This window comes from Pseudomonas sp. UFMG81, from assembly GCF_015354575.1.
GTDB lineage: Bacteria > Pseudomonadota > Gammaproteobacteria > Pseudomonadales > Pseudomonadaceae > Aquipseudomonas.
On record NZ_JACAFQ010000040.1, the window covers coordinates 1 to 47,002 of the forward strand.

At 63.0% G+C, this 47,002-nt stretch carries 37 protein-coding genes, 2 tRNA genes and 1 pseudogene; 12 read left to right on the forward strand and 28 right to left on the reverse strand.

Translation table 11 applies throughout. The features are described from left to right. The 4 genes and pseudogenes from IX761_RS22865 to IX761_RS22880 form a co-directional block, all read left to right on the forward strand. Positions 1–185: pseudogene (locus IX761_RS22865) on the forward strand (glucose-6-phosphate isomerase); the annotation flags it as partial. Between the two features lie 115 nt (positions 186–300). Further along, positions 301–2,235: an acetate--CoA ligase gene (acs, locus tag IX761_RS22870; RefSeq protein WP_194791778.1), complete on the forward strand. Its 1,935-nt coding sequence runs from the start codon at positions 301–303 to the stop codon at positions 2,233–2,235. A gap of 39 nt (positions 2,236–2,274) precedes the next feature. Continuing rightward, positions 2,275–3,144: an oxygenase MpaB family protein gene (locus IX761_RS22875; protein ID WP_194791779.1), complete on the forward strand. Its 870-nt coding sequence runs from the start codon at positions 2,275–2,277 to the stop codon at positions 3,142–3,144. Between the two features lie 79 nt (positions 3,145–3,223). Beyond that, the gene (locus tag IX761_RS22880) at positions 3,224–6,160 is read left to right on the forward strand and encodes a DUF748 domain-containing protein (RefSeq protein WP_194791780.1); all 2,937 of its coding nucleotides are present in this window, start codon (positions 3,224–3,226) and stop codon (positions 6,158–6,160) included. Between the two features lie 220 nt (positions 6,161–6,380). Here the strand turns inward: IX761_RS22880 and IX761_RS22885 are convergent, their stop codons facing one another. Beyond that, positions 6,381–6,794 carry a VOC family protein gene (locus IX761_RS22885; RefSeq protein WP_194791781.1) on the reverse strand — a complete coding sequence of 138 codons (414 nt, stop codon included), beginning with the start codon at positions 6,792–6,794 and terminating at the stop codon, positions 6,381–6,383. 60 nt (positions 6,795–6,854) lie between these two features. Here IX761_RS22885 and IX761_RS22890 point away from each other — a divergent pair, with 60 nt between their 5' ends. Next, positions 6,855–7,157, forward strand: coding sequence for a putative quinol monooxygenase (locus tag IX761_RS22890; protein WP_194791782.1), 303 nt, complete (start codon positions 6,855–6,857; stop codon positions 7,155–7,157). A gap of 110 nt (positions 7,158–7,267) precedes the next feature. Here IX761_RS22890 and IX761_RS22895 read toward each other — a convergent pair whose 3' ends face one another. The 16 genes from IX761_RS22895 to rlmE all read right to left on the reverse strand — a co-directional run bounded on the left by IX761_RS22895 (position 7,268) and on the right by rlmE (position 23,628). Further along, the gene (locus IX761_RS22895; protein WP_194791783.1) at positions 7,268–7,618 is read right to left on the reverse strand and encodes a BON domain-containing protein; all 351 of its coding nucleotides are present in this window, start codon (positions 7,616–7,618) and stop codon (positions 7,268–7,270) included. A 505-nt stretch (positions 7,619–8,123) separates the two neighbouring features. Further along, positions 8,124–10,229, reverse strand: a complete 2,106-nt coding sequence (gene pnp, locus IX761_RS22900; RefSeq protein ID WP_194791784.1) for a polyribonucleotide nucleotidyltransferase — start codon at positions 10,227–10,229, stop codon at positions 8,124–8,126. A gap of 248 nt (positions 10,230–10,477) precedes the next feature. Beyond that, positions 10,478–10,747 carry a 30S ribosomal protein S15 gene (rpsO, locus tag IX761_RS22905; protein ID WP_110735089.1) on the reverse strand — a complete coding sequence of 90 codons (270 nt, stop codon included), beginning with the start codon at positions 10,745–10,747 and terminating at the stop codon, positions 10,478–10,480. Positions 10,748–10,898: 151 nt separating this feature from the next. Further along, positions 10,899–11,816, reverse strand: coding sequence for a tRNA pseudouridine(55) synthase TruB (truB, locus tag IX761_RS22910; protein ID WP_194791785.1), 918 nt, complete (start codon positions 11,814–11,816; stop codon positions 10,899–10,901). A 3-nt stretch (positions 11,817–11,819) separates the two neighbouring features. After that, entirely contained in the window at positions 11,820–12,218 is a 399-nt protein-coding gene (gene rbfA / locus IX761_RS22915; protein ID WP_194791786.1) for a 30S ribosome-binding factor RbfA, read from the reverse strand. A 115-nt stretch (positions 12,219–12,333) separates the two neighbouring features. After that, the gene (gene infB, locus IX761_RS22920; protein WP_194791787.1) at positions 12,334–14,871 is read right to left on the reverse strand and encodes a translation initiation factor IF-2; all 2,538 of its coding nucleotides are present in this window, start codon (positions 14,869–14,871) and stop codon (positions 12,334–12,336) included. Positions 14,872–14,898: 27 nt separating this feature from the next. Beyond that, entirely contained in the window at positions 14,899–16,380 is a 1,482-nt protein-coding gene (gene nusA / locus IX761_RS22925; protein WP_110735081.1) for a transcription termination factor NusA, read from the reverse strand. 59 nt (positions 16,381–16,439) lie between these two features. Beyond that, positions 16,440–16,898: a ribosome maturation factor RimP gene (rimP, locus tag IX761_RS22930; RefSeq protein ID WP_194791808.1), complete on the reverse strand. Its 459-nt coding sequence runs from the start codon at positions 16,896–16,898 to the stop codon at positions 16,440–16,442. Between the two features lie 129 nt (positions 16,899–17,027). Continuing rightward, positions 17,028–17,104: transfer RNA gene (locus IX761_RS22935), tRNA-Met, on the reverse strand. Positions 17,105–17,203: 99 nt separating this feature from the next. Further along, positions 17,204–17,289 (reverse strand) — tRNA-Leu (locus tag IX761_RS22940). Between the two features lie 21 nt (positions 17,290–17,310). After that, positions 17,311–17,703 carry a preprotein translocase subunit SecG gene (secG, locus tag IX761_RS22945; protein WP_028691255.1) on the reverse strand — a complete coding sequence of 131 codons (393 nt, stop codon included), beginning with the start codon at positions 17,701–17,703 and terminating at the stop codon, positions 17,311–17,313. A 4-nt stretch (positions 17,704–17,707) separates the two neighbouring features. After that, positions 17,708–18,463 carry a triose-phosphate isomerase gene (tpiA, locus tag IX761_RS22950; protein ID WP_194791788.1) on the reverse strand — a complete coding sequence of 252 codons (756 nt, stop codon included), beginning with the start codon at positions 18,461–18,463 and terminating at the stop codon, positions 17,708–17,710. Positions 18,464–18,529: 66 nt separating this feature from the next. Further along, positions 18,530–19,870, reverse strand: a complete 1,341-nt coding sequence (glmM, locus tag IX761_RS22955) for a phosphoglucosamine mutase (protein WP_194791789.1) — start codon at positions 19,868–19,870, stop codon at positions 18,530–18,532. Between the two features lie 16 nt (positions 19,871–19,886). Further along, positions 19,887–20,738, reverse strand: a complete 852-nt coding sequence (gene folP / locus IX761_RS22960; RefSeq protein WP_194791790.1) for a dihydropteroate synthase — start codon at positions 20,736–20,738, stop codon at positions 19,887–19,889. A gap of 152 nt (positions 20,739–20,890) precedes the next feature. After that, entirely contained in the window at positions 20,891–22,798 is a 1,908-nt protein-coding gene (gene ftsH, locus IX761_RS22965) for an ATP-dependent zinc metalloprotease FtsH (RefSeq protein ID WP_194791791.1), read from the reverse strand. Positions 22,799–23,001: 203 nt separating this feature from the next. Next, a complete protein-coding gene (gene rlmE / locus IX761_RS22970; protein WP_011532133.1) occupies positions 23,002–23,628 on the reverse strand; it encodes a 23S rRNA (uridine(2552)-2'-O)-methyltransferase RlmE in 627 nt (208 codons plus the stop codon). Positions 23,629–23,730: 102 nt separating this feature from the next. Here rlmE and yhbY point away from each other — a divergent pair, with 102 nt between their 5' ends. Then, on the forward strand, positions 23,731–24,039 hold the full coding sequence (yhbY, locus tag IX761_RS22975; protein ID WP_050706991.1) for a ribosome assembly RNA-binding protein YhbY: 309 nt from the start codon (positions 23,731–23,733) through the stop codon (positions 24,037–24,039). Between the two features lie 130 nt (positions 24,040–24,169). On the opposite strand, the gene IX761_RS22980 is transcribed toward yhbY, so the two are convergent. The 8 genes from IX761_RS22980 to grpE form a co-directional block, all read right to left on the reverse strand. Then, positions 24,170–24,619, reverse strand: a complete 450-nt coding sequence (locus tag IX761_RS22980; protein ID WP_194791792.1) for an MFS transporter — start codon at positions 24,617–24,619, stop codon at positions 24,170–24,172. Beyond that, positions 24,597–25,079, reverse strand: a complete 483-nt coding sequence (gene greA, locus IX761_RS22985; RefSeq protein ID WP_194791793.1) for a transcription elongation factor GreA — start codon at positions 25,077–25,079, stop codon at positions 24,597–24,599. Before greA ends, IX761_RS22980 begins: the two co-directional genes overlap by 23 nt. Beyond that, positions 25,076–28,297 carry a carbamoyl-phosphate synthase large subunit gene (gene carB / locus IX761_RS22990; RefSeq protein WP_194791794.1) on the reverse strand — a complete coding sequence of 1,074 codons (3,222 nt, stop codon included), beginning with the start codon at positions 28,295–28,297 and terminating at the stop codon, positions 25,076–25,078. Before carB ends, greA begins: the two co-directional genes overlap by 4 nt. Positions 28,298–28,403: 106 nt before the next feature. Further along, positions 28,404–29,540, reverse strand: a complete 1,137-nt coding sequence (gene carA / locus IX761_RS22995; protein WP_194791795.1) for a glutamine-hydrolyzing carbamoyl-phosphate synthase small subunit — start codon at positions 29,538–29,540, stop codon at positions 28,404–28,406. Positions 29,541–29,839: 299 nt separating this feature from the next. After that, a complete protein-coding gene (gene dapB / locus IX761_RS23000) occupies positions 29,840–30,646 on the reverse strand; it encodes a 4-hydroxy-tetrahydrodipicolinate reductase (RefSeq protein ID WP_194791796.1) in 807 nt (268 codons plus the stop codon). Positions 30,647–30,659: 13 nt separating this feature from the next. Beyond that, positions 30,660–31,784: a molecular chaperone DnaJ gene (gene dnaJ, locus IX761_RS23005; protein ID WP_194791797.1), complete on the reverse strand. Its 1,125-nt coding sequence runs from the start codon at positions 31,782–31,784 to the stop codon at positions 30,660–30,662. Positions 31,785–31,996: 212 nt separating this feature from the next. Further along, positions 31,997–33,922, reverse strand: coding sequence for a molecular chaperone DnaK (gene dnaK, locus IX761_RS23010; RefSeq protein ID WP_194791798.1), 1,926 nt, complete (start codon positions 33,920–33,922; stop codon positions 31,997–31,999). 101 nt (positions 33,923–34,023) lie between these two features. Next, a complete protein-coding gene (gene grpE / locus IX761_RS23015) occupies positions 34,024–34,578 on the reverse strand; it encodes a nucleotide exchange factor GrpE (protein WP_194791799.1) in 555 nt (184 codons plus the stop codon). Positions 34,579–34,760: 182 nt separating this feature from the next. Here grpE and recN point away from each other — a divergent pair, with 182 nt between their 5' ends. Continuing rightward, positions 34,761–36,434, forward strand: coding sequence for a DNA repair protein RecN (recN, locus tag IX761_RS23020; RefSeq protein ID WP_194791800.1), 1,674 nt, complete (start codon positions 34,761–34,763; stop codon positions 36,432–36,434). Between the two features lie 226 nt (positions 36,435–36,660). Here recN and fur read toward each other — a convergent pair whose 3' ends face one another. Then, positions 36,661–37,065: a ferric iron uptake transcriptional regulator gene (gene fur / locus IX761_RS23025; RefSeq protein ID WP_046788147.1), complete on the reverse strand. Its 405-nt coding sequence runs from the start codon at positions 37,063–37,065 to the stop codon at positions 36,661–36,663. Between the two features lie 97 nt (positions 37,066–37,162). Between fur and IX761_RS23030 the strand changes: the two genes are divergently transcribed. After that, complete coding sequence (locus IX761_RS23030) at positions 37,163–37,693, forward strand: outer membrane protein assembly factor BamE (RefSeq protein WP_194791801.1); 531 nt, start codon at positions 37,163–37,165, stop codon at positions 37,691–37,693. 67 nt (positions 37,694–37,760) lie between these two features. Here the strand turns inward: IX761_RS23030 and IX761_RS23035 are convergent, their stop codons facing one another. Beyond that, on the reverse strand, positions 37,761–38,195 hold the full coding sequence (locus IX761_RS23035; protein WP_194791802.1) for a type II toxin-antitoxin system RatA family toxin: 435 nt from the start codon (positions 38,193–38,195) through the stop codon (positions 37,761–37,763). A gap of 162 nt (positions 38,196–38,357) precedes the next feature. Between IX761_RS23035 and smpB the strand changes: the two genes are divergently transcribed. Further along, positions 38,358–38,840 (forward strand): SsrA-binding protein SmpB, encoded by a 483-nt coding sequence (gene smpB, locus IX761_RS23040; protein ID WP_194791803.1) that lies wholly within the window; start codon positions 38,358–38,360, stop codon positions 38,838–38,840. A gap of 119 nt (positions 38,841–38,959) precedes the next feature. Here smpB and IX761_RS23045 read toward each other — a convergent pair whose 3' ends face one another. Continuing rightward, entirely contained in the window at positions 38,960–39,727 is a 768-nt protein-coding gene (locus IX761_RS23045; RefSeq protein WP_194791804.1) for an FCD domain-containing protein, read from the reverse strand. Between the two features lie 261 nt (positions 39,728–39,988). Between IX761_RS23045 and IX761_RS23050 the strand changes: the two genes are divergently transcribed. The 3 genes from IX761_RS23050 (at position 39,989) to IX761_RS23060 (ending at position 45,750) form a co-directional block, all read left to right on the forward strand. Further along, positions 39,989–41,659 carry a lactate permease LctP family transporter gene (locus IX761_RS23050; protein WP_194791805.1) on the forward strand — a complete coding sequence of 557 codons (1,671 nt, stop codon included), beginning with the start codon at positions 39,989–39,991 and terminating at the stop codon, positions 41,657–41,659. A gap of 63 nt (positions 41,660–41,722) precedes the next feature. Beyond that, a complete protein-coding gene (gene lldD / locus IX761_RS23055) occupies positions 41,723–42,868 on the forward strand; it encodes an FMN-dependent L-lactate dehydrogenase LldD (protein ID WP_194791806.1) in 1,146 nt (381 codons plus the stop codon). A 71-nt stretch (positions 42,869–42,939) separates the two neighbouring features. Further along, positions 42,940–45,750: an FAD-binding and (Fe-S)-binding domain-containing protein gene (locus tag IX761_RS23060; protein ID WP_194791807.1), complete on the forward strand. Its 2,811-nt coding sequence runs from the start codon at positions 42,940–42,942 to the stop codon at positions 45,748–45,750. Positions 45,751–47,002: the final 1,252 nt, after the last annotated feature.

The window sequence follows — 47,002 nt, forward strand, 5'->3', positions numbered from 1 at the left end:
TGTTCGTGCAAAGCGTGATCTGCGTGATCTGGGGCATCAACGCCTTCGACCAATGGGGCGTGGAACTGGGCAAGGAACTGGGCAAGGGCGTGTACCAGCGCCTGGTCGGCGCCCAGGAAGAGAGCGCCGAAGATGGCTCGACCCAAGGCCTGATTAACTACTTCCGCGGGCGTCACCGCGGTTGATCTGAGGCCTGTACTGGCCCTATCGCCGGCACATTTTGAACACCTCCCCCAGCTACACTGTCCATCGAATAGCCGTTGCAGTCCCTCGCCCCTAACAAGAGCAGGACCACCCGCCATGTTCGATATCCGCGACTACCCCCAGGCCCTGGCCGTCAGCCAGGCCGCCACACTGTCCGACGACGACTACCGCCGCCTCTACCGCCAATCGGTGGACGACCCTGATACCTTCTGGGCCGAACAGGCCAAGCGCCTCGACTGGTTCAAACCCTGGGCCCATGTGCAGCAGTGCGACCTGAAGACCGGCCAGGCCCGCTGGTTCGACGGCGCCCAGCTCAACGTCAGCCACAACTGCATCGATCGCCACCTGGCCCAGCGCGGTGAACAGACCGCCCTGCTGTGGGAAGGCGACGACCCGAAAGACAGCCAGGCCATCACCTACCGCGAGCTGCACCGCCAGGTCTGCCGCCTGGCCAACGCGCTGAAGGCGCGCGGTGTGAAGAAGGGCGACCGGGTGTGCATCTACATGCCGATGATCCCCGAAGCCGCCTACGCCATGCTCGCCTGCACCCGCATTGGTGCCATCCATTCCGTGGTGTTCGGCGGTTTCTCCCCTGACGCCCTGCGTGACCGCATCCTCGACGCCGACTGCCGCACCGTGATCACCGCCGATGAAGGCGTGCGCGGCGGCAAGCGCATCCCACTCAAGCAGAACGTCGACAAGGCACTGGCCAGTTGCCCGAATGTCAGCAGCGTGCTGGTGGTCAGGCGCACCGGTGGCGACGTGGCCTGGAACGAAGGTCGCGACCTCTGGTACCACCAGGTGACGGAAAAAGCAGGCGACGATTGCCCGGCCGAACCGATGGACGCCGAGGATCCGCTGTTCATCCTCTATACCTCCGGCAGCACCGGCAAGCCCAAGGGCGTGCTGCACACCACCGCCGGCTACCTGTTGCAGGCGACGATGACCTTCAAGGTGGTGTTCGACTACCGCGACGGCGAGGTGTTCTGGTGCACCGCCGACGTGGGCTGGGTCACTGGCCACAGCTACATCGTCTACGGCCCGCTGGCCAACGGCGCAATCTCGCTGATGTTCGAGGGCGTGCCCAATTACCCCGACACCTCGCGGTTCTGGCAGGTGGTCGACAAGCACCAGGTGAACATCTTCTACACCGCGCCTACCGCCCTGCGCGCCTTGATGCGTGAAGGCTCCGGCCCCTTACAGGGCACTTCACGGGCAAGCTTGCGCCTGCTCGGCAGTGTCGGCGAACCGATCAACCCCGAAGCCTGGGAGTGGTATTTCGAAGAAGTCGGGCAGAAGCGCTGCCCCATCGTCGACACCTGGTGGCAGACCGAGACCGGCGGCATCATGCTCACCCCCCTCCCCGGCACCCAGCGGCTCAAACCGGGTTGCGCCACCCAGCCGATGTTCGGCGTGCAACCGGTGCTGCTCGACGACAAGGGCAAGCTGATCGAAGGCCCCGGCGCCGGTCTGCTGGCGATCAAGGCCAGCTGGCCCGGGCAGATCCGCAGCGTCTATGGCGATCACCAGCGCATGGTCGACACCTACTTCAAGCCCATGCCCGGCTACTACTTCACCGGCGACGGCGCCCGCCGCGATGCCGATGGCGACTACTGGATCACCGGGCGCATCGACGACGTGATCAACGTCTCCGGCCATCGCATCGGCACCGCCGAGGTGGAAAGCGCCCTGGTGCTGCACGACAGCGTCGCCGAAGCCGCAGTGGTGGGTTACCCCCATGACCTCAAGGGCCAGGGCGTGTACGCCTTCGTCACCCCCATGAACGGCGTCACCCCGGACGATGCGCTCAAGGCCGAACTGCTGGCGCTGGTCAGCAAGGAAATCGGCAGCTTCGCCAAGCCCGAACTGATCCAGTGGGCCCCGGCGCTACCCAAGACCCGCTCGGGCAAGATCATGCGGCGTATACTGCGCAAGATCGCCTGCAACGAACTGGACAACCTGGGAGACACCTCCACCCTCGCCGACCCGAGCGTGGTCCAGGGCCTGATCGACAAGCGCCTCAACCAGTAACCCGCGGCCTGGCCAGGCCGCCTTGCACACAAGGTCGCCATGGAAGCCCTACGCCGTCGCATCGAAACCCAGGTCATGAGCCTCACCGGCGCGGCCCTCGGCCAGCTCGACCTGGAATCGCCCAAGGGCGACCCGGGCCTGTTCGGCCCGCAGAGCATCAGCTGGCAGGTGCACGGCGACTTCCCCAGCATGCTGGTGGGCGGCATCAGCGCGCTGATGCTGCAACTGCTGCATCCGCTGGCCCTGGCTGGGGTGTGGGACCATTCGAACTTTCGCCAGGACCTGCTCGGTCGCCTGCGCCGTACCAGCCAGTTCATCTCCGGCACCACCTTCGGTTCTACCCGCGACGCCGAATGGCTGATCGACAAGGTGCGCACCATCCACCTCAAGGTGGTGGGCACCGCCCCCGACGGGCGCCCTTATGCCGCCAGCGACCCCGACCTGCTGACCTGGGTGCATGTGGCCGAGGTGAGCAGCTTCCTCGCCGCCCACCTGCGCTATCGCAACCCTGCCCTGCCCCGCGCCGACCAGGATGCCTACTACGCCGAAATAGCCTTGATCGCCGAACGCCTCGGCGCCCGCGACGTACCACGCTCATGCATCGAGGTGCAGGACTACCTGCGCCGCATGCGCCCGGCACTGCGCTGCGATGCCCGTAGCCACGAGGTCATGCAGATCCTGCTCGAAGCCCCCGCCCCCAGCCGCCTGGCGGAGCCCGTGGGCAAGCTGATGCTCAAGGCCGGCGTCGACCTGCTTCCGGACTGGGCCAGCGACATGCTCGGCCTGCACCAGAGTGCATTGGAACGGCGCATGGTGCGCCTGGGGCTGGAAAACACCGCGCCGGTGCTGCGCTGGGCCATGCGTAACGGCTCGGCGCACCGTGCCCGGCGGCGCATGGGCATCGAGTGAGGTTTTTTGCCCGCTCCGGCGGAACCCGTTTAACCTGCCATACTCCAAGCACTCCAGCCTGATACAGACGAAGCGACACATGCCCAAAGGATTGACCCGCGCCATCGGCGCCTTGCTGGCCCTGGTGGCCCTGTACAGCCTGCTTGGCTTTTTCATTCTCCCCGGTATCGCACTGCGTATCGCCAACCAGCAACTGGCGCAGTACGCCACGGTGCCTGCGCACCTGCAACGTATCGAACTCAACCCGTTCAGCCTGGAGCTGACGCTCTGGGGGCTGCAGATCGGTGAACCCGGCAAGGAACAGGTCGGCTTCGAACGCCTCTACGCCAACCTGTCGCTCGATAGCCTATGGACCAAGGCCCTGCGCCTGGAAGCCGTCGAGCTCGACAAGCCACGTACCGAGCTGCTGTTCGCCAAGGACGGCAGCCTCAACCTGACCCAGCTGTTCAAGCTCCCACCCAGCCAGCCCAAGGCGGACGAGCCGCCCAGTGACCCCTTCCCGCTGCGCATCGGCAGCATCAAGCTCAGTGAAGGCTACCTGCATTTCCAGGACCTGCGCCCCAGCGAACCCATCGAGTTCATCTACGACTCGATGAACCTGGAGCTGAAGAACCTCAGCACCCTGCCCGACGACAACGCCGACATGACCCTGGTGGCCATCGGCCCGGCCGGTGGGCGGATCGACTGGAGCGGTAGCCTGAGCCTGGCCCCGATCGCCTCCGAAGGCACGCTCAAGGTCACCGAAGGCAAGATGAAGGCCTTCTGGCCTTACGTGCGCGACGCCGTGCCGCTGGTGCTGGAAGAAGGTGTGGTCAGCCTCGACACCCACTACAAGCTCAACCTTGCCAAAGAGACCGAGCTGCTGCTGGACAACACCTCGGTACGCATCGCGCCCTTCGCCATCAAGGCCCCGGATGGCCGGCCCCTGGCGCGCCTGGCCAGCCTGGAGGTGAGCGAGACCTCCATCGACCTGGCCAAACAGTTGGTCACCGTTGGCAAGATCCGCAGCGAGAAGCTCGAAACCTGGGCCGCGCTGGAGAAGGACGGCCAGCTCGACTGGCAGAAGCTGTTCGCCAGCCAGCCGCCCAAGGCCACGCCGAAGGAAAAGGCCGAGCCCGCCGTCGCTGAACCCAGCGACCAGGAAAAGGCCGCCGCCGAGCCGAGCAAGCCTTGGCAGGTACTGCTCAAGGACGTGCAGGCACGCAACTACCTGGTCCACCTGGCCGACCGCAGCCAGAAAGAACCCGTGGCGCTGGACGTCGGCCCGCTCAACCTCGACCTGCAGAACTTCGACAGCCTCAACCAGTCGCCCTTCACCCTCAAGCTCGATACCGGCGTCGGCAAGCAAGGCAAGTTGCAGGCGGCGGGTGAAGTCAACCTGGCGCCGATCACCGCGAAACTGGACGTGGCCACCCGCGACATCGACCTGCGCGTGGCCCAGGCCTACATCACCCCGTTCATCCGCCTGGAACTGCGCAGCGGCATGCTCTCCAGCGACCTCAATGTCGACCTCAAGAGCACCGAGCCGCTGGCCTTCAGCATCACCGGCAAGGCCCAGGCCAACCAGCTGCACACCCTGGACACCATCAAGAACCGCGACTTCGTCAAATGGCAGCAAGTCAATGTCGATGGCCTGTCCTACGTACATGGCGATGCGCTGTCGATCGACAAGGTGACCCTGCTACAACCCTACGCGCGCTTCATCATCAACGAAGACCGCACCACCAACGTCGATGACCTGCTGATCCCGCAACCGGCCGACACGCCTGCCGCGCCCCAGGCCAAGCCGGCCAGTGCCGCCAGCAGCAAGCCGCTGGGGATCCGCATCGGCCAGATCAGCATCAACGACGGCTCGGCCAACTTTGCCGACCTGACCCTGACCCCCAACTTCGCCACCGCCGTGCAGCAGCTCAACGGCCAGATCGGCACCATCGACAACCGCAAGCCGCAACCGGCCAAGGTGGACATCAAGGGCAAGGTCGACCGCTATGCGCCGGTGACCATCAAGGGCGCGCTCAACCCGTTCAACCCGTTGGCCAGCCTGGATATCGCCACCAGTTTCAAACGCGTCGAGCTGACCACCCTGACCCCCTACTCGGGCAAGTTCGCCGGTTTCCGCATTCGCAAGGGGCGCCTCAACCTCGACGTGCACTACTTGATCACCAACGGCCAGCTCAAAGCCGAGAACAAACTGGTGGTGGAGCAACTGCAACTGGGCGAGAAGGTCGACAGCCCGGACGCGGTGGACCTGCCGATTCGCCTGGCAGTGGCGCTGCTCAAGGACACCGAGGGCAAGATCTCCATCGAGCTGCCGGTGTCGGGCGACCTCAACAACCCGCAGTTCAGCGTCATGCCGATCGTCTGGCAGACCCTGCGCAACCTGGTGCTGCGTGCGGCCCAGGCGCCGTTCAAGTTCATTGGCGGGCTGGTGTCCGGTGGCGGTGCCGAGGACCTGGGGAATGTGTCCTTCGCCGCGGGCTCCAGCGACCTGACGCCGGATGCCCAGGCATCGCTCGACAAATTGGCTTCGGCGCTCAAGGAGCGCCCGGAACTGCGCCTGGAGATCGAAGGCACTGCCGCCCAGGGCAGCGATGGCCCGTTGATCGCCCAGCAACGCCTGGAGCGCGAGTACCAGGCCACCTGGTACAAGATCCTCCAGCGCCGCGGCGACAAGGTGCCAGCCAATGCCTCGCTGTTGGTGGTCGATGACAGCGACAAGCCGGCCATGCTCGAAGGCATCTACCGTACCCGCCTGAAGCAGCAGCCACCTGCCGAATGGCAGCAGTTGGGCCGCGACGAGCGCAGCGCCAAACTGCGTGAAGCGGTGATCAAGTCCTGGGCCGAAAGTGCCCCGCTGCTGCGCACCCTGGGGCAGGAGCGGGCCAGCAGCATCAAGGACTACCTGGTCGACAAGGGCCAGCTGGAAGATGACCGGGTGTACTTCATCGACACCAACCTGGGCCAGGCCGAAAGCGATGGCCGGGTGGTCACGCCCTTGCATCTGGATGCCGAGTAGCCTGCGCTAACCGCGTCGCCAGCAATCGCCGGCAAGCCGGCTCCCACACCGACCGCGTTGACCTCATGTCATGCTCGATCCCAGTGGGAGCCGGCTTGCCAGCGATGAGGTCTGCACAGTCAACAGTTGCTACCACCCTGAGCGCGCCATTCTCAAGACTTGCGCTGTACCTGTGGGAGCCGGCTTGCCGGCGATTGGGTGCTCAGGTTGGCCATCACGCTCAAGCCAACCGCTGCCCCGATACCGACGGGTGATACAGCGGCTGCACCTTGTTCCCCGCCGGGTCCAGCAGATGGAAGCTGCGCGCCCCATCGCCGTGATTGAACGGGCGGTCGAGCAGCGTCACGCCACGGGCCTTGAAGTACTGGTACCAGGCTTCCAGCTCCTCCACCGTATCGACGATGAAGCCGTAGTGATCCAGGGTCTGCAAACCATTGGCAGCCCCCGCGCCACGCCCCAGCGACAGGTTGTCGTTACCGCAGGTGAGGTAGACCAGGTCTTCGTTGGCACGGTTGAGCACCTCCATGCCGAGCACATCGACGTAGAAGCGCTCGCACTCCTCCAGATTGGGTACCAGCAGGGCGATATGGCGCAGGCCGTTGAGGCGGCCAGGACGGGCAGGTAGATCAGACATGGGCATGGCTCCATTTTTGTATACAATTCGATAGCGAATTTAAAACAAAAGGAGCCGCTTGTGTACAGCCTGTTTATCAAGACCCGCGTCAAACCTGGCACCGCCGACGCCTTCCTCACGGCTATCAAGGCCAACGCCGCCGCCTCCGTGGCCACCGAGCCAGGGTGCTTGGTGTTCGATGTGTCCCAGGATCGGGAAGACGCCGACGTTATCTACCTCTACGAAATCTATCAGGACGACGCCGCCTACGAGGCCCATACGCAGACCGCGCACTTTCGTGACAGCCGGCCGCTGGTAGAGCCATTGATTGTCGAGCAGGAGTGCTTCGAGGGCGATGTGGTGGCGCGCAATCCGGTCAATTGACGCCCGTACCGCCCGCCCCCCTTCAAGCAAAAAGCCCCGGCGGTTGCCGGGGCTTCTTACTTACTTGAAGGGGTGGTCAAGTCCGTTTGACCGACGGGACATTCCTTGGGTTAGTCAGCCTTCAGGCCGTCAGCCGAGACGGCTTGTACGCCCTTGATCTTCTTGGCGATGGCAATGGCCATTTCTTTCTGGGCATCGGTCACGGCCGTTTCGGAGGAAAGAGAAACCACACCCTTGTTGGTCTCGACCTTGATATCACTGCCTGGCACACCTTTCTCGGTCATCAGGTCAGCCTTCACCTTGGTGGTGATCCAGGTGTCGGATGCCGCTTCCTTGGTTTTGGTCACCTCACCGGCCGCAAGCGTCATCGGGGCCTGGGTGGACTGCTGGGCAAAAGCCGCGTTAGCCATGGTCAGGGTCAGAGCGGTAGCAGTAGCGGCAGCAATGGCGAACTTCTTCATGTGGGTCACTCCTGTTTTTCGAAAGGTCTGCGCCGTGGTTCCTGGCGTCAGGTAGGAGTGATGTTGCAGGGGTTGTGCCAGTTTTTGCTCTTAAATTAAATCGTTATAAATCAACTACTTAATGATTCATTGATTAGGTGGAGATCGTGCAATTTGCAATCAGGCGAGAAAAGTTGTGTGCAAGATGCAAGCTCACCAACGATTACCCGCACCCGCCGCATCGCAGCGGCGAACCGAAGCCCCCCGCAGTGGATGCACGCAGTCTTCTGCGGGAGCAACTGTCTTGCGCATGAATCTGTAGGAGCGGCCTTGTGTCGCGAAAGGGCCGCGGAGCGGCCCCGACGATCTAGGGCGTACTCGAAATCCTGGGGGCGCTGCGCACCCCTTTCGCGACACAAGGCCGCTCCTACACAAAGCGTGCAAGCCTTGCCGGCGATGCGGCCAGCACAATCAAGACCCATAAAAAAAGGACCCCGAAGGGTCCTTTTTTCTTGCCTGCTAAGGCTTAGACGCCCGATGCCTTGGCAGCGGCAACGTCCTTGATCGACAGCTTGATACGGCCGCGGTTGTCCACGTCCAGTACCAGAACCTCGACTTCCTGGCCTTCCTTCAGGATGTCGGTGACCTTCTCAACGCGAGCGTCGCTCAGCATGGAGATGTGCACCAGGCCGTCCTTGCCCGGCAGGATGTTGACGAAGGCGCCGAAGTCGACGATACGCTCAACCTTGCCGACGTAGATCTTGCCGATCTCGGCTTCTGCGGTGATACCCAGGATGCGCTGCTTGGCAGCATCTGCCGCTTCCTTGGTTTCGCCGAAGATCTTGATCGAACCGTCGTCTTCGATGTCGATCGAAGCCTTGGTCTCTTCGCAGATGCCGCGGATGGTGGCGCCGCCTTTACCGATGACGTCACGGATCTTGTCGGTGTCGATCTTCATCGCGATCATGGTCGGGGCGTTGGCCGACAGCTCGGTACGCGACTCGCCGATGATCTGGTTCATCTGGCCGAGGATGTTCAGGCGCGCTTCCAGGGCCTGGCCCAGGGCGATTTCCATGATCTCTTCGGTGATGCCGTTGATCTTGATGTCCATCTGCAGCGCGGTGACGCCTTTGGCGGTACCGGCAACCTTGAAGTCCATATCGCCCAGGTGGTCTTCGTCACCGAGGATGTCGGTCAGGACGGCGAACTTGTCACCTTCCTTGACCAGGCCCATGGCGATACCGGCAACCGGGGCTTTCATCGGTACGCCGGCGTCCATCAGGGCCAGGGAAGCACCGCAGACCGAAGCCATGGAGCTGGAGCCGTTGGACTCGGTGATTTCCGATACCACGCGGATGGTGTACGGGAAGACGTCAGCGGCTGGCAGCATGGCCTGGACCGAACGGCGGGCCAGACGGCCGTGGCCGATTTCACGACGGCCAGCACCGCCCATGCGGCCACACTCGCCCACCGAGAACGGTGGGAAGTTGTAGTGCAGCATGAAGGGGTCTTTCTTCTCGCCTTCGAGGGTGTCCAGCAGCTGGGCGTCACGGGCGGTACCGAGGGTGGCAACCACCAGCGCCTGGGTTTCACCACGGGTGAACAGCGCCGAACCGTGGGTTTTCGGCAGCACGCCGACTTCGATGTTCAGCGGGCGCACGGTCTTGGTGTCGCGACCGTCGATACGCGGCTTGCCGTTGACGATGTTTTCGCGAACGGTGCGGTATTCGATTTCGCCGAAGATGTCTTTGACTTCGCCGGCCGAAGGCTGGCCTTCTTCACCGGAGAACTTGGCGATCGCCTGGTCGCGCAGCTCACCCAGGCGCGCGTAGCGGTCGGCCTTGACGGTGATGGTGTAGCCCTGCGAGACAGCCTCGCCGAACTCGGCGCGGATGGCGTTGAACAGCTCGGTGTTAGCGACGGCAGGTTTCCAGTCCCAGGTCGGCTTGGCAGCTTCGGCGGCCAGCTCTTTGACCGCCTTGATCACGGACTGGAACTCGTCGTGGGCGAACAGTACGGCGCCCAGCATCTGGTCTTCGGTCAGCTCTTGGGCTTCCGATTCAACCATCAGCACGGCCGACTCGGTACCGGCAACGACCATGTCCAGGCTCGAGGCAGCCAGTTGCTCGTAGGTCGGGTTCAGCAGGTAGCCGGTGCTTTCGTGGAAGGCAACGCGGGCAGCGCCGATCGGGCCTTCGAACGGAATGCCGGAGATGGCCAGGGCGGCCGAGGTACCGATCATCGCAGCGATGTCCGGATCGGTCTTCTTGCTGGTGGAAACGACGGTGCAGACAACCTGCACTTCGTTCATGAAACCTTCTGGGAACAGCGGGCGGATCGGACGGTCGATCAGGCGCGAGGTCAGGGTTTCTTTTTCCGATGGGCGGCCTTCACGCTTGAAGAAGCCACCTGGGATCTTGCCGGCAGCGTAGGTCTTTTCCTGGTAGTGCACGGACAGCGGGAAGAAGCCTTTGCCCGGGTCGGCCTGCTTGGCACCGACCACGGTCACCAGCACGGTGACATCGTTGTCGACGGTGACCAGCACAGCGCCGGTGGCCTGACGGGCGATGCGGCCCGTTTCGAGCGTAACGGTCGATTGACCGAACTGGAATTTCTTGATTACCGGGTTCACGGTTTCCTACCTTCTTCAGTGGCTCTTGGGGGAACTGGTTCTTGCGAATTCTTGGGCGGAATAGAGTATCGGCTCGATTGACCGTCCAGATACAACACGAGGCTGGGAGCCTGGCGCCGAGCGGATGAACCGCACGGCTAACCAGGCTGCCAACCTCGCAGATCGCGCGGCGTGCCCAACGGCGAGGCTGATTAACAGCCCTGCCGAAGAATGCGACACGCCTTGCAACACCACTGGCCAGGCCGCTATTAGCGACGCAGGCCCAGGCGACCGATCAGGGCGCTGTAACGGGTGGTGTCCTTGCCCTTCAGGTAGTCCAGCAGCTTACGACGCTGGTTGACCATACGGATCAGACCACGACGGGAGTGGTGGTCTTTTTCGTTGGCCTTGAAGTGGCCTTGCAGCTTGTTGATGTTGAAGGTCAGCAGAGCAACCTGAACTTCCGGGCTACCGGTGTCGCCTTGGGCTTGCTGATAGTCTGCAACGATCTGAGCTTTTTCTTCGACGCTGAGGGCCATGTGGCTTCTCCTGATAAACGGATCCCGCAAGCGGGGTCCAATAGGCCAGGGACTAAAATCCCCGTATTAATAAAATGAGTAATGACCGTGCCTACTGACAGCCATCCTCTAGTCCGCAGGGCAAAGCGTTGACCTCGCCCTGTGGGTTCGGTCATTCCGACCGAATCAGTCGACGCGGCGCAATGCGCCCGTCTTCGCTCACTTCACCGATACCGATGAAGCGGGCATTGTGATCCTGTACGCGGACCATGCCGAACTGCGGTGCATCCGGTGCGCGAACCGCCTGGCCATGCAGCCAGTAGAACGCGCTGTGCTCGGACAATACCACCAGTGGCCAATCCTGCAAGCCGCTATCGGCGGGTAGCAGGAAACGGTCGAGCGCTTCGTTGCCGCCTTCGGCGTGAGCCTGCTCGAGTTCCTCGAGGGTGACGGTCTGTGCCAGCACGAAGGGCCCGGCTTGCGTGCGGCGCAGCTCGGCGACATAGGCGCCACAGCCAAGGGCCTCGCCGATATCCTCCACCAGGGTGCGGATATAGGTGCCTTTGCTGCATCCTACGCTCAGCCGTGCACGGGTGCCTTCGCACTCGAGCAACTCCAAGCGGCCAATAGTAACAGAACGCGCCTCGCGCTCCACTACCTCTCCTGCACGCGCCAGTTTGTACAGCGGCTGGCCGTCGCGCTTGAGGGCCGAGTACATCGGCGGTACCTGCTGGATCTCACCGCGAAAACGCGGGATGACCGCTTCGAGGTCGGCGCGACCAACGGTCACTTCGCGGGTCTTGAGGACTTCGCCTTCAGCATCGCCGGTGTTGGTCGTCTGGCCCATTTGCATGACCGTTTCGTAGCCCTTGTCGGACTCGAGCAGGTACTGGGAGAACTTGGTCGCTTCCCCGAAGCACAACGGCAGCACGCCGGTGGCCAGTGGGTCGAGACTGCCGGTGTGGCCGGCCTTCTCGGCGTTGAGCAGCCAACGGACCTTCTGCAACGCGGCGTTGGAGGTGAACCCCAGCGGCTTGTCGAGCAGGATGATGCCGCTGACATTGCGGCGAATACGTTTTACCTGGGCCACCGCTTACTCCTTGGCACCCGGCTCGTCGGCATCCTTGTGCAGACGGTCTTCGGCGACCGCGCGCTCGATCAGTGCCGACAGGTGCACACCACGGCTGACGCTTTCATCGAAGTGGAAATGCAGCTGCGGCACGCTGCGCAGCTGCATCGAGCGGCCCAGGTGCAGGCGCAGGAAGCTGGCGGCGCTGTTCAGGGCCTTGAGCGACTGCTGCACGGCGTCCGGGGTTTCTTCGCCCATGACGGTGATGAACACCTTGGCGTGGCCCAGGTCGCGGCTGACGTCGACGGCGGTGATGGTCACCAGGCCGACGCGCGGATCTTTGACTTCACGGCGGATCAGCTCGGCCAGCTCGCGCTGCATCTGATCACCGATACGTTGGGTACGGCTATATTCTTTTGCCATTCTTGTTACCTGTAACTTAAAGCGGCAAACGCCCGGTCAAGCTCTAGCCTGACCGGGCGCTGCCTGCAAAGGCGCTGCCAACCGCCCTGCACGGGGGTTGGCAACGGGCTCACCCTTACAGGGTACGAGCCACCTGGACTTTCTCGAACACTTCGATCTTGTCGCCGACCTTGACGTCGTTGTAGCTCTTCACGCCGATACCGCACTCCATGCCGTTACGCACTTCGGCAGCGTCGTCCTTGAAGCGACGCAGCGATTCCAGCTCGCCTTCGAAGATCACCACGTCGTCGCGCAGTACGCGGATCGGACGGTTGCGGTACACGGTACCCTCGATGACCATACAGCCAGCGATGGCGCCGAACTTCGGCGAACGGAATACGTCACGCACTTCGGCCACACCCAGGATGTTCTCGCGAACATCGCTGCCGAGCATGCCGGTCAGGGCTTTCTTGACGTCTTCGATGATGTCGTAGATCACGTTGTAGTAACGCATATCCAGACCTTCCTGCTCGACGATCTTGCGCGCACCGGCATCGGCACGCACGTTGAAGCCGAACAGTACTGCATTCGAAGCCAGCGCCAGGTTGGCGTCGCTTTCGGTGATACCACCGACGCCGCCACCGATCACGCGTACCTGAACTTCGTCGTTGCCCAGGCTGCTGAGCGAGCCCTGCAGCGCCTCGAGCGAACCGCGCACGTCGGTCTTGAGGACGATGTTGAGGGTCTTCTTCTCTTCCTGACCCATGGTCTCGAAGATGTTTTCCAGCTTGCCGGCGTGAGCACGGGCCAGCTTGACCTCACGGAACTTGCCTTGACGGAACAGCGCCACTTCACGCGCTTTCTTCTCGTCGGCAACCACCGACATCTCTTCGCCAGCGTCCGGGGTACCGTCCAGGCCAAGGATCTCGACCGGGATCGACGGGCCGGCTTCTTTCACCGGTTTGCCGTTCTCGTCGAGCATGGCACGCACGCGGCCATAGTTGGAGCCGACCAGGACCATGTCGCCCTGACGCAGGGTACCGTCCTGAACCAGGATGGTCGCTACCGGGCCGCGGCCCTTGTCCAGACGCGACTCGACCACGACACCACGACCAGGGGCAGTCGGGGTGGCCTTGAGTTCGAGGATCTCGGCCTGCAGCAGGACAGCTTCGAGCAGCTCGTCGACACCGGTACCCATCTTCGCCGAAACCTTGACGAACGGCGTGTCACCACCCCATTCCTCGGAGGTCACGCCTTCGACGGACAGCTCGTTTCGGATGCGATCGAGGTCAGCACCTGGCTTGTCGATCTTGTTCACCGCAACGACCAGCGGTACGCCAGCAGCTTTCGCGTGCTGTACGGCTTCGCGGGTCTGTGGCATCACGCCGTCGTCCGCCGCCACCACCAGGATGACGATGTCGGTCGCCTTGGCACCACGGGCACGCATTTGCGTAAACGCAGCGTGGCCAGGGGTGTCGAGGAAGGTGACCATGCCACGGTCGGTTTCGACGTGGTAGGCACCGATGTGCTGGGTGATACCACCGGCTTCGCCAGCGGCAACCTTGGCACGACGGATGTAGTCGAGCAGCGAGGTCTTACCGTGGTCGACGTGGCCCATGACGGTCACGACCGGCGCACGCGAGGTGGTCTCGCCTTCGAACTTCAGCGATTCGGCCAGGGAGTCTTCCAGGGCGGTGTCGCTGACCAGGGTGACCTTGTGGCCCAGCTCTTCGGCGACCAGCTGTGCGGTTTCCTGGTCGAGCACCTGGTTGATGGTGACCGGGGTGCCCAGCTTGAACATGAACTTGACCACTTCAGCGCCCTTGACGGACATCTGGTTGGCCAGTTCGGAAACCGTGATGGTTTCGCCGATGGTGACGTCACGGATGACGGGACCGGTCGGGTTCTGGAAGCCGTGCTGGTTGCGCTTCTTGCCCTTGCCCTTGCCGCCGCGACGACGGAAGCCATCGCTCTCTTCGTCGGTGGTACGTGGGGCAGCGCGAGGGGTCGGAGCCTTTTCCTTCTCCTTGACCTTGACCTTGACCGACATGCGCGGCGCATCGCCACGGCCGGCGGCAGCCGGGCCACCACCGCGACGATCGTCATCACGGGTGCGGCTCTCGTTGCGACGGGTCTCGTCTTTCTTGCGCTCGGCAGCACGAGCGGCGGCGTCTTCGGACACCGGCGCGTTGGCCACTACCGGGGCAGCAACCGGTGCTGGCTCGGCCTTGGCAACTGGCGCAGCGGCCGGGGCCTCGGCGGCCTGACGGCGTGCCTGCTCCTCGTTGCGCTGACGCACTTCGGCTTCGACCTTGTCGCGCGCGGCGTTTTCGGCGGCGCGGCGCTCTTCCTGCTCGCGTTTCTGCTCAGCCTGGATTTCTTCCGGGCTGCGCTGCACGAATACTTTCTTCTTGCGTACTTCTACGCTGATGCTCTTGCTACCGGCGACACGCAGCGTGCTGGTGGTCTTGCGCTGCAAGGTAATCTTGCGCGGCTCTTCCGCCTTGCTCTTGTGGCTGCTTTTCAAATGAGTCAGCAGGGTCTGCTTCTCATTGTCGGTCACTACCTGACCGGCGTCGGTGTGCGGCAGACCTGCCTCACGCATCTGCTGCAGCAGGCGCTCTACCGGTGCCTCGACCTCTTGGGCCAGTTCTTTCACCGTGACTTGCGTCATGCACTTCTCTCCTCAGGCCGCGCCTAATTACTCGAACCAGTGGGCTCGGGCGGCCATGATCAACTTGCCGGCACGCTCTTCGTCGATGCCGTCGATGTCGAGCAGGTCGTCAATCGACTGCTCGGCCAGGTCTTCGCGGTTAACCACGCCGCGCACCGCCAGTTCCGCCGCCAGGTCCTTGTCCATGCCCTCGAGGGAGAGCAGGTCTTCGGCCGGATGGGCGTCTGCCAGTTTTTCTTCGGTAGCGATGGCTTTGGTCAACAAACGGTCCTTGGCCCGAGCGCGGAGCTCGTTGACGATGTCCTCGTCAAAGCCATCGATGTTGAGCATTTCTTCCAACGGTACGTAAGCAATTTCTTCGAGGCTGGTGAAGCCTTCGTCGACCAGCACCTGTGCCAGCTCTTCGTCGACTTCCAGTTCCTCGATGAAGTTACGCAGGATGTCGCCGGTTTCAGCCTGTTGCTTGGCCTGGATGTCCTTCTCGGTCATCACGTTCAGGGTCCAGGCGGTCAGCTGGCTGGCCAGGCGAACGTTCTGGCCGCCACGACCGATGGCCTGGGCCAGGTTGTCCTCGGCCACGGCGATGTCCATCGCATGGGCATCTTCATCAACGATGATCGCGGCAACCTCTGCCGGCGACATGGCGTTGATGACGAACTGCGCCGGGTTCTCGTCCCACAGGACGATATCCACACGCTCGCCACCCAGCTCGCCGGATACGGCCTGGACGCGCGAACCACGCATGCCGATGCAGGCACCTTGTGGGTCGATGCGCTTGTCCTTGGAGCGGACGGCGATCTTGGCACGCGAACCCGGATCACGGGAGGCGGCCATGACTTCGATGAGGCCTTCGGCGATTTCCGGCACTTCGATGCGGAACAGCTCGATCAGCATCTGTGGCGCGGTGCGCGACAGGATCAGCTGCGGGCCGCGGTTCTCGGTGCGGATTTCCTTGAGCAGCGCACGCAGGCGCACGCCGACACGGAAGGTCTCACGGGGAATGATGTCTTCGCGGGCCAGCAACGCCTCGGCGTTGTTGCCCAGGTCGACGATGACGTTGTCGCGGGTGACCTTCTTCACGGTGCCGGAGATGATCTCGCCCACGCGTTCGCGGTAGGCATCGACCACCTGGGCGCGCTCGGCTTCGCGAACCTTCTGCACGATGACTTGCTTGGCGGTTTGCGCAGCGATGCGGCCGAACTCGATCGACTCGATCTTCTCTTCGATCACGTCACCGATCTTGGCGTCCGGGTGCGTGTCCTGGATCTTTTCCAGCCAGGTCTCGATCGCCGGATCGTCCAGGTCGTTTTCATCGACCACGGTCCAGCGACGGAAGGTCTCGTAGCTACCGGTGTGGCGGTTGATTTCCACACGCAGGTCGACTTCGTCCTCAAAACGTTTTTTGGTCGCAGTGGCCAGGGCCACTTCCAGCGCTTCGAAAATGACGCCGGGCGGTACACCTTTCTCGTTGGATACCGATTCAACAACCAGCAGTACTTCTTTGCTCATCGTACGCCTCGCCTTGCGCAAGCCATTGGGCCCGGAAATTCCGCCGGGCCCGGCACGTCTCAGTCAAAACTGGGAATAATATTGGCCTTGTCGATCGAGTCGATCGGCAACAGGAACTCATGGTTGTCCACTTGAACCACCACATCCTGCTCCTCCACACCACGGAGAAGGCCCTGGAAGTTACGACGACCTTCGAAGGGCGTACGCAGCTTGATCTTCACTTGCTCGCCGGCATGCGAGGCAAACTGTTCCAGAGTGAACAGCGGGCGATCCATGCCTGGAGAGGAAACCTCAAGGGTGTATTCACTGCTGATCGGATCTTCCACATCCAGAATGGCGCTGGCCTGACGACTGACCGCTTCGCAGTCCTCCACCAGGATGCCGCCATCCTTGTCGATGTAGATACGCAGTACCGAATGCTTACCCTGGGAAACGTATTCGATCCCCCAGCACTGATAGCCCAGACCCTCGACCACCGGGGCCAGCAAGGCCTGCAACTGTTCTAGCTTGCTCGACACCTGAACCCCCTCGTGCATGCTGTGCAAATAAAAAATGGGCGAAGCGCCCATCCCTGAAAGCGCCGTTGGACAACGACGCCGAAAACTGTCGGCTAGCAAAAAGCCCCTGAAAAGGGGCTGTGCTGAAGCTGGTTGCGGGGGCTGGATTTGAACCAACGACCTTCGGGTTATGAGCCCGACGAGCTACCAAGCTGCTCCACCCCGCGACAAAGCTGGGGCGAAAGTATAAGACCGAACCCCCTACAGGGTCAATCCAACCTCCACCTGCAAGAAAGCCCGCGTAAAGCGGGCTCTCATGCTTCAATTGGTACCGAGAAGGGGACTCGAACCCCTACACCCTATGGGCACAACCACCTCAAGGTTGCGTGTCTACCAATTCCACCACCTCGGCAATACTACTTCTTGAAACCCGTTACTGCTGCTCTTTGGCGGGAGGAGGTACGTCACCAGAGTTGGTGGTTTCACTCTTCTGCTGTTGGAGCACCGGTACATCATCATTGACTGCCGGCTTTGGCTCTTTGACTTCCAGCACTGCTGGATCTGGCAGACCAGCTTGAGTCAGCTGGTGAGCCTGCTGCTTGGCGAAGTATCCTAACCCAAGTGCAGTCAAAAAGAAAGTGGCAGCAAGTATAGCAGTAACTTTACTCAAAAAGGTAGCGGAACCTTGGCTCCCGAACACAGTATTTGAAGCACCTGCGCCGAAAGATGCACCGGCTTCCGCACCTTTACCCTGTTGCAGCAGCACCATTACAACCAGCGCCAATGCCGCCAACAGATGAAAAACAACTACGACTGTTTCCAGCATTTGTTCAGTTTCCTGCGGCGCGACAAATTGCACCGAATTCGTCTGCGTTCAGGGACGCTCCACCAATGAGCCCCCCATCGATATCCGGCATGCCGAACAGTTCAGCCGCATTGGCCGCCTTCACGCTGCCGCCGTAGAGAAGCTGCACGTTTCCGGCAACTTCGGCGTCCATCGCTGCCAGCTGCTTGCGGATGGCTGCATGCACATCCTGGGCTTGCTGCGGCGAGGCCGTCAAACCAGTACCGATGGCCCAAACAGGCTCATAGGCAATAACTGCATTGGCAAAAGCCTTGATACCGAACGCGTCGATAACACTGCTTAGTTGACGCCCTACAACTTCTAGCGTCTCGCCTGCCTCGCGCTCTGCGAGAGTTTCCCCTATACAGAGCACCGGCGTCAAACCACTTTGCTGTGCAGCTGCAAACTTTTGATTCAGCACTTCATCAGTTTCACCAATAATCTGGCGACGCTCGGAGTGCCCGATCAAAACATACTTGCAACCTGCTTCAGCCAACTGACTCGGTGCAACTTCCCCGGTCAGCGCGCCTTGTTCAGGCTGTACAGCAGAATTCTGTGCTCCAACAGCGATCCCTTTCGCCTGCAGGCCATCAATGACTTGATTGATGAACAGCGCAGGCGGGAACACTGCGACTTCGATACCGCCTGGGATGAGCATTTCGCCCAAGCCCTGAGTCAGCTCAGCGACGCTGGCGCGGGTACCGTGCATCTTCCAGTTACCAGCTACCATGGGGCGACGCATGCTTTACCTCGTCGGTCAAAGTGGGCGCAGATCTTACCCAACCCGATCTGCGCTGGCAAGCCTCTTTCAGGCACAAACTTCAGCAACCAGCTTGGCCAGGGCTTCGGCATGGCCGCGCACCTGGCTTTCGTCGTCACCTTCGACCATTACCCGCACCAGTGGCTCGGTGCCGGACTTGCGCAGCAGCACGCGCCCACGGCCAGCCATGGCCTCGGTGGCCTTGTCGCTGGCCTCTTTCACCAGCGGGTTTTCCAGTGGGTCACTCTTGCCTGCCTCGAAGCGCACATTGATCAACACTTGAGGGCATTTGCGCACGCCTTGGCGCGCCTGCGCGAGGGTCTCGCCGCGACGCTTGAGGGCCATCAGCACCTGCAACGCCGCGATGATCGCGTCACCGGTGGTGGTGTGGTTGCAGCACACAACGTGCCCGGAGTTCTCGCCACCGAGCAACCAGTCACGCTCGAGCAGCTCGGCCATGACGTAGCGGTCGCCGACCTTGGCGCGCACGAACGGGATGCCCAGCTCCTTGAACGCAAGCTCGAGCCCGAGGTTGCTCATCAGGGTGCCGACCACCCCACCCTGCAGCTTGTCGCGCTCGTGCAGGTCGCGGCCGATGATGTAAAGCAGCTCGTCACCGTCGATGATGGCGCCAGTGTGGTCAACCATCAGCACTCGGTCACCGTCGCCGTCGAAGGCGATACCGAGGTCAGCGTGCCCGACCAGCACGGCGGCCTGCAGCGACTCGATGTGGGTCGAGCCACAATTTTCGTTGATGTTCAGGCCGTCCGGCGCAGCATGCAGCACCGTCACTTCGGCGCCCAGCTCGCGGAAGACGCTCGGCGCGACCTTGTAGGTGGCCCCATGGGCGCAATCGACGACGATCTTCAGCCCTTCGAAGCTGGTGCTGGTCGGCACGCTGCTCTTGCAGAACTCGATGTAGCGGCCGGCAGCGTCATTGATGCGCGACACTTTACCCAGCTTGCTCGAGTCGACCACGGTCATGGGCTGGTCGAGCAGTTCCTCGATCATGAGCTCGACTTCGTCCGGCAGCTTGGTGCCGTTACCGGAGAAGAACTTGATGCCGTTGTCGTCATGCGGGTTGTGCGAAGCACTGATGACGATGCCGGCTTCGGCGTGGAAGGTGCGTGTCAGGTAGGCGATCGCCGGGGTCGGCATCGGGCCGAGCAGCATCACATCGGCACCGGCGGCGGAAAGCCCGGCTTCCAGCGCGGATTCGAACATGTACCCGGAGATCCGCGTATCCTTGCCGACCAGCACCCGGCAATGCCCCTGCTTGCGGAAGGCCATACCCGCGGCCCAGCCGAGTTTCAGCATGAAGTCTGGGGTGATGGGGAATTGGCCAACGCGGCCACGGATACCATCGGTACCAAAGTATTTTCTGCTCATAGAAACTCCAGAATTCTTATTCGGCGCCCTGCACGGCGGCGATCATGCGCACTACATCGACCGTTTCGGCGACATCATGAACGCGCAGGATGCTCGCACCCTTGGTCATGGCCAGTGCCGCCAACGCCAGGCTGCCGTACAACCGCTCACTGACCGGGCGATCCAGGGTGAGGCCGATCATGCTCTTGCGCGAAACGCCGACCAGCAGTGGCCGGCCGAGGCGGTAGAGCGCTTCCATGTGTTTGAACAGGCTCAGGTTGTGCTCAAGGGTCTTGGCAAACCCGAATCCGGGGTCGAGGACGATACGCTCGGCAGCGATACCCACTGCCGCGCAGGCCGCCATGCGCTGTTCAAGATAGCGCGCGACATCGGCGGTCACATCGTCGTAATGCGGATCGTCCTGCATGTTGCCCGGCTCGCCACGCATGTGCATCAGGCACACCGGTAACCCGGTATCGGCTGCGGCATCGAGCGCACCGTCGCGCTCCAGGGCGCGCACATCGTTGATCAAGCCTGCACCCAGGCGGGCTGACTCGCGCATCACCGCAGGCGTCGAGGTATCGACGGAAATGACCACGTCGAGCCGGCTGCTGATCGCTTCGACGATCGGCGCCACACGCTCCAGTTCCTCGGTGGGCGATACCGCCCGAGCCCCGGGGCGGGTCGACTCGCCGCCGACATCGACCAGGGTCGCACCGGCAACCACCATTGCCTCGGCATGGCGCAGGGCTGCGTCACGCTGGCTGAAGCGACCGCCATCGGAGAATGAGTCGGGGGTGATATTGAGGATACCCATGACATGGGTACGGGACAAATCAAGAACCCGGTTGCCGCAAGGCAACCGGGTCGGGTAATGCTGCGAGGTCATAGATGCCCTTATGCTTTGCACGAAAAGTGCCTGCGCGGCGACCATGCTGCGTTGAAAACGGGCTCGCAATGCTCATTGGCTACAGCCAATTCCGCTTACTCGCCCGTTTTCGCCTTGCCTGATCGCCGCTCGGCGACTTTTTCGCACAAACCCTAGTGTTGAGCCGCTGGGCCGCCGATCGGCGACTCCGGACGATCACCCTGGGAAGCCTGGTTGCCGGAGGTGCCGGCATCGTTGTCCCAGTCACGCGGTTCGCGTGGTGTACGGCCCGCCATGATGTCGTCGATCTGGTCGGCATCGATGGTTTCGTACTTCATCAGCGCCTCGGCCATGGCGTCGAGCTTGTCACGGTTGTCGGTGAGGATCTGCTTGGCCGTGGCATAGCACTGGTCGATGATGCTGCGCACCTCGGAGTCGATCAGCTTGGCGGTTTCGCCCGACACGCTGGCGTGCTGGCTGCCGGCGCTGCGGCCAAGGAACACCTCGCCCTCCTCTTCCGCGTACATCAGTGGGCCGAGCTTCTCGGACAGGCCCCACTTGGTGACCATGTTCCGGGCAATCTGGCTGGCACGCATGATGTCGTTGGACGCACCAGTGGTGACACCGTCGAAGCCCAAGGTCATTTCCTCGGCGATACGGCCGCCGTACAGCGAGCAGATCTGGCTGATCAGGGCACGCTTGGACAGGCTGTAGCGGTCTTCTTCCGGCAGGAACATGGTCACGCCCAGGGCACGGCCACGCGGAATGATCGAAACCTTGTAGACCGGGTCGTGCTCGGGCACCACGCGACCGACAATGGCGTGACCGGCTTCGTGATAAGCGGTGTTCTGCTTCTCTTTCTCGGACATGACCATGGTCTTGCGCTCGGCGCCCATCATGATCTTGTCTTTGGCCAGTTCGAACTCTTTCATCTCGACCACGCGCTTGCTGGAGCGGGCGGCGAACAGCGACGCCTCGTTGACCAGGTTGGCCAGGTCGGCACCGGAGAAGCCTGGAGTACCGCGGGCGATGACCGCCGGATTGACGTTCTCGCCAATAGGGACCTTGCGCATGTGGACTTTGAGGATCTGTTCGCGACCGCGAATGTCCGGCAGGCCAACCACCACCTGGCGGTCGAAGCGACCAGGGCGCAGCAGCGCCGGGTCGAGTACATCCGGACGGTTGGTGGCGGCGATGACGATGATGCCATCGTTCATCTCGAAGCCATCCATCTCCACCAGCAACTGGTTGAGGGTCTGCTCACGCTCGTCGTGACCGCCACCCATGCCGGCGCCACGGTGGCGACCGACGGCGTCGATTTCGTCGATGAAGATGATGCACGGGGCGTGCTTCTTCGCCTGCTCGAACATGTCGCGCACGCGGCTGGCACCAACACCGACGAACATTTCGACGAAGTCGGAACCGGAAATGGTGAAGAACGGCACCTTGGCTTCGCCCGCGATAGCCTTGGCCAGCAGGGTCTTACCGGTACCCGGCGGGCCGACCATCAGTACGCCGCGCGGGATGCGGCCACCCAGGCGCTGGAACTTGCCCGGGTCGCGCAGGAACTCGACCAGCTCGCCCACTTCTTCCTTGGCTTCGTCGCACCCGGCAACGTCGGCCAGCGTGGTCTTGACCTGGTCTTCGGAGAGCAGGCGCGCCTTGCTCTTGCCGAAGCTCATCGGGCCACCCTTGCCGCCGGCACCGCCCTGCATCTGGCGCATGAAGAACATGAACACGGCGATGATCACCAGGATCGGGAAGCTGGCCACCAGCAGCTGAGTCCAGATGCTCTGCTGTTCAGGCTGCTTGCCTTCGACGGTGACGTGGTTGTCGACCAGGTCGCCGATCAGGCCGTTGTCGGTGATGGCCGGACGGACGGTCTTGAAGTTGTCGCCGTCGGTGCGCTTGCCGGTAATGATGTAGCCGTCGACGGTCACACGCTCGACCTTGCCATCCTTGACCTGCTGGATGAAGTCGGAATAGTTGAGGGTCTGCGGCTCGTTAGGGCTGGAGAAGTTGTTCATCACCGTCACCAGGACGGCGGCGATGATCAACCACAGGATCAGATTCTTTGCCATGTCGTTCAATTCGCTACCCTCTGAGGCCGGCGCACGACGCAGCCGTGCCTCGCATGATATTCATCGCCCTAACTTACTACATTACCTACGCAACCGCAGGCACCGTCTGTAACCCTTTGTGAAAGCTAGACTACACGAAGTTCGGACGATCCAGACGGAGCCGCCGATTGGAATTAACTATCGGCTACCCCGCAGCACGCCTGTCACGCTCCCTTGAAACCCTTGCCCAACAGGTACTGCTCGCGAGAGCGATCCCGCGAGGACGACGGTTTGCGCATCTGCACCTTGTCGAACTTGCTGCGCACGTCCTTCAGGTACATGTCGAAACCTTCGCCCTGGAAAATCTTGATCAGGAAGTCCCCACCGGGCTTGAGCACGCGGGTCGCCAGATCCAGGGCCAGTTCGCAGAGGAACATGGCACGCGGCATGTCCACCGCGGGCGTACCACTCATATTGGGGGCCATGTCGGAAATCACAAGGTCTACGTGCGAATCGCCGACCGCCTGCAGGATCTGCTGCAGCACTTCGTCCTGGGTGAAGTCGCCCTGGATAAAGGTAACGTCCGGGATCGAGTCCATTTCCAGGATGTCCGAGGCGATCAGCCGCCCTTGGCCGCCAATCAGACGACTGGTCACCTGCGACCAGCCACCGGGGGCCGCGCCGAGGTCGATTACACTCATGCCAGGGCGGATCAGGCGGTCCTTCTCCTGGATCTCCAGCAGTTTATAGCTGGCGCGCGAACGGTAGCCGTCCTTCTGCGCCTGCTTTACGAAGGGGTCGTTGAAATGCTCTCGCAGCCAGTTTGCGCTGCTTTTGGAACGTTGTACCACGGGGCACCTCGATGATTTGCGTCGTGTTTGACTGGGCGGAGCCACAGGCCCTCGGGTAAAATGCCCGTCAATTTTACAGAATCAGACGAAAAGGGTCAGATTATGCCGCTCAATAACGAGCAGAAGAAGCAGTACAAGTCTATTGGTCATGACCTGAAGCCGGTCCTGATCGTTGCAGGCAACGGTTTGAATGAAGGCGTGATCGCCGAACTGGAACGCGCCCTGGTCGACCATGAGCTGATCAAGGTCGAGATTCGCTCGGAAGATCGCGAAGAACGCGCCGAGACCATCGCCGCGCTGTGCAAGGCCGGCCGCGCCGAACTGGTACAGACCATCGGCAAGAAAGCGCTGATCTACCGCAAGAACCCGCAGCCGAACAAGCAACTGTCCAACATCCACCGTTACAAGTAACGGCAATCAAGCGGCTACGCGACCCTGTGGGAGCCGGCTTGCCGGCGATCACCGGCATTGCCGGTGCCAAGCACCCCGGTGCCTTCATCGCCGGCAAGCCGGCTCCCACAAGCAGTGCAATATCGCGTGATCAGTGGCGCGCTTGGCGCGCCCTGACCGGCACCGGCTGGGCCACCAGCACGATGCCGGAAAAGCCCAGCACCAAAAAGCAGAACATCTGCCAGCGCTCGCCCACGGAAATGCCGTAGCGCAGCGTGTAATAGCTGACACAGGCACCGAAGCCAAGCAACAGCATCTGGCCACGGAACTGCCGCCACCACGCCGCCAGGCCATCCACCCTCGCCAATACCGCCAGCTGGGTCAACAGCCCGAGCATCGCCACGCCGATCAACCAGCGGTCGATCTGCGCGGCCACATCATGCACCAGCAAGGGCGCAAGGCCACTCACTTTCAACGCCGGCACCAGCCCCACATGGAACACCCACAGGCCGCCAACCCAGAACACCTGGGCCAGCTGCCAGAGGATCCCCTCAAGGGACGGCGCCCGCAGGCGCCGGTCAGATGTGTTTGACTTCGACAATCTCGTACTCGACCGTGCCACTTGGCGTCTTGACCACGACGATATCACCTTCTTCCTTGCCGATGATGGCACGGGCAATCGGCGCGCCCGCCGAGAGCTTGCCCTTCTTGATGTCGGCCTCGTCCTCGCCAACGATCTGGTAGCTCACCTGATCGCCCGTCTCGGTGTTTTCCAGGTCCACGGTGGTCCCGAAGATCACCTTGCCGGTGTGGGCGATGGTGGTGACGTCGATCACCACCGAGTTCTGCAGACGGCCTTCGATATCGCGGATACGCGCCTCGACCATGCCCTGCTCCTCACGGGCGGCGTGGTATTCGGCGTTTTCCTTCAGGTCGCCCAGCTCACGGGCTTCACCGATCGCCTGGCTCAGGCGCGGGCGCTCGGTCTTGCTCAGGAACAGATGCTCTTCTTCCAGGGCGCGAGCGCCCTGGACGGTCATCGGGTACTTGGTAATGCTCATGCTTTGAGTCCTGCATGCAGATCCTGCAAGCGGCGAACGGTCTTTTCAGGGCCGAATTTCAACGCTTCACAGATGGCTTCACCGGCCGCAATGGTGGTGGTGCAGTAGATCTTGTGCTGCAACGCATTGCGACGAATCGAGTAGGAGTCGGCGATCGACTGGCGGCCTTCGGTGGTGTTGATGATCAGCGACACTTCGTCGTTCTTGATCATGTCGACCACGTGCGGACGACCTTCGGTCACCTTGTTGACACGGCGCACTTTCAGGCCGGCCGCTTCGATCACCTTGGCGGTGCCGGCAGTGGCGACCACTTCGAAGCCCAGGGCGATCAGGTCGCGGGCCACGCCAGCCACTTGTGGCTTGTCGTCGTCGCGCACGCTGATGAACGCGGTACCGCCGGTCGGCAGCACTTCGCTGGCACCCATCTGGGCCTTGGCGAAGGCTTCACCGAAGCTGTCGCCGACACCCATGACTTCACCGGTGGATTTCATCTCAGGGCCGAGGATCGGGTCAACCCCTGGGAACTTGGCGAACGGGAAGACGGCTTCCTTGACGCTGTAGAAGTTCGGGATGATTTCCTGGGTAAAGCCCAGCTCTTTCAGGGTTTTGCCAGCCATGACGCGGGCGGCGATCATCGCCAGCGAGGTGCCGATGCACTTGGAAACGAACGGCACAGTACGCGAGGCGCGCGGGTTGACCTCGATCACGTAGATCTTGTCGCCCTGCAGGGCCAGCTGCACGTTCATCAGGCCGACCACGCCCAGCTCCAGAGCCATCTTCTTGACCTGGTCGCGAACCTGGTCCTGCACGTCCTGGCTCAGCGAGTACGGCGGCAGCGAGCACGCCGAGTCACCCGAGTGAACACCGGCCTGCTCGATGTGCTGCATGATGGCGCCGATCACCACGTCGGTGCCGTCGCACACCGCATCCACGTCCATCTCGATGGCGCAGTTGAGGAAGTGGTCGAGCAGTACCGGGCTGTCGTTGGACACCTGTACCGCTTCACGCAGGTAGCGCTTGAGCTCGTCCAGCTCGTAGACGATCTCCATGGCGCGGCCACCCAGTACGTAGGACGGACGCACCACCAGCGGGTAGCCGATACCGCCGGCCGCCTTGATGGCTTCGTCTTCGCTGCGCACGGTAGCGTTTGGCGGCTGCAGCAGGTTCAGGCGCTGAACCATCTGCTGGAAGCGCTCACGGTCTTCGGCACGGTCGATGGCGTCAGGGCTGGTACCGATGATCGGCACGCCAGCTTCTTCCAGGGCACGGGCCAGTTTCAGCGGGGTCTGGCCGCCGTAGTGGACGATGACGCCTTTCGGCTTCTCGACGCGGCAGACTTCCAGCACGTCTTCCAGGGTCAACGGCTCGAAGTACAGGCGGTCGGAGGTGTCGTAGTCGGTGGAGACGGTTTCCGGGTTGCAGTTGACCATGATGGTCTCGTAACCGTCTTCACGCAGGGCCAGTGCCGCGTGTACGCAGCAGTAGTCGAACTCGATGCCCTGGCCGATACGGTTAGGGCCACCGCCGAGGATCATGATCTTGTCACGGGTCGACGGGTTGGCCTCGCACTCTTCCTCATAGGTCGAGTACAGGTAGGCGGTGTCGGTGGCGAACTCGGCGGCGCAGGTGTCGACGCGCTTGTACACCGGGAACACTTCCAGCTTGTGGCGGTGACGGCGCAGGTTCTTGTCGGTGATGCCGAGCAGAACAGCCAGGCGCTGGTCGGAGAAGCCCTTGCGCTTGAGGCGCAGCATCATCGCCTTGTCGATAGCCGACAGGGCCAGGGTCTTGACCTTCTCTTCTTCCTTGATCAGATCTTCCATCTGCACCAGGAACCACATGTCGATGCCGGTCAGCGCGAAGATCTCTTCGCAGGACATGCCCGAACGCATGGCGTCGGCCACGTACCAGATACGCTCGGCGCCCGGCACAGTCAGCTCGCGCTTGAGGATGCTGGCAGCTTCTGGGCTGGCCAGGTCGACTTTCGGGTCCAGGCCGCAGGCACCGACTTCCAGGCCGCGCAGGGCTTTCTGCAGGGATTCCTGGAAGGTACGGCCGATGGCCATGACTTCACCCACGGACTTCATCTGGGTGGTCAGGCGGGCGTCGGCCTTGGGGAATTTCTCGAAGGCGAAGCGTGGCAGCTTGGTGACGACGTAGTCGATCGACGGCTCGAAGGACGCCGGGGTGCGGCCGCCAGTGATGTCGTTCTGCAACTCGTCGAGGGTGTAGCCGATGGCCAGCTTGGCGGCGATCTTGGCGATCGGGAAGCCGGTAGCTTTCGATGCCAGGGCGGACGAACGCGATACGCGCGGGTTCATCTCGATCACGACCATGCGGCCGGTGTTCGGGCAGATACCGAATTGCACGTTGGAACCGCCAGTCTCGACGCCGATCTCACGCAGCACCGCCAGCGAGGCGTTGCGCATGATCTGGTATTCCTTGTCGGTCAGGGTCTGTGCTGGCGCAACAGTGATGGAGTCACCGGTGTGCACGCCCATCGGGTCGAAGTTCTCGATCGAGCAGACGATGATGCAGTTGTCCTTCTTGTCGCGGACCACCTCCATCTCGTATTCCTTCCATCCGATCAGCGATTCGTCGATCAGCAGTTCCTTGGTCGGCGACAGGTCCAGGCCACGGGTGCAGATCTCTTCGAATTCTTCACGGTTGTAGGCGATACCACCGCCGGTGCCGCCCATGGTGAACGACGGGCGGATGATGCACGGGAAGCCCAGCTTCTCGAGCACCGCGTTGGCCTCTTCCATGCTGTGGGCGATACCCGAGCGCGGGCACTCCAGGCCGATGTCTTTCATGGCCTTGTCGAAGCGCGAGCGGTCTTCGGCCTTGTCGATGGTGTCGGCGTTGGCACCGATCATCTCTACGCCGAACTTCTCCAGAACGCCGTGGCGCTCCAGGTCCAGGGCGCAGTTCAGCGCGGTCTGGCCGCCCATGGTCGGCAGCACCGCGTCCGGGCGCTCTTTCTCGATGATCTTGGCCACCGACTGCCACTTGATCGGCTCGATGTAGGTGGCGTCGGCCATGGCCGGGTCGGTCATGATGGTGGCTGGGTTGGAGTTCACCAGGATGACGCGGAAACCTTCCTCGCGCAGGGCTTTGCAAGCCTGGGCGCCGGAGTAGTCGAATTCACAGGCCTGGCCGATCACGATCGGGCCAGCGCCGAGAATCAGGATGCTTTTGATGTCTGTACGTTTTGGCATTGTGGTCACTCAAATCCGCGGGTCAGTCGGCAAGCCGTCTTGAACAATCTGGGTCAGGCGCTTCCGGGCGCGGCGCAGGCCGGCCCGGGGCCTTGTTGCAGGATGCTCAGCGGCGCTTGGCCATGGCATCGATGAAACGATCGAACAGTGGCGCGACGTCGGTCGGGCCTGGGCTCGCTTCAGGGTGGCCCTGGAAGCTGAACGCGCTCTTGTCGGTGCGCTCGATACCCTGCAGGGTGCCGTCGAACAGCGACTTGTGGATGGCGCGCACGTTAGCCGGCAGGGTGGCTTCGTCTACGGCGAAACCGTGGTTCTGGCTGGTGATCATGACCACACCGGTGTCCAGGTCCTGGACCGGGTGGTTGGCACCGTGGTGGCCGTGGCCCATCTTCACGGTCTTGGCGCCGGAGGCCAGGGCCAGCAGCTGGTGGCCGAGGCAGATGCCGAACACCGGGATTTCGGTCTCGAGCACGTCCTTGATCGCCTGGATGGCGTAGTCGCATGGCTCGGGGTCGCCAGGGCCGTTGGACAGGAACACGCCGTCCGGGTTGAGCGCGAGCACTTCGCTGGCTGGGGTCTGGGCCGGCACCACGGTCACGCGGCAGCCACGGGCGACCAGCATGCGCAGGATGTTCAGCTTGACGCCGTAGTCGTAGGCCACGACGTGGTACGGCAGGTCGGCAGCTTCGATGGTCGGGTGGCTGTCGGTCTTCAGTTCCCACACGCTGGAACGCCACTCGTAGCGCTCCTTGGTGGAAACCACCTTGGCCAGGTCCATGCCCTTGAGGCCCGGGAAGGCGCGGGCAGCGGCGATGGCCTGCTCGTCGGTGATGTTGTCACCGGCGAGGATGCAGCCATTCTGGGCGCCTTTTTCGCGCAGGATACGGGTCAGGCGGCGGGTGTCGATGCCAGCGATGGCGACGACGTTGTTGGCCTTGAGGTACTCAGGCAGCGACTGGGTGTTACGCCAGTTGCTGGCCAGCAGCGGCAGGTCGCGAATGACCAGGCCGGCAGACCAGACGCGGTTCGACTCGGCGTCTTCCGGCGTGGTGCCGGTGTTGCCGATGTGCGGGTAGGTCAGGGTGACGATTTGCTGCGAGTAGGAAGGGTCTGTAAGGATTTCCTGGTAGCCGGTCATAGCAGTGTTGAACACCACCTCACCAACGGTCTGACCGTCGGCACCGATGGCTTCACCGCGAAAAATACTGCCGTCGGCAAGGGCGAGTATGGCTGGCTTTGTCAAGAAGACCTCCCGTAAATCAAGCATGAAAGGGCGATCGCAGGTTGCAAAAAAGCGGAATGACGTATGGACACGTCACCCCGCTTTCATGTGCTGAATTCAATTCGCTGCGCGCTTTTAGTGGACACACTAAAGCTGTAGCTTACAGAAAAGTGCGTTTTGGGTCTACCGCAGATGTGCCTCTAAAACACATGGATGCGACAAGGGGGCTTTCTGCGCCCCCTATCGCCGGCAAGCCGGCTCCCACAGGGAAGCGCACAACCTTGTGGGAGCCGGCTTGCCGGCGATAGGGCCAGCGATGCTCAACGCAGCTCGAGCACGTCCTGCATGTCGTACAGGCCAGGCTCACGCCCATCCAGCCACAGCGCGGCACGCACCGCGCCCTTGGCGAAGGTCATGCGGCTCGAAGCCTTGTGGGTGATCTCCAGGCGCTCGCCTTCGGCGGCGAACAGCACGGTGTGGTCACCCACCACGTCGCCGGCCCGCACGGTGGCAAAACCGATGGTCTTGCGATCACGCGCACCGGTCTGGCCTTCACGGCCATACACCGCCACTTCCTGCAGGTCACGCCCCAGCGCATTGGCGACCACTTCGCCCATGCGCAGCGCGGTACCCGACGGCGCATCCACCTTGTGCCGGTGGTGCGCTTCGATGATCTCGATATCCACATCGTCACCCAGCACCCGGGCCGCCATGTCCAGCAGCTTGAGGCTGAGGTTCACGCCAACGCTGAAGTTGGCGGCGAAGACGATCGGGATCTCCTTGCCCGCCTCGGCCAACTGCTCTTTCTCTTCCGGCGTGAAGCCGGTGGTGCCGATGACCATGGCCTTGCCCGCCTTGCGGCAGAACGCCAGGTTCTTCAGGGTGACCGACGGGTGGGTGAAGTCGATCAGCACGTCGAACTCGTCGGCGACCTTGTTCAGGTCGTCGCAGATCGTCACGCCGATACGCCCCAGCGCTGCCAGCTCACCGGCATCCGCCCCGACCAGCGAACTGTCGGGACGGTCGATCGCCGCCGTCAGGCCTGCCAGAGGCGCCTGCTGCTGCACAGCTTCGACGAGGGTCTTGCCCATCCGCCCTGCCGCGCCCATTACCGCAATACGTCGCATAGCCTGTTCCTTCTCAGAGATCGCCGAAGAAGCGCTTCACGCCTTCGAACCAGCCACTGGCCTTGGGCGAATGGGAGCTGTCGCCCTCCAGCGAGTCACGCAGCTCTTCGAGCAGTTCGCGCTGGCGACGGCTGAGGTTGACCGGGGTTTCCACCGCCACCCGGCAAAGCAGGTCGCCGGCCGCACCACCACGCACTGGCGCCACGCCCTTGCCACGCAGGCGGAACTGCTTGCCGGTCTGGGTGCCTTCAGGGATTTTCAGTTTCACGCGGCCATCGAGGGTCGGCACTTCCAGCTCGCCACCCAGGGCGGCGTCGGTGTAGCTGATCGGCACTTCGCAGTACAGGTGCTTGCCGTCGCGCTGGAAGATGTCGTGCTCGCGCACATTGATGACTACGTAGAGGTCGCCGGTCGGGCCACCGTGGGTGCCCGCCTCGCCCTCGCCGGACAGGCGGATGCGGTCGCCGGTATCGACGCCGGCCGGCACCTTGACCGACAGGGTCTTGTACTCCTCGACACGGCCTTCGCCATGGCAGGCATTGCACGGGTCGGTGATGATCTTGCCCTGGCCATGGCAACGCGGGCAGGTCTGCTGCACCGAGAAGAAGCCCTGCTGCATGCGCACCTGGCCGATGCCGCCGCAAGTCGGGCAGGTCGACGGGGTCGAGCCCTTCTTGGCGCCGGAGCCGTCACACGGCTTGCAGTTGACCAGTGTGGGGACGCGGATGCTGACCGTGGTGCCACGCACCGCCTCTTCGAGGTTCAGCTCCAGGGTGTAGCGCAGGTCGCTGCCACGCTGGGCGCCACCGCGCGACCCGCCCCGGCCACCGCCGAAGAAATCGCTGAAGACGTCACCGAAGATATCGGAGAAGTTGGCGCCACCGAAGCCGGCACCGCCGCCACCCATGCTCGGGTCGACACCGGCGTGGCCGTACTGGTCGTACGCCGCGCGCTTGCTGGCGTCGGACAGTACTTCATAGGCCTCGTTGGCCTCCTTGAAGCTGTCTTCCGACGCTTTGTCACCAGGGTTGCGGTCCGGGTGGTACTTCATCGCCAGCCGACGATAGGCCTTCTTGAGATCACCTTCGCTGGCGCCTCGCTCGACACCCAGGACCTCATAAAAATCACGCTTTGCCATAGGTCATTTGCACTCTTGGGGGCGTTCGGCACACGGTGCGCAATCATTGCGTCGTGCCGTCAGCACCTGCCGCCATACGCGAATGCGCCCAGACAGATGCTGTAAATAATTCTCGTGTTCCAGACACGCCAACGCGGGAGCAAGCCCCCGCGCGGCGACATCCTACCAGTTCACCGCCAAACGGCGGTGAGCTGGCCGACAACATGCAGGGATTACTGCTTGTTGTTGTCTTTCACTTCTTCGAACTCGGCGTCAACCACGTCATCGTGCTTGGCTTCAGGCTCGGCCTGCTGGGCGCCGCCCTGCGGCTGTTCAGCCTGCTGCTCGGCGTACATCTTCTGCGCGACAGGGGCCGACACCTTGGACAGTTCCTCGACCTTGGCGTCGATGGCAGCCTTGTCGTCGCCTTTGACGGCGGCTTCCAGGGCAACCACGGCAGCCTCGATCGCGGTCTTCTCGTCGGCGGTCACTTTGTCACCGGCCTCGTTGACCATCTTGCGGGTCGAGTGCACCAGCGCGTCACCCTGGTTACGGGCAGCGGCCAGCTCTTCGAACTTGCGGTCTTCCTCGGCGTTGGCCTCGGCGTCACGCACCATTTTCTCGATTTCTTCGTCGGACAGGCCGGAGTTGGCCTTGATCACGATCGACTGAGCCTTGCCAGTAGCCTTGTCTTTGGCGCCGACGTGCAGGATGCCGTTGGCGTCGATGTCGAAGGTCACTTCAATTTGTGGCACGCCGCGTGGTGCTGGCGGAATGTCAGCCAGGTCGAACTTGCCCAGCGACTTGTTCTGCGAAGCTTGCTTGCGCTCGCCCTGCAGGACGTGGATGGTCACGGCGCCCTGGTTGTCGTCGGCGGTCGAGAACACCTGCGACTTCTTGGTCGGGATGGTGGTGTTCTTCTCGATCAGCGCGGTCATCACGCCACCCATGGTTTCGATACCCAGGGTCAGCGGGCTGACGTCCAGCAGCAGTACGTCTTTCACGTCACCGGCCAGTACGGCGCCCTGGATGGCAGCACCCATGGCCACGGCTTCGTCCGGGTTGACGTCTTTACGCGCCTCTTTACCGAAGAAGTCGGCAACGGCTTTCTGCACCATCGGCATACGGGTCTGGCCACCGACCAGGATCACGTCGTCGATCTTGCTGGCGTCGATGCCGGCGTCTTTCAGGGCGATGCGGCATGGCTCGATGGTACGGTTGACCAGGTCTTCGACCAGCGATTCCAGCTTGGCGCGGGAGATCTTCACGTTCAGGTGCTTAGGACCAGTCGCGTCTGCAGTGATATACGGCAGGTTGACGTCGGTCGACTGAGCGGACGACAGCTCGATCTTGGCCTTTTCAGCGGCTTCTTTCAGGCGCTGCAGGGCCAGCGGATCGTTCTTCAGGTCCATGCCGGACTCTTTCTTGAACTCGTCGACGAGGTAGTCGATCAGGCGCATGTCGAAGTCTTCGCCACCCAGGAAGGTGTCGCCGTTGGTGGCCAGTACTTCGAACTGGTGCTCACCGTCGACTTCGGCGATTTCGATCACGGACACGTCGAAGGTACCACCACCCAGGTCATAGACGATGACGGTGTGGTCGCCCTTGCCCTTGTCCATGCCGTAGGCCAGCGCGGCGGCGGTCGGTTCGTTGATGATACGTTTTACGTCCAGGCCAGCGATGCGACCGGCGTCTTTGGTGGCCTGACGCTGGCTGTCGTTGAAGTAGGCCGGAACGGTGATGACCGCTTCGGTGACTGGCTCGCCGAGGTAGTCTTCGGCGGTCTTCTTCATCTTTTTCAGGACTTCGGCGCTGATCTGCGGCGGAGCCATCTGCTTGTCGGCGGCCTCTACCCAAGCGTCACCGTTGTTGGCCTTGACGATCTTGTAAGGCACCAGCTTGATGTCTTTCTGCACGACATCTTCTTCGAAGCGGCGGCCAATCAGGCGCTTCACCGCGAACAGGGTGTTGTGCGGGTTGGTGACCGCCTGGCGCTTGGCCGACTGGCCAACCAGAATCTCGCCGTCGTTGGCGTAAGCGATGATCGAAGGCGTGGTACGCGCGCCTTCGGCGTTCTCGATGACTTTGGCGGTGCCGTTTTCCAGCACGGAGACGCAGGAGTTGGTGGTCCCCAGGTCGATACCGATGATTTTGCCCATGTTAACTCTCCCGAAACTTGAATTTGGTGGCAGCGACTACTTTGGCCAACTGCGGTAATACTTGAAGGCTTGACACCTAGATGGGGGTGCCCCGACGGATTTCAAGCCTTTTCGTTGATCGACGGCTGCGGGGCGCTCGGCGCCTTGCTGACCACCACCATGGCGGGGCGCAGTAGACGGCCGTTGAGCAGGTAACCCTTCTGGAACACGTTCAGCACGCTGTTCGGCTCGACATCGGCGCTTTCCTGCATGGCCATCGCCTGGTGGTGCTCGGCATTGAATGGCTGGCCGTGCGGGTCGATGGCTTCAAGGTTGTAGCGCTTGAGGGTGTCCTGGAACATCTTCAGGGTCAGCTCGATACCATCGCGCATCGGCTTGATGGTCTCGTCGTCGGCGCTGGACAGTTCCAGGCCACGCTCCAGGCTGTCGATGATCGGCAACAGGTCGCCGGCGAACTTCTCCAGGGCGAACTTGCGGGCCTTGTCGACGTCCTGTTCAGCGCGACGAATGCTGTTCTGCGCTTCTGCAGCAACACGCAGGGACTGATCCTTGGCGGCGGCCAGCTGCTCCTCGAGCTCCAGAACACGGGCGTCGGCGTTAGCTGCAACGGCCTCTTCGGGGTTCAGGTTCTTTTCATCCAGCTGTTCGTCAGCCATTGGGTATCTCCTCCACAATTTCTGTTGTGCGAGCCACGCTCGCCATGTCTTGCCGGCTATATGGGGTCGGAAAAACCAGGTTCAAGGGCTGCACGGGAAATCCACATTCATCGGCCGGGCATTGTCAGGCCCACAAAAAGCACTGTATAAATATCCAGACCACACCCTCGGGAGCCGCCCACATGCTGGTGCACCTGTCCATTCACAACTACGCCATCGTCGAACACCTCGACCTCGAACTCGCCCGCGGCATGTCCGTCATCACCGGCGAAACCGGGGCGGGCAAGTCGATCATGCTCGACGCCCTCGGCCTTGCGCTGGGCGATCGCGCCGACAGCGGCGTGGTGCGCCCCGGCGCCGACAAGGCAGACATCCTCGCCACCTTCGACCTGGTGGACATCCCCGAAGCCCACAGCTGGCTCATGGAACGCGACCTCGAAAGCGACGGCCCGTGCATCCTGCGCCGGGTGATCACCGCCGAAGGCCGCAGCCGCGGCTACATCAACGGCACGCCCTGCCCGCTGGGCGATCTCAAGGCGCTGGGCGAACTGCTGATCGACATCCACAGCCAGCATGAACACCAGTCGCTGCTGAAAACCGACACCCACCGCCGCCTGGTCGACGAGTACGCCGGCGCTACCGACCTGGCGCGCCAGGTGCAATTGGCCGCCAAGCGCTGGAACCAGACCCGCCAGGAGCTCGAGCGGCTGAGCAACTCCGGCGACGAACAGCGTGCGCGCCACCAGTTGCTCAGCTACCAGCTGGAAGAACTGGACAACCTGGGCCTGGGCGAGCACGAACTGGAGCAGCTCGAGCAGGAGCACAAGAACCTGACCAACGCCGAAGCCCTGTTCGGCATCTGCCGCCAGGTCATCGACCAGTGCAGCGAAAGCGACTCGGGCAACGTGCTGAGCGCCCTGACCGTCAGCCTCAACCGCCTCACTGCGGTCAGCAACGCACCTAAAGCACTGGGCGAAGCGGTCAACCTGATTGCCAGCGCACAGATCCAGGTGGAGGAAGCCGTTGGCGAGCTCAACCGCTTCCTCGACAATTTCGACGCCGACCCGATGCGCCTGCAAGCACTCGAAGAGCGGCTCGACACCATCTACACCCTCGCCCGCAAGCACCGCGTGCACCCCACTGAGCTGCCCGCCCTGCAACAACGCCTGATGGAAGAAATCGAAGGGCTCAATGCCAGCGACGAGTCCCTCGAACGCCTGGGCGAAGAGCTGGCCGCCTACGCCCAGCACTATAAAGAGCGCGCCACCGAACTGAGCGCATTGCGCGAACAAGCGGCCAAGCAACTGGCCAGCGCGGTGGAACTGGAAATTCAGCGCCTGGGCATGCCCGGCGGGCGCTTCTGCATCGAGCTCACCCCCTTCGAAAACGCCGACCTGTCACCCCACGGCCTGGAGCAGATCGAACTGCTGGTCAGCGCCAACCCGGGGCAACCGCTCAAGGGCCTGGCCAAGGTTGCATCGGGCGGTGAACTGTCGCGGATCAGCCTGGCGATCCAGGTGATCACCGCGCAGACCTCGCGCATCCCGACCCTGGTGTTCGACGAAGTGGACGTGGGTATCGGCGGCCCTACCGCCGAGATCGTCGGCCAACTGCTGCGCCGCCTGGGCGAGCGCGGCCAGGTGCTGACCGTCACCCACTTGCCGCAGGTCGCGGCGCAAGGGCATCACCACCTGTTCGTGCACAAGGTGCGCAACAGCGACACCACCCACACCGCCGTGGCCAACCTGGCCAAGCGCGAGCGGGTCGAAGAAGTCGCGCGGATGCTGGGCGGCATCGACCTGACCAAGGAATCCCTGGCCCATGCGCGCAAGATGGTGGTGAGCGGCAAGGCCTGATCCCCTGTCGCCGGCAAGCCCACATCTTGCGCGGCCTCTGTAGGAGCGGCCTTGTGTCGCGAAAGGGCTGCATCGCAGCCCCAGCGATCGTGAATGCCACATAGAAACCTGGGGCCGCGATGCGGCCCTTTCGCGACACAAGGCCGCTCCTACAACGATTTGCAGCCACCAGAACGCACAAAGGCGACCCGAAGGTCGCCTTTGTCGTCAGTAGCGATCGAAATCGTTACTTCTTTTTGCGCACATAGAGGACCAGGTTGTGGTCCACCAGCTCGTAGCCATGCTCGGCCACGATCTCTTTTTGGCGACGCTCGATTTCAGCATCCATGAATTCGATCACTTCGCTGGTGTCCACGTTGACCATGTGGTCGTGGTGGCCACCATCGGCCAGCTCGAACACCGCGTGACCGCCGTCGAAGTTGTGGCGAACCACCAGACCCGCCGCCTCGAACTGGGTCAGTACGCGATATACGGTCGCCAGGCCGACGTCCTCGCCAGCTTCCATCAGTGCCTTGTAGACATCCTCGGCGCTCATGTGACGCTGCTCGGTGGAATCGAGCATCTGAAGAATCTTGACTCGAGGCAGGGTTACCTTGAGGCCCGCTTTGCGCAATTCGCTATTTTCAACCATGGTCAGCTTTCTCGCCGATGCTGCTTCGCAGCTTCTCTTAATACGGGTATGATCGGGGTTTACGTTGTCCAGCCAAGATAGTGGAAGTCGCCCACCGATGCAAAACACCAAGCTCTTGCTAACCAGCCTCACCCTAGTGGGACTGCTCGCACTCGCCGGTTGCTCGTTTCCCGGGGTTTACAAAATCGACATCCAGCAGGGCAATGTCGTTACGCAGGACATGATAGACCAATTGCGCCCCGGAATGACCCGTCGGCAAGTAAGGTTTATCATGGGCAACCCTCTGCTCCAGGACACTTTCCACACCAATCGGTGGGACTACCTGTACAGCCTGCAGCCCGGCGGCGGCAAACGCCAGCAAGAGCGCATGAGCATCTTCTTCAACGACAGCGACCAGTTGGTCAGCCTGTCCGGCGACTTCATGCCAGGCGTCAGCCGCGACCAGGAAATCCTCGGCGGCAGCGGCGACACCACCGTCAGCCCGGCACAACAGCCAGGCCAGCAGCCAGCCCAACCGGAAAAGCCGGCCAAGCCAGGTTCGCTGGAAGACTCGATCCAGAAAGAAATCGACACCATCGAGACCACCCCGGTGCCGACGCCAGCCCCGCTGGACACCTCGCCGCAGTAAGCGCAGGCGAACACGAAAAAGCCCGGGCATTGCCCGGGCTTTTTATTGCCTTCGATACTGTGCTGCTTCAGCCATACAGCTGCTTGGCACGCTGGCAGAACGCGTCGACCATGGTATTGGCCGCCTGGTTGAACAGCGGCCCCAAAGTCGCGCGCACCAGGGCACCGGCATAATCGAACGACAGGTCGAGGCTGATCTTGCAGGCCTTCTCCCCCAGCGGCTTGAACACCCACAACCCGTGCAACTGGGTGAACGGCCCTTCTTCCAGGTTCATCTCGATCGATTGCCCCGGCACCAGCACATTGCGGGTGACGAAATGCTGGCTCATCCCGCCCTTTGCCACTTCGAGCTTGGCGCGCATGTGCGTGTCGCTGGCCTCGATCACCGTCGACGCCGAGCACCAGGGCAGGAACTGCGGGTAGCCGGCCACGTCGTTGACCAGGTCGTACAGCGCCTGGGCGGGGTATGGCAGCAGGGCCGAGCGTTGAATATGGGTAGTCATCCAGGCGTCACTTCCAAACGGGGCGGCAGCGCGTCAAAGCGCCTTGAAAACGGTTCCGCCAACGCGGAACAGGGCCTGTATTGTCCGGGATTCACCCAACAGGCTCAAGCGCACCTAAACCCCATAGCCGAGGACGCGGCGACTCCCTATAATGCCGCCCCTATGGCTAAGCAAAAGAAACATCCGACCGGGACCATCGCGCAGAACAAGAAGGCGCGACACGATTACTTCATCGAACACAAGTTCGAGGCCGGGCTGGTCCTGTCCGGTTGGGAAGTAAAGAGCCTGCGGGCCGGCAAGGCGCACCTGACCGACAGCTACGTGCTGCTCAAGGATGGCGAAGCCTGGCTGTTCGGCAGCCACATCACCCCGCTGAACACCGCCAGCACCCACGTCATCGCCGACCCGATGCGCACGCGCAAGCTGCTGCTGAACAAGCGCGAGCTCGAACGCGTCGAAGCGGCCGTGGCGCAGAAGGGCTACACCTGCGTGGCGATGTCGCTGTACTGGAGCAAGCACCTGATCAAGTGCGAAATTGCGCTGGGCAAGGGCAAGAAGGAATTCGACAAGCGCGACACCGTGCGCGAACGCGATTCCAACCGCGAGCTGCAGCGCACCATGCGCAACAAGGGCAAGGAAGAGTAGATCTTCTTCGGCCTGCAAGGGCCTCTTCGCGGGCAAGCCCGCTCCCACAGGATTGCACTGATATCCAAGACAGTGAAATCCTGTGGGAGCGGGTTTACCCGCGAAGGGGCCCCACGGACTCAACGCCCGCTGCGCCGCTCCGCCCGCGCCACCCGCTGGGCCTCTTCCTGCGCTTCTTCCAGCACCTCCTGCACATACAGAATGTGCCGGCTGGACACTTCCCGCGCATCCTCCGCCCGCCCCTCGACAATCGCCTCGTACAGCTCACGGTGCTGCCCGATCAGCATGTCGCGCGTCTCGCTGCGCTGGCGGTACATGCCACCGATGTTGGTCACCACGTTGCGCTTGAGCAGGTCGAACAAACCACGGATCGTGTGCAGCAACACCGCATTGTGGCTGGCCTCGGCGATGGCCAGGTGAAAGTTTGCATCGGCCGCGCCCTCCTCCGCCCGGCTGACTTCGTCAACCCGGTTGTAGCAGTCCTGCAAGGCATCAAACGCCACCTTGAGCCGCTCACGGTCCGGCCCGGTGGCCCGCTGCGCCGCGTAGTAGGCACATGACGCCTCCAGCGTGTGGCGGAACTCCAGCAGGTCGTGCTGCGCCTGCGGGCTGCCCTCGAGCAACTTCAGCAGCGGGTCGCTGAAGGTCGAGCCCAGCGACTCGGCCACATAGTTGCCGCCGCCCTGGCGACTGACCAGCAACCCCTTGGCCACCAGTTTCTGGATCGCCTCGCGCAGCGACGGGCGCGACACCCCGAACTGCTCCGCCAGCGCGCGCTCGGCCGGCAGGCGCTGCCCCGACGTGAGCGTGCCCTCGAGAATCATCCCTTCCAACCGATCGACGATGTCGTCGGACAGGCGCCGTTGGCGGACCTGATCAAAAACCATCTACATGCTCTCCACGAACCCCGGGGTGCGGATCCCGGGGGCGCCTATTCTGCGCCTAACCGGCCTGCGCCCGCACCTGTCAGCGGGCGATTTTCGCCCCATCGCAGATGCCCGCTCATCGGCATCCAACCAAAGTTTTCCACAGGACAAATTGACACACCCGCAATGGCGCTTTTAACCTAGCGACCAGCCATTGTAAATTGGTCTTACCAATTATCCAATGCCAGTGCCTTGACCAACAACAATTAGGGGCCACCCCATATGCAAACCTGGCAACAACTCTATACCCCGCTTGGTAGCCTTGGCCTGTCCGCGCTGGCGGCGGTCATCCCAATCGTGTTCTTCTTCCTTGCCCTGGCCGTGTTCCGCCTCAAGGGTCACGTCGCCGGCAGCATCACCCTGGCACTGTCGATCCTGGTGGCGATCTTCGCCTTCCAGATGCCTGTCGACATGGCCTTGGCTGCCGCAGGTTATGGCTTCCTCTACGGCCTCTGGCCGATTGCCTGGATCATCGTTGCCGCGGTGTTCCTCTACAAACTCACGGTCAAGAGCGGCCAGTTCGAAGTAATCCGCAGCTCGGTGCTGTCGATCACCGACGACCAGCGCCTGCAAGTGCTGCTGATCGGCTTCTGCTTCGGTGCCTTCCTCGAAGGCGCGGCCGGCTTTGGTGCCCCCGTGGCCATCACCGCCGCGCTGCTGGTGGGCCTGGGCTTCAACCCGCTGTACGCCGCCGGCCTGTGCCTGATCGCCAACACCGCGCCGGTCGCCTTCGGCGCTTTGGGCATCCCGATCATCGTCGCCGGCCAAGTGACCGGCATCGACGCCTTCCACATCGGCGCCATGACCGGCCGCCAGCTGCCGCTGCTGTCGCTGTTCGTGCCGTTCTGGCTGGTGTTCATGATGGACGGTCTGCGTGGCGTGAAAGAAACCTGGCCGGCCGCCCTGGTCGCCGGCCTGAGCTTCGCCGTCACCCAGTACTTCACCTCCAACTTCATCGGCCCAGAGCTGCCGGACATCACCTCGGCCCTGGCCAGCCTGATCAGCCTGACCCTGTTCCTCAAAGTCTGGCAGCCCAAGCGCGCCTTCACCGAGGCCAAGGGCAGCGTCGGCGCCGCCGTGGTGCAGTCGAGCGGCAGCCAGCCAAGCCCCTATAGCTTTGGTGAGATCTTCAAGGCCTGGTCGCCGTTCCTGATCCTCACCGTGCTGGTGACCATCTGGACCCTCAAGCCATTCAAGGCCGCGTTCGCCCCGGGCGGTGCGATGTACAACTTCGTGTTCAACTTCGCCATCCCGCACCTCGACCAGCTGGTGGTCAAGACCGCGCCGATCGTCACCGCGCCGACCGCCATGCCAGCGGTGTTCAAGCTCGACCCGATCTCCGCCACCGGCACCGCGATCTTCCTCTCGGCGCTGATCTCCATGGCCGTGCTGAAGATCAACGTCAAAACTGGTCTGACCACTTTCAAAGAGACCTTCTGGGAACTGCGCTGGCCGATCCTGTCGATCGGCATGGTGCTGGCCTTCGCCTTCGTCACCAACTACTCGGGCATGTCCTCGACCATGGCCCTGGTACTGGCCGGCACCGGCGCCGCCTTCCCGTTCTTCTCGCCGTTCCTGGGTTGGCTGGGCGTGTTCCTGACCGGCTCCGACACCTCGTCCAACGCCCTGTTCAGCTCGCTGCAGGCCACCACCGCGCACCAGATCGGGGTCAGCGACACCCTGCTGGTGGCCGCCAACACCAGCGGCGGCGTAACCGGCAAGATGATCTCGCCACAATCGATCGCCGTGGCCTGCGCCGCCACCGGCCTGGTGGGCAAGGAATCCGACCTGTTCCGCTTCACCGTCAAGCACAGCCTGTTCTTCGCCACCATCGTCGGCCTGATCACCCTGGTGCAGGCCTACTGGCTCACCGGCATGCTGGTTCATCACTAAAGTGAAAGGCGCCGGGCGCCAGCAGGCGCCCGGCTTCCCCTTCAACCCACGCTGCGAGAATCCATGATCATTTCCGCCTCCACCGACTATCGCGCCGCGGCCCAACGCAAGCTGCCCCCCTTCCTGTTCCACTACGCCGACGGCGGCGCCTACGCCGAGCACACCCTGCGCCACAACGTGTCGGACCTGGCCAGCATCGCCCTGCGCCAGCGCGTGCTGAACAACATGTCCGAGCTCAGCCTCGAAACCCAGCTGTTCGACGAAACCCTGAGCATGCCCGTGGCCCTGGCCCCGGTCGGCCTCACCGGCATGTATGCCCGCCGTGGCGAAGTGCAGGCCGCCCGTGCCGCCGCCGCCCACGGCATCCCGTTCACCATGTCCACCGTGTCGGTGTGCCCGATCGAAGAAGTGGCCCCGGCCATCGACCGGCCGATGTGGTTCCAGCTGTATGTACTCAAAGACCGCGGCTTCATGCGCAATGCCCTGGAGCGCGCCAAGGCCGCCGGGGTGAAAACCCTGGTGTTCACCGTCGACATGCCCGTGCCCGGCGCCCGCTACCGCGACGCCCACTCCGGCATGAGCGGCCCGAACGGCCCACTGCGCCGCGTGCTGCAAGCCATGACCCACCCACAATGGGCCTGGGACGTCGGCGTGATGGGCCGCCCCCACGACCTGGGCAACATCTCCAAGTACCGTGGCAACCCCACGGGCCTGGCCGACTACATCGGCTGGCTGGGCAACAACTTCGACCCGTCCATCTCCTGGAAAGACCTGGAGTGGATCCGCGAATTCTGGGATGGCCCGATGATCATCAAGGGCATCCTTGACGCCGACGACGCCCGTGACGCGGTCAAGTTCGGCGCCGACGGCATCGTCGTCTCCAACCACGGCGGCCGCCAGCTCGACGGCGTGCTGTCCAGCGCCCGCGCCCTGCCGGCCATCGCCGACGCGGTGAAGGGCGAGATCAAGATCCTCGCCGACTCCGGCATCCGCAGCGGCCTCGACGTGGTGCGCATGATCGCCCTGGGCGCCGACACCGTGCTGATCGGCCGCGCCTTCCTCTACGCCCTGGCCACCCACGGCGAAGCCGGGGTGAAGAACCTGCTGGAGCTGTTCGAGAAAGAGATGCGCGTGGCCATGGTGCTGACCGGCGCCAAGTCCATCAGCGAGATCACCCGCGACTCGCTGGTCCGCGAACTGGGCGCCTGAGCGCGCCCGCTACCGCCTGAATACCCGGGGCACGCCGCGCGCCAGACGCCGCGGCCCCGCGAGGAGACTGCATGAGCCTGCCCGCCGCGTTCCTGCGTGATGCCGAGCGCCTGATCCCCGCCGAACGCCGCTTCGACGACCCCACCTCGACCCTGGCCTTCGGCACCGATGCCAGCTTCTACCGGCTGATCCCCAAGCTGGTGGTGCGGGTGGAGTCCGAAGACGAAGTGGTCGGCCTGCTGCAGCTGGCCCAGCGCGAGCGCGTGCCGGTGACCTTCCGCGCCGCCGGCACCAGCCTGTCTGGCCAGGCCATCAGCGACTCGGTGCTGATCGTGCTTGGCGATAGCTGGGGGGGCAAAGAGATCCGCGGGCAAGGTGCGCAGATCCGCCTGCAACCCGGCGTGATCGGCGCCCAGGCCAACGCCTGGCTGGCCCCCTACGGGCGCAAGATCGGCCCCGACCCGGCCTCGATCAACGCCTGCAAGATCGGCGGCATCGTCGCCAACAACGCCAGCGGCATGTGCTGCGGCACCGCGCAGAACACCTACCACACCCTCGCCGGCCTGCGCCTGGTGCTGGCCGACGGCACCCGCCTGGACAGCGAAGACCCGGCCAGCGTGGCCGCCTTCGAAAACAGCCACGCCGACCTGCTGCAAGCGCTCGCCCGCCTCGGGCGCGAAACCCGCGCCAATACCGAACTGGCCGAGCGCATCCGGCACAAGTACCGCCTGAAGAATACGACCGGCCTGTCGCTCAATGCGCTGGTGGACTACGACCAACCCCTCGATATCCTCCAGCACCTGCTGGTGGGTTCCGAAGGCACCCTCGGCTTCATCAGCGCGGTCACCTACGACACCGTGCCCGACCACCCGCACAAGGCCAGCGCCCTGTTGGTGTTCCCCAGCGTGGAAAGCTGCTGCCGCGCCGTGACCGTACTCAAGCGCCAGCCGGTGTCCGCCGTCGAGCTGCTCGACCGCCGCAGCCTGCGCTCGGTGCAGGCAATGCCCGGCATGCCGGTTTGGGTGAAAGACCTGTCGGCCAACGCCTGCGCCCTGCTGATCGAATGCCGCGCCGCCAGCCAGAGCCTGCTGCACGAACAGCTCGAGCAGGTGATGGCGTCCATCGCCGACTACCCACTGGAGCAGAAGGTCGCCTTCAGCGAAGACCCGGCGGTGTACAACCAGCTGTGGAAGATCCGCAAGGACACCTTCCCCGCCGTTGGCGCCGTGCGCCAGACCGGCACCACGGTGATCATCGAAGACGTCACCTTCCCCGTCGAGCAACTGGCCGAGGGCGTCAATCGCCTGATCCAGCTGTTCGACAAGCACCGCTACGACGAAGCGATCATTTTCGGCCACGCCCTGGAAGGCAACCTGCACTTCGTCTTCACCCAAGGTTTCAACAGCGCAGAAGAAGTGGCCCGCTACCAGGCCTTCATGGACGACGTGGCGCAGCTGGTGGCGGTGGAGTTCGGCGGCTCGCTCAAGGCCGAGCACGGCACCGGGCGCAACATGGCGCCCTTCGTCGAACTGGAGTGGGGCAGCGACGCCTACCAGCTGATGTGGCAGCTCAAGCGCCTGCTCGACCCCAACGGCATCCTCAACCCCGACGTGGTGCTGAGTGCAGACCCCGATATCCACCTGAAGAACCTCAAGCCACTGCCCGCCGCTGACGAGATCGTCGACAAGTGCATCGAGTGCGGCTTCTGCGAGCCCGTGTGCCCATCCAAAGGCCTGACCTTGAGCCCACGCCAACGCATCGTCATGTGGCGCGACATCCAGGCAAAAAAGCGCGCCGGCCTCGACACTCGCGAGCTGTTGCAAACCTACCAATACCAGGGCCTCGACACCTGCGCCGCCACCGGCCTGTGCGCCCAACGCTGCCCGGTGGGCATCAACACCGGCGACCTGGTGAAGAAGCTGCGCAGCCAGGCCGCCGAGCACATCAAGACTGCCGACTGGCTGGCCGAGCACTTCCACACCACCCTGCGCGGCGCCCGCCTGACCCTGGCCGCCGCCAACGGCGCACGCAAGCTGCTGGGTGCTCCCCGCATGGCCCGCCTCAGCGCCAGCCTGAGCAAGGCCAGCCACGGCCGCCTGCCCCAGTGGACGCCCGCCATGCCCCAGCCGCTCAAGCCGATTGCCTTCGGCCCGGCCAGCGCCGATGCCCGCCCACGGGTGGTGTACCTGGCCGCCTGCGTGTCCCGAGTGATGGGCCCCGCTTACGCCGACCGCGAGCAAAGCTCGCTGCTGGACAAGACCCGCGCCCTGCTGGAGAAGGCCGGTTACCAGGTGGTGTTCCCCGACAACCCCGACAGCCTGTGCTGCGGCCAGCCGTTCGCCTCCAAGGGCTACCCCGAGCAGGCCGAGCACAAACGCCAGGAACTGATCACCGCCCTGCTGCACGCCAGCCGCGGCGGCCTCGACCCGATCTACTGCGACACCAGCCCCTGCACCCTGCGCCTGGTGCAGGACCTGGGCGAAACCCGCCTGGACCTGTACGACCCGGTGCGCTTCATCCGCACCCACCTGGTCGACAAGCTCGAGTTCACCCCCCAGGACGAACCGGTGGCGGTGCACGTGACCTGCAGCACCCAGCACCTGGGTGAAAGCCAGGCGCTGATCGACCTGGCAAAGCGTTGCAGCAAGCAGGTGGTAATCCCCGAAGGCATTCATTGTTGCGGCTTCGCCGGCGACAAGGGTTTCACCACACCGGAGCTCAATGCCCACTCGCTGCGCACGCTCAAGGACGCGGTGCAGTATTGCAGCGAAGGCATCTCCACCAGCCGCACCTGCGAGATTGGGTTGTCGAGCCATAGTGGTATCGATTACCACGGGTTGGTGTACCTGGTGGACCGCGTGACACGGGCGCGTAGGCTTTGAGTGCGGAGGGGGCCGCCTTGGTGCATGTCGCAAGCCATGCGGGGCGGCGCTAGCGCCACCTCAATACCGCGTCGTACAAACAAGACGGACAGTGAAGAGCTCACAGACATAACTGGCCCGAAACAGATGTGGGAGCTGGCTTGCCAGCGATGCGCCGCGCGGGCGGCGCTCGATCTCAAGAGCGCTGCAAAAACACCGGCAAGCACCTGGCGGCCATTACCCGATCTCCCGACATGCCCCCACAGACCACCGCGCCCTTCTGATTTCCCAAAGCCAGCGGTGTGGCGCCCATGCGCCTGTCTTGGAATCGCATGTAGCCCACCAGGCGCATGCCGACAGGTTTGCAGCGCCCTCAAGATCGAGCGCCGCCCGCGCGGCGCATCGCTGGCAAGCCAGCTCCCACATCTGTTTCGGGCCAGTTATGCCTGTGAGGTCTCCACTGTCCGCCTTGGTGCATGTCTCAAGACAAGCGAGAGGCCAGCAATGCCCGCCTCGATACCGCGTCATGCCAACAAGGCGGACAGTGGAGATCAGGAGTAACTGGCCCGAAACAGATGTGGGAGCTGGCTTGCCAGCGATGCGCCGCGCGGGCGGCGCTCGATCTCAAGAGCACTGCAAAAACACCGGCAAGCACCTGGTGGCCATTACCCGATCTCCCGACATGCCCCACAGACCACCGCGCCATTCTGATTTCCCAAAGCCAGCGGTGTGGCGCCCATGCGCCTGTCTTGGAATCGCATGTAGCCCACCAGGCGCATGCCGACAGGTTTGCAGCGCCCTCAAGATCGAGCGCCGCCCGCGCGGCGCATCGCTGGCAAGCCAGCTCCCACATTTGTTTCGGGCCAATCCATCCTGTGAGGTCTTCACTGTCCGCCTTGGTGCATGTCTCAAGTCTGGTGGTGCGGCATCAGCGCCAAAGCGGAAACCGCGTCGTACAAACAGGGCGGACAGTGGAGATGAACCAGGAGTAACTGNCCCGAAACAGATGTGGGAGCTGGCTTGCCAGCGATGCGCCGCGCGGGCGGCGCTCGATCTCAAGAGCACTGCAAAAACACCGGCAAGCACCTGGTGGCCATTACCCGATCTCCCGACATGCCCCACAGACCACCGCGCCATTCTGATTTCCCAAAGCCAGCGGTGTGGCGCCCATGCGCCTGTCTTGGAATCGCATGTAGCCCACCAGGCGCATGCCGACAGGTTTGCAGCGCCCTCAAGATCGAGCGCCGCCCGCGCGGCGCATCGCTGGCAAGCC

What these genes read in the sequence shown, in the direction of transcription:
- IX761_RS23035 (WP_194791802.1), bottom strand. Translation starts at nt 38,195, where the DNA reads ATGACTACCCATATTCAACGCTCGGCCCTGCTGCCATACCCCGCCCAG.
- infB (WP_194791787.1), bottom strand. Translation starts at nt 14,871, where the DNA reads ATGACGCAAGTCACGGTGAAAGAACTGGCCCAAGAGGTCGAGGCACCG.
- IX761_RS23050 (WP_194791805.1), top strand. Translation starts at nt 39,989, where the DNA reads ATGCAAACCTGGCAACAACTCTATACCCCGCTTGGTAGCCTTGGCCTG.
- carB (WP_194791794.1), bottom strand. Translation starts at nt 28,297, where the DNA reads ATGCCAAAACGTACAGACATCAAAAGCATCCTGATTCTCGGCGCTGGC.
- IX761_RS22880 (WP_194791780.1), top strand. Translation starts at nt 3,224, where the DNA reads ATGCCCAAAGGATTGACCCGCGCCATCGGCGCCTTGCTGGCCCTGGTG.
- IX761_RS23030 (WP_194791801.1), top strand. Translation starts at nt 37,163, where the DNA reads ATGCAAAACACCAAGCTCTTGCTAACCAGCCTCACCCTAGTGGGACTG.
- dnaJ (WP_194791797.1), bottom strand. Translation starts at nt 31,784, where the DNA reads ATGGCAAAGCGTGATTTTTATGAGGTCCTGGGTGTCGAGCGAGGCGCC.
- rbfA (WP_194791786.1), bottom strand. Translation starts at nt 12,218, where the DNA reads ATGGCAAAAGAATATAGCCGTACCCAACGTATCGGTGATCAGATGCAG.
- rpsO (WP_110735089.1), bottom strand. Translation starts at nt 10,747, where the DNA reads ATGGCCCTCAGCGTCGAAGAAAAAGCTCAGATCGTTGCAGACTATCAG.
- tpiA (WP_194791788.1), bottom strand. Translation starts at nt 18,463, where the DNA reads ATGCGTCGCCCCATGGTAGCTGGTAACTGGAAGATGCACGGTACCCGC.
- recN (WP_194791800.1), top strand. Translation starts at nt 34,761, where the DNA reads ATGCTGGTGCACCTGTCCATTCACAACTACGCCATCGTCGAACACCTC.
- dnaK (WP_194791798.1), bottom strand. Translation starts at nt 33,922, where the DNA reads ATGGGCAAAATCATCGGTATCGACCTGGGGACCACCAACTCCTGCGTC.
- IX761_RS22885 (WP_194791781.1), bottom strand. Translation starts at nt 6,794, where the DNA reads ATGTCTGATCTACCTGCCCGTCCTGGCCGCCTCAACGGCCTGCGCCAT.
- secG (WP_028691255.1), bottom strand. Translation starts at nt 17,703, where the DNA reads ATGCTGGAAACAGTCGTAGTTGTTTTTCATCTGTTGGCGGCATTGGCG.
- IX761_RS23045 (WP_194791804.1), bottom strand. Translation starts at nt 39,727, where the DNA reads ATGGTTTTTGATCAGGTCCGCCAACGGCGCCTGTCCGACGACATCGTC.
- IX761_RS22895 (WP_194791783.1), bottom strand. Translation starts at nt 7,618, where the DNA reads ATGAAGAAGTTCGCCATTGCTGCCGCTACTGCTACCGCTCTGACCCTG.
- dapB (WP_194791796.1), bottom strand. Translation starts at nt 30,646, where the DNA reads ATGCGACGTATTGCGGTAATGGGCGCGGCAGGGCGGATGGGCAAGACC.
- glmM (WP_194791789.1), bottom strand. Translation starts at nt 19,870, where the DNA reads ATGAGCAGAAAATACTTTGGTACCGATGGTATCCGTGGCCGCGTTGGC.
- folP (WP_194791790.1), bottom strand. Translation starts at nt 20,738, where the DNA reads ATGACCTCGCAGCATTACCCGACCCGGTTGCCTTGCGGCAACCGGGTT.
- greA (WP_194791793.1), bottom strand. Translation starts at nt 25,079, where the DNA reads ATGAGCATTACCAAGTACCCGATGACCGTCCAGGGCGCTCGCGCCCTG.
- fur (WP_046788147.1), bottom strand. Translation starts at nt 37,065, where the DNA reads ATGGTTGAAAATAGCGAATTGCGCAAAGCGGGCCTCAAGGTAACCCTG.
- smpB (WP_194791803.1), top strand. Translation starts at nt 38,358, where the DNA reads ATGGCTAAGCAAAAGAAACATCCGACCGGGACCATCGCGCAGAACAAG.
- lldD (WP_194791806.1), top strand. Translation starts at nt 41,723, where the DNA reads ATGATCATTTCCGCCTCCACCGACTATCGCGCCGCGGCCCAACGCAAG.
- yhbY (WP_050706991.1), top strand. Translation starts at nt 23,731, where the DNA reads ATGCCGCTCAATAACGAGCAGAAGAAGCAGTACAAGTCTATTGGTCAT.
- nusA (WP_110735081.1), bottom strand. Translation starts at nt 16,380, where the DNA reads ATGAGCAAAGAAGTACTGCTGGTTGTTGAATCGGTATCCAACGAGAAA.
- acs (WP_194791778.1), top strand. Translation starts at nt 301, where the DNA reads ATGTTCGATATCCGCGACTACCCCCAGGCCCTGGCCGTCAGCCAGGCC.
- grpE (WP_194791799.1), bottom strand. Translation starts at nt 34,578, where the DNA reads ATGGCTGACGAACAGCTGGATGAAAAGAACCTGAACCCCGAAGAGGCC.
- ftsH (WP_194791791.1), bottom strand. Translation starts at nt 22,798, where the DNA reads ATGGCAAAGAATCTGATCCTGTGGTTGATCATCGCCGCCGTCCTGGTG.
- IX761_RS22875 (WP_194791779.1), top strand. Translation starts at nt 2,275, where the DNA reads ATGGAAGCCCTACGCCGTCGCATCGAAACCCAGGTCATGAGCCTCACC.
- IX761_RS23060 (WP_194791807.1), top strand. Translation starts at nt 42,940, where the DNA reads ATGAGCCTGCCCGCCGCGTTCCTGCGTGATGCCGAGCGCCTGATCCCC.